The 55,558-nt window shown below is 72.6% G+C and carries 53 protein-coding genes and 2 pseudogenes (1 of these 55 cut by a window edge); 37 read left to right on the top strand and 18 right to left on the bottom strand.

The window, feature by feature from the left end:
- Nucleotides 1-380 carry the 5' end (the start) of a tetratricopeptide repeat protein gene (locus tag ACZ6I1_RS13450; protein WP_469286577.1) on the bottom strand. It extends 2,080 nt beyond the left edge of the window, so the window shows 380 of its 2,460 coding nt (coding positions 1-380); it begins with the start codon at nt 378-380; its stop codon lies off the left edge, out of view.
- Between the two features lie 181 nt (nt 381-561).
- Between ACZ6I1_RS13450 and ACZ6I1_RS13445 the strand changes: the two genes are divergently transcribed.
- Together ACZ6I1_RS13445 and ACZ6I1_RS13440 are read left to right on the top strand one after the other, a co-directional pair.
- On the top strand, nt 562-1,017 hold the full coding sequence (locus ACZ6I1_RS13445; RefSeq protein ID WP_469286575.1) for a carboxymuconolactone decarboxylase family protein: 456 nt from the start codon (nt 562-564) through the stop codon (nt 1,015-1,017).
- Nucleotides 1,018-1,076: 59 nt separating this feature from the next.
- Complete coding sequence (locus ACZ6I1_RS13440; RefSeq protein ID WP_469286573.1) at nt 1,077-1,541, top strand: iron chaperone; 465 nt, start codon at nt 1,077-1,079, stop codon at nt 1,539-1,541.
- A gap of 191 nt (nt 1,542-1,732) precedes the next feature.
- Here the strand turns inward: ACZ6I1_RS13440 and ACZ6I1_RS13435 are convergent, their stop codons facing one another.
- Nucleotides 1,733-4,153: a phospholipase D-like domain-containing protein gene (locus ACZ6I1_RS13435; protein ID WP_469286571.1), complete on the bottom strand. Its 2,421-nt coding sequence runs from the start codon at nt 4,151-4,153 to the stop codon at nt 1,733-1,735.
- 819 nt (nt 4,154-4,972) lie between these two features.
- Between ACZ6I1_RS13435 and ACZ6I1_RS13430 the strand changes: the two genes are divergently transcribed.
- The 5 genes from ACZ6I1_RS13430 (at nt 4,973) to ACZ6I1_RS13410 (ending at nt 9,819) form a co-directional block, all read left to right on the top strand.
- Nucleotides 4,973-5,266: an isoamylase early set domain-containing protein gene (locus tag ACZ6I1_RS13430; RefSeq protein ID WP_469286569.1), complete on the top strand. Its 294-nt coding sequence runs from the start codon at nt 4,973-4,975 to the stop codon at nt 5,264-5,266.
- Between the two features lie 151 nt (nt 5,267-5,417).
- Nucleotides 5,418-6,203 (top strand): VOC family protein, encoded by a 786-nt coding sequence (locus ACZ6I1_RS13425; protein WP_469286732.1) that lies wholly within the window; start codon nt 5,418-5,420, stop codon nt 6,201-6,203.
- A gap of 48 nt (nt 6,204-6,251) precedes the next feature.
- A complete protein-coding gene (locus ACZ6I1_RS13420) occupies nt 6,252-6,593 on the top strand; it encodes a DUF3040 domain-containing protein (protein ID WP_469286567.1) in 342 nt (113 codons plus the stop codon).
- A gap of 179 nt (nt 6,594-6,772) precedes the next feature.
- Nucleotides 6,773-7,126 (top strand): PRC-barrel domain-containing protein, encoded by a 354-nt coding sequence (locus ACZ6I1_RS13415; protein WP_469286565.1) that lies wholly within the window; start codon nt 6,773-6,775, stop codon nt 7,124-7,126.
- A 140-nt stretch (nt 7,127-7,266) separates the two neighbouring features.
- On the top strand, nt 7,267-9,819 hold the full coding sequence (locus ACZ6I1_RS13410) for an ATP-binding SpoIIE family protein phosphatase (protein ID WP_469286563.1): 2,553 nt from the start codon (nt 7,267-7,269) through the stop codon (nt 9,817-9,819).
- Between the two features lie 67 nt (nt 9,820-9,886).
- Here ACZ6I1_RS13410 and ACZ6I1_RS13405 read toward each other — a convergent pair whose 3' ends face one another.
- Nucleotides 9,887-10,291: an ATP-binding protein gene (locus ACZ6I1_RS13405; RefSeq protein WP_469286561.1), complete on the bottom strand. Its 405-nt coding sequence runs from the start codon at nt 10,289-10,291 to the stop codon at nt 9,887-9,889.
- A 215-nt stretch (nt 10,292-10,506) separates the two neighbouring features.
- On the opposite strand from ACZ6I1_RS13405, the gene ACZ6I1_RS13400 reads away from it, so the two are divergent.
- The 5 genes from ACZ6I1_RS13400 to ACZ6I1_RS13380 all read left to right on the top strand — a co-directional run bounded on the left by ACZ6I1_RS13400 (nt 10,507) and on the right by ACZ6I1_RS13380 (nt 15,603).
- Nucleotides 10,507-10,776: a hypothetical protein gene (locus ACZ6I1_RS13400; RefSeq protein ID WP_469286559.1), complete on the top strand. Its 270-nt coding sequence runs from the start codon at nt 10,507-10,509 to the stop codon at nt 10,774-10,776.
- On the top strand, nt 10,773-11,990 hold the full coding sequence (locus tag ACZ6I1_RS13395; RefSeq protein WP_469286557.1) for a PP2C family protein-serine/threonine phosphatase: 1,218 nt from the start codon (nt 10,773-10,775) through the stop codon (nt 11,988-11,990). The genes ACZ6I1_RS13400 and ACZ6I1_RS13395 overlap by 4 nt, the downstream gene beginning before the upstream one ends.
- A gap of 158 nt (nt 11,991-12,148) precedes the next feature.
- On the top strand, nt 12,149-13,939 hold the full coding sequence (locus tag ACZ6I1_RS13390) for a thiamine pyrophosphate-requiring protein (protein ID WP_469286555.1): 1,791 nt from the start codon (nt 12,149-12,151) through the stop codon (nt 13,937-13,939).
- A 101-nt stretch (nt 13,940-14,040) separates the two neighbouring features.
- Nucleotides 14,041-14,541, top strand: a complete 501-nt coding sequence (locus tag ACZ6I1_RS13385; RefSeq protein WP_469286553.1) for a DUF5133 domain-containing protein — start codon at nt 14,041-14,043, stop codon at nt 14,539-14,541.
- A 105-nt stretch (nt 14,542-14,646) separates the two neighbouring features.
- Nucleotides 14,647-15,603, top strand: coding sequence for a TIGR03557 family F420-dependent LLM class oxidoreductase (locus ACZ6I1_RS13380; RefSeq protein ID WP_469286551.1), 957 nt, complete (start codon nt 14,647-14,649; stop codon nt 15,601-15,603).
- Here the strand turns inward: ACZ6I1_RS13380 and ACZ6I1_RS13375 are convergent.
- The 6 genes from ACZ6I1_RS13375 to ACZ6I1_RS13350 all read right to left on the bottom strand — a co-directional run bounded on the left by ACZ6I1_RS13375 (nt 15,567) and on the right by ACZ6I1_RS13350 (nt 20,129).
- Nucleotides 15,567-16,070 carry an STAS domain-containing protein gene (locus ACZ6I1_RS13375; RefSeq protein WP_469286549.1) on the bottom strand — a complete coding sequence of 168 codons (504 nt, stop codon included), beginning with the start codon at nt 16,068-16,070 and terminating at the stop codon, nt 15,567-15,569. The two genes, ACZ6I1_RS13380 and ACZ6I1_RS13375, sit on opposite strands and share 37 nt — an antisense overlap.
- 163 nt (nt 16,071-16,233) lie before the next feature.
- Nucleotides 16,234-17,256 carry a DNA topoisomerase IB gene (locus ACZ6I1_RS13370; RefSeq protein ID WP_469286547.1) on the bottom strand — a complete coding sequence of 341 codons (1,023 nt, stop codon included), beginning with the start codon at nt 17,254-17,256 and terminating at the stop codon, nt 16,234-16,236.
- 8 nt (nt 17,257-17,264) lie between these two features.
- Nucleotides 17,265-17,456: a hypothetical protein gene (locus ACZ6I1_RS13365; RefSeq protein ID WP_469286544.1), complete on the bottom strand. Its 192-nt coding sequence runs from the start codon at nt 17,454-17,456 to the stop codon at nt 17,265-17,267.
- A gap of 48 nt (nt 17,457-17,504) precedes the next feature.
- Nucleotides 17,505-18,524, bottom strand: a complete 1,020-nt coding sequence (locus tag ACZ6I1_RS13360; protein WP_469286542.1) for an ATP-dependent DNA ligase — start codon at nt 18,522-18,524, stop codon at nt 17,505-17,507.
- Nucleotides 18,525-18,594: 70 nt separating this feature from the next.
- Entirely contained in the window at nt 18,595-18,795 is a 201-nt protein-coding gene (locus tag ACZ6I1_RS13355) for a hypothetical protein (RefSeq protein ID WP_469286540.1), read from the bottom strand.
- Between the two features lie 80 nt (nt 18,796-18,875).
- A complete protein-coding gene (locus ACZ6I1_RS13350; protein WP_469286730.1) occupies nt 18,876-20,129 on the bottom strand; it encodes an MFS transporter in 1,254 nt (417 codons plus the stop codon).
- A gap of 812 nt (nt 20,130-20,941) precedes the next feature.
- Between ACZ6I1_RS13350 and ACZ6I1_RS13345 the strand changes: the two genes are divergently transcribed.
- The 15 genes from ACZ6I1_RS13345 (at nt 20,942) to ACZ6I1_RS13275 (ending at nt 36,741) form a co-directional block, all read left to right on the top strand.
- Nucleotides 20,942-21,685, top strand: a complete 744-nt coding sequence (locus tag ACZ6I1_RS13345) for an SDR family oxidoreductase (protein WP_469286538.1) — start codon at nt 20,942-20,944, stop codon at nt 21,683-21,685.
- A 178-nt stretch (nt 21,686-21,863) separates the two neighbouring features.
- Entirely contained in the window at nt 21,864-22,826 is a 963-nt protein-coding gene (locus ACZ6I1_RS13340; RefSeq protein WP_469286536.1) for an NAD-dependent epimerase/dehydratase family protein, read from the top strand.
- A 99-nt stretch (nt 22,827-22,925) separates the two neighbouring features.
- On the top strand, nt 22,926-24,581 hold the full coding sequence (locus tag ACZ6I1_RS13335; RefSeq protein WP_469286534.1) for a carbamoyltransferase family protein: 1,656 nt from the start codon (nt 22,926-22,928) through the stop codon (nt 24,579-24,581).
- Nucleotides 24,578-25,678: a glycosyltransferase family 2 protein gene (locus ACZ6I1_RS13330; protein WP_469286532.1), complete on the top strand. Its 1,101-nt coding sequence runs from the start codon at nt 24,578-24,580 to the stop codon at nt 25,676-25,678. Before ACZ6I1_RS13335 ends, ACZ6I1_RS13330 begins: the two co-directional genes overlap by 4 nt.
- Complete coding sequence (locus ACZ6I1_RS13325; RefSeq protein WP_469286530.1) at nt 25,675-26,424, top strand: D-glycero-alpha-D-manno-heptose-1,7-bisphosphate 7-phosphatase; 750 nt, start codon at nt 25,675-25,677, stop codon at nt 26,422-26,424. Before ACZ6I1_RS13330 ends, ACZ6I1_RS13325 begins: the two co-directional genes overlap by 4 nt.
- On the top strand, nt 26,421-27,512 hold the full coding sequence (locus ACZ6I1_RS13320) for a glycosyltransferase family 9 protein (RefSeq protein ID WP_469286528.1): 1,092 nt from the start codon (nt 26,421-26,423) through the stop codon (nt 27,510-27,512). The genes ACZ6I1_RS13325 and ACZ6I1_RS13320 overlap by 4 nt, the downstream gene beginning before the upstream one ends.
- Nucleotides 27,509-28,471 carry a glycosyltransferase gene (locus tag ACZ6I1_RS13315; RefSeq protein ID WP_469286526.1) on the top strand — a complete coding sequence of 321 codons (963 nt, stop codon included), beginning with the start codon at nt 27,509-27,511 and terminating at the stop codon, nt 28,469-28,471. The genes ACZ6I1_RS13320 and ACZ6I1_RS13315 overlap by 4 nt, the downstream gene beginning before the upstream one ends.
- Nucleotides 28,468-29,718, top strand: coding sequence for a glycosyltransferase (locus tag ACZ6I1_RS13310; RefSeq protein ID WP_469286524.1), 1,251 nt, complete (start codon nt 28,468-28,470; stop codon nt 29,716-29,718). The genes ACZ6I1_RS13315 and ACZ6I1_RS13310 overlap by 4 nt, the downstream gene beginning before the upstream one ends.
- Before the next feature lie 95 nt (nt 29,719-29,813).
- Nucleotides 29,814-30,467, top strand: coding sequence for a D-sedoheptulose-7-phosphate isomerase (locus ACZ6I1_RS13305; RefSeq protein WP_469286522.1), 654 nt, complete (start codon nt 29,814-29,816; stop codon nt 30,465-30,467).
- Nucleotides 30,464-31,876 (top strand): PfkB family carbohydrate kinase, encoded by a 1,413-nt coding sequence (locus ACZ6I1_RS13300; protein WP_469286520.1) that lies wholly within the window; start codon nt 30,464-30,466, stop codon nt 31,874-31,876. The genes ACZ6I1_RS13305 and ACZ6I1_RS13300 overlap by 4 nt, the downstream gene beginning before the upstream one ends.
- Nucleotides 31,876-32,880 (top strand): glycosyltransferase family 9 protein, encoded by a 1,005-nt coding sequence (locus ACZ6I1_RS13295; protein WP_469286518.1) that lies wholly within the window; start codon nt 31,876-31,878, stop codon nt 32,878-32,880. Before ACZ6I1_RS13300 ends, ACZ6I1_RS13295 begins: the two co-directional genes overlap by 1 nt.
- 591 nt (nt 32,881-33,471) lie before the next feature.
- Entirely contained in the window at nt 33,472-33,801 is a 330-nt protein-coding gene (locus ACZ6I1_RS13290; protein ID WP_469286516.1) for a plasmid stabilization protein, read from the top strand.
- Between the two features lie 72 nt (nt 33,802-33,873).
- Nucleotides 33,874-34,224 (top strand): hypothetical protein, encoded by a 351-nt coding sequence (locus ACZ6I1_RS13285; protein WP_469286514.1) that lies wholly within the window; start codon nt 33,874-33,876, stop codon nt 34,222-34,224.
- Nucleotides 34,217-35,806, top strand: coding sequence for a phytoene desaturase family protein (locus ACZ6I1_RS13280; RefSeq protein WP_469286512.1), 1,590 nt, complete (start codon nt 34,217-34,219; stop codon nt 35,804-35,806). Before ACZ6I1_RS13285 ends, ACZ6I1_RS13280 begins: the two co-directional genes overlap by 8 nt.
- A gap of 44 nt (nt 35,807-35,850) precedes the next feature.
- Complete coding sequence (locus tag ACZ6I1_RS13275; protein WP_469286510.1) at nt 35,851-36,741, top strand: SDR family oxidoreductase; 891 nt, start codon at nt 35,851-35,853, stop codon at nt 36,739-36,741.
- A gap of 17 nt (nt 36,742-36,758) precedes the next feature.
- On the opposite strand, the gene ACZ6I1_RS13270 is transcribed toward ACZ6I1_RS13275, so the two are convergent.
- Nucleotides 36,759-37,139 (bottom strand): hypothetical protein, encoded by a 381-nt coding sequence (locus tag ACZ6I1_RS13270; RefSeq protein ID WP_469286508.1) that lies wholly within the window; start codon nt 37,137-37,139, stop codon nt 36,759-36,761.
- 350 nt (nt 37,140-37,489) lie between these two features.
- On the opposite strand from ACZ6I1_RS13270, the gene ACZ6I1_RS13265 reads away from it, so the two are divergent.
- From ACZ6I1_RS13265 to ACZ6I1_RS13250, 4 genes are all read left to right on the top strand, one after another.
- On the top strand, nt 37,490-37,891 hold the full coding sequence (locus ACZ6I1_RS13265) for a cofilin family protein (RefSeq protein WP_469286506.1): 402 nt from the start codon (nt 37,490-37,492) through the stop codon (nt 37,889-37,891).
- A gap of 143 nt (nt 37,892-38,034) precedes the next feature.
- A complete protein-coding gene (locus ACZ6I1_RS13260) occupies nt 38,035-38,511 on the top strand; it encodes a hemerythrin domain-containing protein (protein WP_469286504.1) in 477 nt (158 codons plus the stop codon).
- 74 nt (nt 38,512-38,585) lie between these two features.
- A complete protein-coding gene (locus ACZ6I1_RS13255; protein WP_469286502.1) occupies nt 38,586-38,960 on the top strand; it encodes a hypothetical protein in 375 nt (124 codons plus the stop codon).
- 81 nt (nt 38,961-39,041) lie between these two features.
- Entirely contained in the window at nt 39,042-39,746 is a 705-nt protein-coding gene (locus tag ACZ6I1_RS13250) for a DUF6766 family protein (protein ID WP_469286500.1), read from the top strand.
- On the opposite strand, the gene ACZ6I1_RS13245 is transcribed toward ACZ6I1_RS13250, so the two are convergent.
- Nucleotides 39,658-40,344, bottom strand: a complete 687-nt coding sequence (locus ACZ6I1_RS13245; protein WP_469286498.1) for a phosphatase PAP2 family protein — start codon at nt 40,342-40,344, stop codon at nt 39,658-39,660. The genes ACZ6I1_RS13250 and ACZ6I1_RS13245 overlap by 89 nt on opposite strands.
- Before the next feature lie 237 nt (nt 40,345-40,581).
- Here ACZ6I1_RS13245 and ACZ6I1_RS13240 point away from each other — a divergent pair, with 237 nt between their 5' ends.
- Together ACZ6I1_RS13240 and ACZ6I1_RS13235 are read left to right on the top strand one after the other, a co-directional pair.
- Complete coding sequence (locus ACZ6I1_RS13240) at nt 40,582-42,090, top strand: FAD-dependent oxidoreductase (RefSeq protein WP_469286496.1); 1,509 nt, start codon at nt 40,582-40,584, stop codon at nt 42,088-42,090.
- 239 nt (nt 42,091-42,329) lie between these two features.
- A complete protein-coding gene (locus tag ACZ6I1_RS13235) occupies nt 42,330-43,352 on the top strand; it encodes a LacI family DNA-binding transcriptional regulator (protein ID WP_469286728.1) in 1,023 nt (340 codons plus the stop codon).
- Between the two features lie 147 nt (nt 43,353-43,499).
- Here ACZ6I1_RS13235 and yjfF read toward each other — a convergent pair whose 3' ends face one another.
- From yjfF to ACZ6I1_RS13205, 6 genes and pseudogenes are all read right to left on the bottom strand, one after another.
- Nucleotides 43,500-44,522 carry a galactofuranose ABC transporter, permease protein YjfF gene (gene yjfF / locus ACZ6I1_RS13230; RefSeq protein ID WP_469286494.1) on the bottom strand — a complete coding sequence of 341 codons (1,023 nt, stop codon included), beginning with the start codon at nt 44,520-44,522 and terminating at the stop codon, nt 43,500-43,502.
- The gene (locus ACZ6I1_RS13225) at nt 44,519-45,619 is read right to left on the bottom strand and encodes an ABC transporter permease (RefSeq protein ID WP_469286491.1); all 1,101 of its coding nucleotides are present in this window, start codon (nt 45,617-45,619) and stop codon (nt 44,519-44,521) included. Before ACZ6I1_RS13225 ends, yjfF begins: the two co-directional genes overlap by 4 nt.
- Entirely contained in the window at nt 45,616-47,175 is a 1,560-nt protein-coding gene (locus tag ACZ6I1_RS13220; RefSeq protein WP_469286489.1) for a sugar ABC transporter ATP-binding protein, read from the bottom strand. The genes ACZ6I1_RS13225 and ACZ6I1_RS13220 overlap by 4 nt, the downstream gene beginning before the upstream one ends.
- A 178-nt stretch (nt 47,176-47,353) precedes the next feature.
- Nucleotides 47,354-48,364: an ABC transporter substrate-binding protein gene (locus ACZ6I1_RS13215; RefSeq protein WP_469286487.1), complete on the bottom strand. Its 1,011-nt coding sequence runs from the start codon at nt 48,362-48,364 to the stop codon at nt 47,354-47,356.
- Between the two features lie 309 nt (nt 48,365-48,673).
- Nucleotides 48,674-49,858, bottom strand: a pseudogene (locus ACZ6I1_RS13210) (RICIN domain-containing protein); the annotation flags it as partial.
- A gap of 280 nt (nt 49,859-50,138) precedes the next feature.
- Nucleotides 50,139-51,296 carry an FAD-dependent monooxygenase gene (locus tag ACZ6I1_RS13205; protein WP_469286485.1) on the bottom strand — a complete coding sequence of 386 codons (1,158 nt, stop codon included), beginning with the start codon at nt 51,294-51,296 and terminating at the stop codon, nt 50,139-50,141.
- A gap of 73 nt (nt 51,297-51,369) precedes the next feature.
- Here ACZ6I1_RS13205 and ACZ6I1_RS13200 point away from each other — a divergent pair, with 73 nt between their 5' ends.
- The 4 genes from ACZ6I1_RS13200 (at nt 51,370) to ACZ6I1_RS13185 (ending at nt 54,903) form a co-directional block, all read left to right on the top strand.
- Nucleotides 51,370-51,963: a TetR/AcrR family transcriptional regulator gene (locus ACZ6I1_RS13200; protein WP_469286483.1), complete on the top strand. Its 594-nt coding sequence runs from the start codon at nt 51,370-51,372 to the stop codon at nt 51,961-51,963.
- 39 nt (nt 51,964-52,002) lie between these two features.
- Nucleotides 52,003-52,128 (top strand): hypothetical protein, encoded by a 126-nt coding sequence (locus ACZ6I1_RS13195; RefSeq protein ID WP_469286481.1) that lies wholly within the window; start codon nt 52,003-52,005, stop codon nt 52,126-52,128.
- Between the two features lie 469 nt (nt 52,129-52,597).
- The gene (locus tag ACZ6I1_RS13190) at nt 52,598-53,704 is read left to right on the top strand and encodes a ricin-type beta-trefoil lectin domain protein (protein WP_469286479.1); all 1,107 of its coding nucleotides are present in this window, start codon (nt 52,598-52,600) and stop codon (nt 53,702-53,704) included.
- A gap of 182 nt (nt 53,705-53,886) precedes the next feature.
- Nucleotides 53,887-54,903 carry a LacI family DNA-binding transcriptional regulator gene (locus tag ACZ6I1_RS13185; RefSeq protein WP_469286477.1) on the top strand — a complete coding sequence of 339 codons (1,017 nt, stop codon included), beginning with the start codon at nt 53,887-53,889 and terminating at the stop codon, nt 54,901-54,903.
- A gap of 66 nt (nt 54,904-54,969) precedes the next feature.
- Here ACZ6I1_RS13185 and ACZ6I1_RS13180 read toward each other — a convergent pair.
- Nucleotides 54,970-55,260 (bottom strand): annotated as a pseudogene (locus tag ACZ6I1_RS13180) (GH12 family glycosyl hydrolase domain-containing protein); the annotation flags it as partial.
- Nucleotides 55,261-55,558 lie beyond the last annotated feature (298 nt).

Below are 55,558 nucleotides of genomic sequence, written 5' to 3'. Positions count from 1 at the left end.
CTTTCCACCGCGGCGAGCACGGCGGCGAGCCCGGCCTCGCGTCCGGTGAAGTCGGGTACGTCGCGCGGCAGATCGTTGCGGGGCCTCGGCTGGACCTGGCGGCTGGCCTTCGGCGGCGCCGGCAGCGGGTTCGAGGACCGTTCCCACAAGGGGCGCAGGGGGCGGGGGTCTCGTTTGACCAGGCGGCACAGGGCGATCACCGCGGGCCAGGGCGGCACGGTCTGGCCGCTGAGGTAGCGCGACAGCGAGGAGGAGCTCAGGCCGGTGTCCCTCGCGAGGGCCCGTACGCCGAGCCCGGACAGCTCCTGGATCAGGCGCAGCCTGGCCGAAAGCTCCTCCTGCGGGTCGCCGCCCTTGGCGGTCTGCTGTTCCGCGCCCACTGTTCCCCCGTCCGCCTGTCCCGCCCCGGCAGGAGTATTCCGGGCCGTGTCACCGCTGGTCAAGGCCGGTTTTGCTGTCCCAGGGCGTCCCATCGGCGTCGTCACGGCACGCCGGAACGGCTGTCATGGAGCCACGCCCCGGGAGAACGGGGCACCGACCGGAAAGAAGGAGCGGATTCCCGTGCAGTCTCGTATGCGGAACCCTGCCGTCGTCCTGTCCGACGCGATGGGGCCCATCCAGGAGCTCTTCAAGGCCGTGCACTCCGGAGGGGTGGACGGGCAGACCCTGGAGCTGGTGCACCTGCGGGTCAGCCAGATCAACGGATGCAGCGCCTGCGTCGACGGCGGCGCCAAGTCGGCCCGGAGGGCCGGGGTGAGCGACGAGCGGCTGGCGGCGGTGGCCGCCTGGCGCGAGGCCCCGTACTTCACCGACGAGGAGCGGGCGGCGCTCGCGCTGGCCGAGGCCGCGACGCGGCTGGCCGACCGCCCCGACGCGGTGGGCGACGAGGTGTGGGACACGGCCGCCACCTACTTCGACGAGAAGCAGCTGGCCGCGATCGTGCTGATGATCGGCGTGACCAACCTGTTCAACCGGCTCAACGCCACGACCCGCCAGATCGCCGGTGCCTGGGGCTGACCGCCCTCCGGCATGACACTACTGATACCGCGATGGACCGCAGCGTAAGGACACCGATCATGAAGAACACCCAGAAGCCCGCCGACGCCGGGACGTCCGAGGGGTTCACCGACGAGGAACGCGGGGCGATGAAGGAGCGCGCCCAGGAGCTGAGGGCGTCGGCGCGCCGGGCCTCGCGCGCCGAGAAGGCGGCCGAGGAAGAAGCCGCCGTGCTCGCGAAGATCGCCGAAATGCAGGACTCGGACCGGGTCATGGCCGAACGGCTCCACGCGATCGTGAAGGCCGGCGCACCGGACCTCGCGCCGAAGCTCTGGTACGGGATGCCCTCGTACGCCAAGGACGGCAAGGTCGTCTGCTTCTTCCAGAGCGCACAGAAGTTCAACACCCGGTACGCCACGCTCGGCTTCAGCGACAAGGCGAACCTCGACGAGGGCACCATGTGGGCGACCTCCTACGCCCTGACGGAGCTCACCGCGGCCGCCGAGGCGAGGATCGGCGCGCTCGTGCGGCAGGCGGCGAGCTGAACCCCGGCCGACCGCCCATGACCACGAGGTCGGCGTGGTGTGATGCCTCGACCGGGGATCCCGCCCGCTCACCGGGGATCGCGTCGACGTCGTCGGGCATGCTCACGGTGTGCCCTGCCGGTACGGCAAGGGCGGCACGCGCACACGCGCATGCCGCCCTGGTGCGCCCGGAGGGGGCGGTTCGGCGTCGGCTACTTGTTGAGGAAGCCGTCGCGCAGGCGCATCTCGTTGAAGCCGTTCTGGTCGTAGTCGTCCGAGTACGTCAGGGACAGGCGTCCGGTCGGCGCCAGCGCCACCGCGACGCCGGACTGGTGCCCGCCGGTCACGACGTTCATCCGGGTGACGGGCAGCCGCCCGGTGGTGGTGCCGTCGGCGTTGAAACCGGTGGCCCACACGTCGTGGAACCCGTCGACGAACGACTCCTTCCACGCCACGACGAAGGTGCCGTCGCCGGACACCGCCACGTCCGGCTCGGACTGCGCACCGACCGGACGCTTCGGGTCGATCGGTTCGGCTTCGGTCCCGGTCTCGGAGATGGTCCGCGTCTCGGCGCCCGCCGGCTCACCGGCGGCCGAGAAGATGCGGTGGTAGATCCGCTCGGGACGGGGCGTCCCGCTCCCGGTGGTGTACTCGTCGCTCCAGGCCACGACGATCCGGCCGTCGGGGGCCTGTGCCACCGCGGGCTTGGACTGCTGGCCGTCGGTGAGGAAGTTGGCGACCTTGCGGACGACCGCGGACCCGCCCGTCGTGTTCAGCTTGGCCAGGCCGATGTTGATGCCGCCGTTGCCGTCGGCGTCCTCTTCCCAGACGATCGCCGTGTTGCCGGAGGAGTCCATCGCGGCGTCGGGGCGGCGGTTCGAGCCGGCCGCACCGGCGGTGATGGTGCTGACCTTGACGTCCTGGTAGCGCACGGCGCCCGCCGCGTCCCATCCGCTCGCGAAGATCTGGTTGAGGGTGGATCCGTCGGCGGTGTCCTCCCAGGCAACGGTGTAGGCACCGCTGCCGTTGACCGCGACGGTCGGGCGGAGCTGGTCACCGTCGCCGGAGGCGTGCGGGCGCGGCAGGGTGGTGACCGTACCGCTCGGGCTCACCTTCCGTACGGCGATGTCCGCGTACTTGTTCCCGTCGGGGTCCGAAGCCCACACCACGATCGCGTTCCCGTTGTCGTCGATGCCGACGTCGGGCTTCTGGTGGGACCAGGTGGCATTCGTACCGCTGGTGCTCAGCTTCTTCTCGTCCCACAGGGGGACGCCGTCCTTGTACATGCGGAGGTAGACGTCGGTGCCGAGTTCGGTGTCCGACGGATCGTGCCGGTCGCCGCTCTCGTACACGACGGCCGTGTACGCGGTCGTGCCCGAACCGCCTGACGCCATCGCGCTGTAGTGCTGGTCGCCCGCCGCGACCACGTTCACCCGCGAGTAGTGCTGGGGAGAACTGCCGTACTTGGCGGCGTCGATGTCGACGGCGGCCGTGCGCACCTTGTCGAAGTTGTCGACGAAGGACTGGTAGACGCCGGGATCGTCGATGCGCAGGAGGGTCTCGTCGTTGGTCTTGAGGGCGCCCGCGGTCCAGTTGTGCGAACCGGTGTAGACGTGGCGGACCTGCTGTCCGGCCGCGTCCTTCCATTCGGTCAGCAGGTACTTGGAGTGCACGGTGGCGCGGTTGCAGGAGTACCCGCGGATCTTGTAGCGGCAGCCGCCGGGGCGGAGCCCGTAGGCGTTGATGTCCAGCGCGGTGAGCTCGTTGATGCCCTTGTTGCCGCCACCGCTGCTGTAGTCGCGCGCGATGGCGTCCACGGCGCAGCCGGCCTTCCGCTTGCGCTCCAGCGCCTCGTACACGGCCGGGCGGGTCGCCCTCTGGTCGAGCTCGGCCGCCGCGATGCGGATGCGGCCACCGCTGTCCGGCGTACAGACGACCTTGTCGATGAAGGAGGCGAGGATGTCGGCGTTGCCGTAATGGGCCGCGTCCGAGGCGGTGTCGCGCGGGAAGAAGATCGCCTCGACCGGGGCCGCGGGGTCGTCGTGGGTGTGGTTGTACGTGGTGTGCAGCGAGTCCCCGGCGTGCTGGACCTGCCGGTTGAAGGCGGAGCGGAAGCGCGAGGCCAGCGTCGAGTTCCCCACGACGGTCACGGCGTTGTTGATCTCGCCGTCCTGGCCGCCCGCCATGTTCTGAGAGGACTGCCAGACGACGTTCTTGCGTCCGTCGCCCAGCGAGTCGAACACGGCGAACTTGTTGTGGGAGATGGCCGCTTCGTCACCGGCGCCGTTGCCGAGGCAGCTGTTCTGGCACAGGGTGAGGGAGCTGCTGCCCGTGAGCTTCGACGCGAAAGTGTCGAGGGAGCCGCTGACGGACTTCTCGACGGAGATCTTCAAGGTCACGCCGCGCGCCTGGGCCGCGAGCAACTTGTCCTGGATCCCCGTGCTGTTGTTGAGCAGGAACATGCTCATGTAGAGCGTGCCGGAGTCGGCGAGGTCGATCAGGCCGTTCAGGTGGCTGGAGATCGAGTAGTCGTAGGTGCCGTTGACGGTCGGGTAGTTGAAGACTGCCGTGTACGGCCCGGACGGTACGGTCTCGGCCTGCGCGGCTGAGGGCGCCAGCAGTGAGAGAGCCACTGCGGCAGGGGCAACAACCGCCAGTGCGCGGCGTATTGCTAGGTGCATGGTGTTCCTCAGACGGTCCTGGAAAACGGAATGGCGCACTCTAACCCACGCGCAGGACCTGGAGGAGGGTGGGGCCCGGCGCCCCGGGGGCACTGCCCCGGGGCCGGCGGCGGCCCGGAAGGAACCGGAGCCGTGGATCACGTGAAAGGCCCCCCGCACCCGCACTCAGGTGACGGGCTCCGGTGCCGGGACGGGTCCGGGCAGCGGGCCCGGCTGGGGGCGGGGATCCGGCGGCGGGGTGGGGGCCGGCTGGGGATCGGGTTCGGGCTGGGGCGGGGCCGGCGGCACGGGGTCGGGCCCGCCCGGGGCCGGGACCGGGCCCGGCACCGGCCCGGGCTGCGGACCGGGGCCGGGACCCGGCGCGGGGGTGGGGCTGGGAGGAACGGGATCGTTCGGAGGGGTACCCATGGGCTGCTCCCTGGCATCCGGAAGGTGGGCGGCGCCGCTACCGGGGCGGAGGTGTCGGCGGGGGTTCGGGCACGGGCTCCGGTCCGGGGACGGGCCTCGGCACCGGCCTCGGTGTGTGGGGATCGCCGGGCACGGGGTGTGTCGGCGTGTGTGCGCTCGTCATGGTGCGTCCGTTCGTCGCGGCCGGCTCTTCTCACCTGCGCGCCTGCCCGGTCTCATCCGGCCGAACCTCGCCGCCGTCCGTCCACTCGGGTCCCTTCGCGCTGCGCCGCCCGGGGGCCCTCCGCCGTGTCGTCGCGGGCGCCCGCCCGGTCAAGGTACGAGGATGTGGCCACGATTCCCCGACTCGGCAGGAGCCTTCCCATGCTCGAACGCAAGCGCCGCAAAAGCAGCGACAACGGCAGCGGCCACACGGAGATCACCTTCGTCCTGCCGGCGGACGCGCCGCCCGGGCCGGTCAGCGTCGTGGGTGACTTCAACGACTGGCAGCCGGGCACGCACGAGCTGCGGCCGCGCAAGGACGGCACGCGCGCGGTCACCGTCGCCCTGCCCGGAAAGACCACCCACGCCTTCCGCTACCTGGCGGCGGACGGCCACTGGTTCAACGACGAGGGCGCCGACGCGCTCGACGGCTCCAACAGCCTCCTGCGCACCTGACGGACCGTACCCGTACCCGTACGCACCGTCTCCGGGGGCGGACACGAGTACCGTGGGAGGGGCTCCCGGGGGGCGCACCAGCGGATAGGGGTTGACCGTCGTGTCGACATCGAGTCACGAAACCTTCGGCGCGCCCTGCTGGGTCAGCCTCATGGCCCGCGACCTCCGCGCGGCGCAGGAGTTCTACGGCGCGGTCCTCGGCTGGGAATTCGGGCCCGCCCGCCTCGGAGAGGGGTTCACGGTCGGCTTCTGCGACGGCGTTCCGGTGGCCGGCCTGGGCACCCTGCCTGCCACGCTCACGGTGCCCGTCGCCTGGACCCCGTACTTCGCCGTGGACGACGCCGACGTCACGGCGGCACGCATCCTCGAGCGGAGCGGAACGGTCGCCGTCGGCCCCCTGGCGTTCGGGACGGGCCGGGCGGCCGTCGCCGCCGACCGCGACGGGGCGGTGTTCGGGATCTGGCAGGGGGACGCCATCCCCGACTGGGGTATGGGCGGCGAAGCCGCTCCGGCCTGGCTCGAACTGCGCACCAGGAACGCGTTCGACGCCGCCATCTTCTACGGCGAGGTCCTGGAGTGGGCCTGCAACCACGCCGGCTGCTGCGAGGTCGCCTATAGGGAGGAGGACAACCGCATCCTGCTCCGCCACACGGGCCGGACGGTGGCCCGCCTGCACGGCGGCACCCTCGCGGAGGACCCCGACCCGCGCCTGCGGCCACGCTGGCACGTCCACTTCCGGGTGCCCGATCTCGACACCGCGCTCAAGGCGGCCGTCACCCTGGGCGCCGACACCGGCACCGTGACGGCCGTCGGCCCCTTCCTCGACGAGGTCACCCTCCGGGACCCCGACGGCGCCGAGTTCACCATCGCCGGCCCGGCCGGGTCCGGCCGCTCCCGCCCCCCTGCCGCAGTGCGTGCGCGGCCCCAGCGCGGGTAGGCGCCCTGCGGAAAGCGAAGGCACCTCAGCAGGAGAGGGGGCCTTGCGATGGACGGGCCTGAACTCTCGCAGCATGAACAGCGCATCCTCAAGGACATCGAGCAGGAGCTGCGCGCCGACCAGCTCCTGGACCGCAGACTGCGCACCCTGCACCGCGGTTTCCGCCCCTGGGCGGTGAGGGACTGGCGCCGTCCCCGGGGGCTCGGGCTGTGGACCGCGTTCCTGGGCCTGGTCTGCGCGGCGCTCTTCGTACGGGCGGTATCCACCTCGTCCGCGGCCCTGATCTGGGCGTTCGCCGCGGTGTGGGTCCTCACGCTGGTCTGCCTCCTCGTGCTGGTGATCCGCTGGTGCCGCAGGGCCTCCGCCTCGGCCGGCCCCAGAACGGGCTGACACACCACGCGCGGGCCCGCGCCCCTCATGGCCGGCCCCTGTGGCACCGCTGCGCCTTACAGGGGAGCCGTCGGAGCGGCACCCGCCCAGCTCCCCGGGTACGGGCCATCGTGAACAGCCAGACGGCCAGGTCAGCCAAGACAGCCAGGACAGCGTTGACACGAACGAGGAGAACGGCCATGGCGAACGAAGACATCTGGGGTTACCCCACCGATTCCGGCTACGAGACGGGAACCGACCTGATCGGCTTCAAGGTCGAGGCGACCGACGGGAGCATCGGCAAGGTCGATGAGCACACGGACGAGGCCGGAGCCGGCTATCTCGTCGTCGACACCGGAGTATGGATCTTCGGCAAGCACGTCCTGCTCCCCGCCAGCACCATCCAGCGCATCGACCGCATCAATGAAACGGTCTACGTCAACCGCACCAAGGACCAGATCAAGGACGCACCCGAGTTCCAGCGGGAGAAGCAGCCCCGCGACACCACCTACCTCGATCAGTTCGCCAGGTACTACGGCATGCCCCACATGTGACGTCGCCGCTCCGAAGCACGGGCGGCGGATGAGGCCCGGCAGTGGCCGGAGCCTCCAGCGGATGGCGCAACGCCCCTGGCTCTCGTTCCGGACATCGACCAGCATGAGGACAGCGGGACCGGAAGACGAGATGGGCACGCATGCGCGCCACTGAGAGCAACCAGGACTATCCCTTCGCCGTCACGAACACGGCCGCGGCACTGCTGGACGATGCCGGGACGATCGTCGCCTGGACACCGGCGGCCGAAGCCCTCCTGGAGCGCCCGTCCGCGGACGTGTGCGGCCGGCCGGCGCGCGACCTCCTGGCGGACGCGGCCGGCTGGGAGGCGGTCCTGGCTCAGGGCAGGCAGGGGGCGCCGGACGGTCGGGAGAGGCCCGAGGGGCGGGAAGGACGGGAAGGGTGGGAGGGCCGGGCCACACTGCGGCACGGCTCGGGGCGGGAACTGGAGATCGGCTTCCGCGTCATCCCGCTGAACGCCGGCCCGCCCGGGGACGCGGCCGCGGCCCGCTGCCTCGTACTCGGCGCCCCCCTGGAGCTGGTGGCCCGATGGCGGCAGGACCACGCCTTCACCCACGAACTGTTCCTGCAGGGCCGAGTGGGCCTGGCGGTCTTCGACGCGGAGCTGCGCCTGCTGCGGACGAACACGCACCTGTTGCCGTACACGGGGGTGCCCGTCGAACTGAGCGGCCGGCGCCTGGCCGACTTCCTGTGGGCGGAGGACGCGCGGATCATCGACGACCGGCTGCGGGAGGTCCTGCGCAGCGGGAACCCGCTGATCGGTTTCCACGCGACCGCGCGCACCTTGGACGACCCGAGAGGCGGCCGGGTCATGACCATCCAGGCGTTCCGGCTGCAGGAACCCGACGGGCACCCGATGGGTGTGGCGGCGGTGTTCACGGACGTCACCGACCACGAACGGTCGCGTGGGCGCCTGGACCTGCTGTACCGCGCGACGGGAGCGCTGGGCGGTTCGCTGTCCGTGCTGCGCACCGTCGAGGACCTGGTCGGGGTGCTGGCGCCCGCGTTCTGCGATTGCGCCGCGGTGGATCTCGCGGAGACCGTTCTGACGGGCGGTGAACCGCCCGCTGACGGTCACCCCACGCCCCTGATCCGGATGGCCGCCGCCGGAGCGGACGCAGACGCGCTGCGCACGGGTACGGCCCGGTTCACGGCTCCGCTCGCCGCGGCCGTCCCCCCTGCGCCGGCGGCCGGGGAGGGCGTAGCGGGCGCGGCGGGCGCGGCGGGCACGACCGAACCGGCCGCGCCCGGGGACCGGGAGTGCCGGGGAGAGCTGATCACCGGTCTGGGAACCCGGCCCGCGGGACCGGGCGGCGACGCGGCCCCGGAGTGGGCCACCACCGTCCCGGGTGCGCATTCGGCGATGACGGCGCCGCTGTGCGCACAAGGCATCGCGTTCGGCAGGCTCACGCTCTGGCGCACGGGGGACACGCGCCCGCTGGACGAGGACGACCTGGCACTTCTGGAGGAGATCGCGGCCCGTGCGGCGGTCGCCGTGGACAACGCGCGGCGGTACACCAAGGAGCGCCGGACCGCTGTGGGCCTCCAGCGCAGCCTTCTGCCTCCGGCCACCTCGGAAACGCCCGCACTGGAAGCCGCCGGCCTCTACCTGCCCGCCGACGCCGAGAGCGGAGTGGGCGGGGACTGGTTCGACGTGATCCCCCTGTCATCGGCCCGTGTCGCCCTGGTGGTCGGGGACGTCGCCGGTCACGGGCTGCACGCCACGGCCATGATGGGACGCCTGCGCAGCGCCGTGCGTGCGATGGCGGACTTGGAACTCGAACCCGAGGAACTGCTGGCGCACGTGGACGACATGGTCCTGCAGGTCGTGGCCGAGGCGGAGAGCGACGACGCGGAGGACGGCGGGGCGGGCACGCCGGTGCCCGGCGGACCGGCCGGGGCCACCTGCCTGTACGCCGTCTACGACCCGGTCGCCCGAACGTGCGTCATGGCAAGCGCCGGACACCCGCCTCCGGCCGTGGTCAACCCGGACGGAACCGTGGAGTACGTCGAGCTGAGCCCCGGCCCGCCCCTGGGTGTGGGTGGCTGGCCGTTCGAGCCGGTCGAACGCGAGCTGCCGGCGGGAAGCGTCCTCGCGCTGTACACCGACGGGCTGATCGAACGCGGCGAGGGGGACATCGACGAGGGCATGCGCGACCTGACGGACCGGCTGCTGCGCGCGGACGTCCTCGGCCGGCCGCTGCGCCAGGCCCGGCACGACATCGTGGAAGGCTTGCCGCCGGGGAGGCTGCGGGACGACGTCACCCTTCTGCTGGCCCGTACCCGGGTGGTGGATGCCGGCTCCCTCGCGACATGGGTGCTGGACGCCGACCCGGCGGTCGTCGGTGACGCGCGGCATCTCGTGCTGGATCAGCTGACCGCCTGGAGCCTGGACGAGCTCGCCTTCAGCACCGAGCTGATCGTCAGCGAGCTGGTCACCAACGCCATTCGGCACGCCGGGGGCCCGGTCCGGCTCCGGCTGATCCGGGCGGACACCCTGACCTGCGAAGTCTCCGACTCCAGCAATACACAACCGAGGATGCGGCGTGCGAGGAGCTCCGAGGAAGGCGGTCGCGGCCTGTACATCGTCGCCCAGCTGTCGCACCGCTGGGGCAGCCGCTACACCGGGGAAGGCAAGACCGTCTGGTCCGAGCAGAACCTGCCGCCCGCTTGAAGGGGGCTCCGGCCTGCCCGGCGCTCCCGGGCCGATCTGCGACGCCGCGGACCTCCGTCAGACACCTCTAGGCGCGGTTCAGGTGGACGTGGATGGTCTTGCCGCCGCCCAGGGCGCCGGGGTGGCGGACGTCGACCTGGGTGCCGAGCTGGTTGACGAGGTGCCATCCCCACCCGCCCTCACCGCGCTGGCCCGGCTGTCGGGGCTGCGGGTCCGCGCTGCTCGTGTCGCTGACGTCGACGTCCACGCCGTCGGGTGTCCGGCGGAGGTCCAGGACGCAGCCCCCGGACGTGTGGCGGACGGCGTTGGTGACCAGCTCGCTGATCACCAGGAGGGCGATGTCGAGAGCGACGGGCGTGAACGTGGAGGCGCCCTGATCGGGCGGTCCCAGGAAGTCGCGCGCGGCACGTCTGGCGTCGGCCGGGGCGCCCGGACCGTTCAGCTCCAGGTGCAGGATCGGCAGGAGAGGCATGGAACGACTCCGGAGGCCTCGAGTCCAGGGGCGTACCGGTGTGACGCCCTCCATGCTGCGCCTGCCCTCTCCGGCCCGGTCCACTCGTGCACGCCGGCGGATGCGGGGACCCGGCGGCCGCACGGGGGTTGCCCGGAGGCCCGCAGCGGAGCCGCTATCGAAGCGTCCGCCACCGTGCACCTGCTCCTCGGGGGACACGATCAGCCGGGTGTGCCGTGAACCACCTCGGCGACCGCTACGACGACGACCTGGGGCCCCTGCGCGAGATCCTGCGCCGGCACACCGAGGCCCGGCTCGCCCTCGGCATCATCGCCGCCCAGGACGCGTGCGGACCCGCCGGCGCACCGGGCCCCCGCCGTCGTCAGGCTGACGCCGCCGTATCGGTCGCTTCCGCGGCCGCGGAGGACGAGGATGGGACATGGGGCCGAGCGGTGAGGACAGGGCGCGCGATGGCTCGTGACGTTGCGGAAGAAGAGCGGCAGTGACCGCCGACGAGCCCGCCCCGGCGACACCGGAGGGTTTGGGAGCCGTTCTGGCGTGGGTGCTCGAGTGCTCCCACGGTGCGTCCGCACTGCAGCTGGCCGGTGTGATCGAGGAGGCCGCCCGCCGGCTCGGGATCCTGCGGACCCGCCTCTACCTGGCCGACCTGCAACAGCAGCGGCTGCTCCCGCTGCCCCAGCCCGACCTCACGGCCGAGGAACTCGACGGTCTCGATGTCGACGGATCACTCGCCGGTCTGGCCTACCGCACCCAGGAAGTCCAGTCGATGCGCGGCGGGGACACGACCTGGTTCCCCATGGTCGACGGCATCGAGCGGATCGGCGTCATGCAGGCGCTCGCCCCCGGCCACGGCTCCGGCCTGGTGGCGGCCGGCCGGGCGCTGGCGAGCCTGGCCACCCTTCTGGTGGTGTCGAAGTCCACCCACCACGACCCGCTGGTCCAGGGGCAGCGGGTACGGCCGATGAGCCTGCAGGCCGAGCTGCTGTGGGCGTTCCTGCCGCCGCGGACGATCGGCACCGACCGGGCCACCTCGTCCGCGGTGCTGGAGCCGGCGTACGACATCGGGGGCGACGCCTTCGACCACAGCTTCATCGACGGGGTCCTACACCTGACACTGGTCGACGCGATGGGTCACGACCTCGCCTCCGGGGGCGCCAGCGGCGCCGCTCTGGCCGCGTGCCGCTCCACCCGCCGCTCGGGCGGCAACCTCCCCGACATCGTCTCCGCCATCGACCGTACGCTGGCCCAGTGGATCCCGGACCGGCTCATGACGGCCGTCATCGCGGAACTCGACATGTGTCAGGGGGACTTCACCTGGATCAACTGCGGCCATCCGCCACCGCTCCTCATCCGCGACGGCCACGTGCTGCAGAACGCCCTCGAACGCCCGGCCCATCTCCCGCTCGGCTTCGGCTTCCACTCCCGCGTTCCCCCCGCGCAGGAACACGTCCGGCTCCAGCCCGGTGACCGCGTCCTGATGTACAGCGACGGCATCACCGAAGCCCGCTCGCCCGAGGGCGAGCTCTTCGGCGAGCAACGCCTCGCCGACACGGTCATCCGCTCCACCGCCTCGGGCGAGAACGCCCCCGAAGCACTGCGGCGCCTCGTTCAGAACCACCTCTTGCGCCATCAGCACCGCCTGCGCGACGACGCGACGATCCTGCTCGTCGAATGGCACCCCGCCCCCCGGGCGCACTGACCACCACACCCCGGCGTCCGGCCGCGGACCGGTGCGGCGGACCCGCGCCGGGGGTGCCGAGTTCCCCCGCCACGAGGTACCGGATCGGGCGCGCATGGGTGCTGCCCGCTACGGGCAGGCGCGGCGAAAGGGCCGGCCGAGCTGGAGGGAGCAACACGATGAAGGTCGCCGACTACCTGTTGCAGCGCCTGCGGGAATGGGGTGTCGAGCACGTCTTCGCCTATCCGGGGGACGGAATCAACGGACTCCTGTCTGCGTGGGGGCGAGCGGAGGACCGGCCCCGGTTCATCCAGGCGCGCCACGAGGAGATGGCCGCCTTGCAGGCGGTCGGGTACGCGAAGTTCTCGGGCCGCACCGGGGTCTGCGCGGCCACCTCCGGGCCCGGTGCGATCCACCTGCTCAACGGCCTGTACGACGCGAAGCTCGACCACGTCCCCGTGGTGGCGGTCGTCGGGCAGACCGACCGCACCGCGATGGGCGGGGCGTACCAGCAGGAGGTCGACCTGTTGTCCCTGTTCAAGGACGTGGCCTCCGATTTCTGCGAGATGGTGACCGTTCCCGAACAGTTGCCGGGCGTCCTGGACCGGGCGATGCGCATCGCCGGCGCCCGCCGGGCGCCCACCGCGCTGATCATCCCGGGCGATGTGCAGGAGCTCGACTACCGGGCGCCCGAGCACGCCTTCAAGCACGTGCCCTCCAGCCTGGGCATCAGCAGTTATGCCCCGGTGCCGTCGGATGAGGACCTTGCGCGTGCCGCGGAGATCCTGAACGCCGGCGAGAAGCCGGCGATCCTCATCGGCCAGGGCGCCCGCCGCGCCCGCGCCGAGGTCGAGGAGGTCGCCGAACGCCTCGGCGCGGGAGTCGCGAAGGCCCTGCTCGGCAAGGACGCCCTGCCCGACACCCTCCCGTACGTCACCGGGGCGATCGGACTGCTGGGCACCCGGCCGTCCTACGAGATGATGCGGGACTGCGACACCCTGCTCGTGGTCGGCTCCAGCTTCCCCTACAGCCAGTTCCTGCCGGAGTTCGGCCAGGCCCGGGCGGTCCAGATCGACATCGAGCCCGCGCTGGTGGGCCTGCGCTACCCGTTCGAACTGAACCTCGTCGGTGACGCCGCCGAAACGCTGCGGCGTCTCGTGCCGCTGCTGAAGACCCGCACGGACGGGGCCTGGCGCGACACCATCCAGCAGGGGAAGGAACGCTGGTGGGAGGTGATGCAGCGGCGGGCCGAGGTACCGGCCGACCCGGTCAATCCCGAGTACGTGGTGCACGCGCTGGACGAACTGCTGCCGGCCGACGCCCTCGTCACGGCGGACTCCGGCTCGGCGGCCAACTGGTACGCACGCCACCTGCGGATGCGCGAGGGCATGCGGGGCTCCCTGTCGGGCACCCTCGCGACCATGGGCTCCGCCGTGCCGTACGCGATCGGTGCCAAGTTCGCCCACCCCGGCCGCCCGGCCGTCGCGCTCGTCGGCGACGGCGCGATGCAGATGAACGGCCTGGCGGAACTCCTGACGGCGGCGAAGTACTACGGCGAGTGGTCCGACCCCCGCCTGGTCGTCGCGGTGCTGAACAACCAGGACCTCAACCAGGTCACGTGGGAGATGCGCGCCCTGCAGGGCGCCCCGCAGTTCGAACCCTCGCAGGCCCTCCCGGACGTGCTCTACGCCGATGTGGCCGAGTTGTTCGGCCTGCGCGGCGAGCGCGTGGAGAAGCCGGCGGACGTGCCGGCGGCCTGGCGGCGGGCGCTCGCCGCGGACCGGCCGTACGTCATCGACTTCCGGACGGACCCCGCGGTCCCGCCGATCCCGCCGCATGCGACGTGGGACCAGGTCAAGGCCGCTGCCGGGGCGATGCTGCGCGGGGACAGCGACCGCGGGGCCGTCGTACGCCAAGGCGTGAAGGCGAAGCTTCAGGAGTTCCTGCCGGGCGGTGGCGCGCAGGCCTGAGCCGGGGCCGCAGGTCGACCGGCCGCTCGGGCATCGTCCCCGCACCCGTGGGAAGGTACGGAGAAGAACACCGGCCGGCGCGTCGTGCGAAGGGGTGTGCCATGGAAACCAGAGCTTCGGCGTCACCTGTCCCGAGCAGCGGCGCCCCCACGCCCGACGGAGCCGCCGTCCCGCAGGCAGTCGGCATGATCATGGCGACGACACCCTGTACCGCCCGCGAGGCCGAGCGCGTCCTGGCCACGGCGGCGGAGCGGGCCGGGACCACCGTCGCGACGCTGGCCGCGGCGGTGGTCGCCGAGAGGCGGGGACGTCCCCTGCCCGCCCCCGTGGATCGGGCCCTGGCCCAGGCCACGCGGGCGGCACGCCGCAGTGCGAGGACGCCGTCCGGCCGGGAGGGCCCGCGGCTCATGCCGACCGCCTCGGAAGCGGAGAAGGTCCTCGGGGAGTTCTTCGACGCCCGTGTGCGCCTGCTCGCCGCCCCCGCCGACGACGCGGCGCGACGCGCCCTGGAGGACACCGTGTACACCCTGTGCGTGCTCATGGCGGAGCCCACCGCCTACGGCGCGGTCGTCGCGGCCGTCCAGTACACGGACGGCGGCTGAGGCAGGCATCAGGGGCCGGACCGACCGCCGAGATGTTTGTCCCGCCACGACAGGGGCACGCGCCGACCGGGGCTCCCGTCCCGCCCCCAGGGAGGCACGAGATCCATGACGTCATTCGGCTACTTCCTGGCCTGCGAGGAATTCACCCCCGGCCAGCTGTTGGACCAGGCCCGCCGGGCATCGGACGCCGGCTTCACCCGGCTGGCCATCTCCGACCACTTCCATCCCTGGAACGACGCGCAGGGCAACAGTCCGCTGGTCTGGTCGATGATCGGAGCCCTGTCCCAGACCACGGACCTGCCGGTGACCACCTTCGTCACCTGCCCCACGATGCGCCTGCACCCGGCCATCACGGCCCAGGCCGCCGCCACGTCGAGCCGGCTGCTGGAGGGACGTTTCGCCCTGGGCGTGGGTACCGGCGAGGCGCTCAACGAGCACGTACTCGGCGACCGCTGGCCCTCCTTCGACGAGCGCGCCGACATGCTGGAGGAAGCGGTCGAGGTGATGCGCAAGCTCTTCACGGGCCGCCAGATCAGCCACCGCGGCGCGCACTACACGGTCGACAACGCCCGCCTCTACACGGCGCCGCACGGCCGGCTGCCCGTGTACGTCTCCGGCTTCGGCCCGAAGGCCGCGGAGCTCGCCGGCCGCATCGGCGACGGGTTCGTCACCATGGGCCCCGACCAGGAGGCCATCGGCCGCTTCCGGGAGGCCGGCGGCGGTGGGAAACCGGTGATCGGCGGCCTGAAGGTGTGCTGGGACACCGACCGGGAGAGGGCCGTGGACACCGCGCACCGGCTGTGGCCGACGGAGCACCTCCCCGGTGAGCTGGCCCAGATCCTCCCGACCCCGGCCCACTTCGAACAGGCGAGCCGACTCGTCAGGCGCGAGCAGGTGTCGGAGAACGTCCCCTGCGGCGACGACGTCGAGGAGCACGTGGCCGCCGTGCGGGCCTACGTGGACGCGGGCTTCGAGGAGCTGTACGTGGGGCAGATGGGACCCGGTCAGGAGGCCTTCTTCGCCGCCTACCGCGAGAAGGTGCTGCCCGCCCTCGGCGGCTGACCGGCCACGCCCGGTGCCGTGCCGCTCGGGGTCACGGCGGTGACGACGCCCGCGCCGGCCCGGGTCCGGGCCGCCCGGGCGCCGGCTGCGCGACCGGATGCGGCGGCGTCCCCGAGGGTACGGCGGAGGGGCCGTGTCGGATCGGTGCCCCCGCCGGGCACGCCGAACGAGGGGCCGAGGGTGTCGACGAGGTCGAGGAGGCGGCGGGGCTGCCGTTGCCAGTTGTACGCGAAGAACGCGATTCCGCGGCCTTGGAGCCGCCGGGCGAGGTCCAGGAGGGCGTGCAGGCCGGTGACGTCGCAGAAGGTGAGGCGGGCCATGTCGCAGACCAGGACAGCCACCGACTCGTCCGGGGCCGCCTTGACGTCGTCCAGAGCGCGCCGGGTGTCGAAATCGAGTTCGCCTCCCAGGGCCACGTGAACAGTCGGCCCGTAGCGCTGCACCGTGACCTGGAAGTCCTCGTCCATGGTGGCGTATCACCTCGCCCCCAGCGGGCGCCCGTTCCACGACCCCCACCCCGGGCGACGGGTGGCTTGAACAGATAATCCACACCATTGTAAGCCCGTGGTTACCGGCCCCTCCGGTGCGTCGTACGAACTGCTCGGCGACATCGGCAGGGCGCAGTGCTCCTCACGCGCGGCCCGTGCGCAAGAGGTCCAGGACCGCCCGCTCCACGACGCCGTGGGTGGCCGGCCGGCCGAAGAGGCCGTCCTCGCCCAGCTCGCCCAGGGAGGCGGCGATGGTCTCTCCGTCCTCGTAGAGCTCGATGACCCGGGGATCGATGTAGGACGCCCGGCAGACGGCGGGCGTGTTGCCCAGGTACTCGCTCACCTCGCGCACGGCGCGCGCCACGACCTGGCCGCGCCGGGCGCGGGAGGCGTCGGAGGTGGTCTCGGAGACCGCCAGGGCGACCGCGGCCAGGACGGTGGCGTACCAGGTCCTGAAGTCCTTCGCCGTGAGGTCCTGCCCCGCACGTTCCCGCAGGTAGGCGTTCAGGTCCTCGGCGTGGACCTCGTGCCAGGCCCCCCGTTCCCAGTACGCGAACAGGCGCGGGCCGGGCTCCTTGCGCCGGAGCAGCGCCCGGACGACGGCGTGGGCCTGGTCGTCCACGAGTGCGCGGGTGACCGTCCGGCCCGATTTGGCCGGGAAGTGCAGGCGGATCTCGCCGCCGCGGCAGGCGGCGTGGTCCCGCAGGAGCGTGGTGAGTCCGAAGCTCCCGTTCTCCCGGGCGTAGCGCTCCCCGCCGATCCGCAGGAACCCGAGGTCGAGCAGCCGGGTCATGCAGGCGAGGACCCGGACCTGGGACAGTCCGCGCCCGGTGAGGTCGTTCGTGACGTGCTTGCGCAGCCGGGGCAGTGCGCGGGCCGCGCGCTGGACGTGCTCGTGCTTGGCGGCGTCCTGCTGCTCGCGGAAGCGGGGGTGGTAGAGGTACTGGCGCCGGCCCGCCGCATCCGTGCCGATGGCCTGGATGTGTCCGTTGGGCCGCGGGCAGATCCAGACGTCCTGCCAGGCGGGCGGGATCACGAGCGCGCGGACCCGTTCCCGGTCCGCCTCCGGCAGGGGCCGACCGTGGGTGTCCAGGTAGCGGAAGCCCCGGCCGTGGCGTACCCGGCGCCATCCGGCCGCGTGGGGATCACTCGTCCGCAGCCGCACGGCAGCCGTCAGTCCGTGTCGGGGTGGGCCTGGGTGCGCAGGGTCCACGCCTGTCCCGAGCAGTCATAGGGAAGGGGCGGGAACCGGTGGCCGCGGACATCGGTGCTCTTGCTCCACAGGTGTTCCTGGCCGCAGTCACAGGCGTAGATGCCGCTCTGCGGCACGATCTCGCCGGGTTTCCACTGATCTGTGCCGTTCATGCCCGGCACCTACCCGCGGGGCGCGGCGACACGCAGGGCGGGCCTGGCTCAGCTCGCGGCGGCCGGGCCGCCCGAGTACAGGGGCACTTCCTCGGCCGCCACGTCCAGGCGCAGCCGCTTGAACCGGACCGGATGCCGGTGGACGCCGCCCCGGTCCACTGCGGTGTCGGCGCTGATCTCCGCGACCAGCTCGGGATGGACCAGGGTGACGTGCAGGGCCTCCCGGCTGCCCCAGGCCGAGGTGAACCGCATGCCCGTCCACGGGTGCGCCGGGTCGGCCGGTCTGAGGTTTCCTGCGACCAGCCGGGCGGCTTCGGGGCGCAGGGGGGCGGTCCGGCCGATGGGGCGGAGTTCTCCCCGGGGGTCGCGGCGGCCCAGGAGGAGGAGCTGCGGCCGCACCGTGGTGCCGGTGATCGCGCCGATGATCGCCTCGGTGGTGTCCCGGCGCCTGAGTTTGTACCAGCCCCTGTGCCCGGGGCGGTAGGGCTGGTTCATGGCTTTGACCACGATGCCTTCGATCCCGGGGATCTCGGTCCGGGACTCCAGCCATCGCTCCGCCTTGACCAGGTCCGTCGTCATCGGGCACAGGGTCCAGGGGGCGGAGAGCCTGCGCTCGGTGAACAGGGCTTCCAGCCGCAGGCGGCGCCGCCGGTAGGGGTGGTGCAGCAGCTCGATCCCGTCCTGCTGGAGGATGTCGAAAGCGATGAAGTAGGCGGGCAGCGCTGCGGCCAGCTTGCTCGCCGCGCGGCCGCGGTCGGCGGTGCGGCGCTGGAGTCCCTCGAAGGTCAGCCGGCCCTCCTTGGCGTCCCAGACGACGAGCTCCCCGTCGAGGACCAGGCCGTCCGGCAGGTGCCCGGCGGCGGCGACGAGGTCGGGGAACCGGTCCTGGATGTGCTGCCCGCGTCTGGTCTGCACCAGCAGCCGGCCCCCCTCACCGGTGGGGGTGAACAGCAGCGCACGGTAGCCGTCGAACTTTTGCTCGAAGGCGAGCTCGCCGAGCACACCGGGGCCGGGAACCGCCTCCACGGCCTGCGCGAGCATCGGCTCGACCGGCGGTTTCAAGGTCACCGCGGCCCTCCCTTCGCGCTGTCAGGCGGGGCGCGGGCGTGCTCACCGGCGACGCGCGGGCGCTGCGCCGTCAGGTCGCGGCCTCGCCGCGCGGGCTCTGCTCCTCAGGGGCCGGGGCGTCCGGCCCGCGGCGCTCCCGCTGCTCGCTGCTGCGCGGGCGGGGCGACCGGTCGCCTTCCGTGCGCACCGGGTTGAGGCCGGCGCGGCGCGTCTGTTCCTTCTCCTGGCGGTTCTGTTCCGGTTCCGAGCGCTTGCTCTGCTCGCGGCCCATGACAGTGCCTCCTGAATGAGGTTTCTGTGCCTATTCTCCCCAGCGGCGGAGAGCCGCATTCGCGGCGGGGCGGGTAGCCGTCAGGCCGCGACGCCCACCGCCACCGGGGCGGCCGGGCGCGGCACGGCGGATTCCGTCGTCACGACGGGCGGCGTCGCGCGTCGGGGCCCGCGGCCCTTGAGCAGGTAGCCGGAGGCGACGGCGGCCGCCACGATCAGGCCGCCGGCCACCAGGGTGGCCCGCACGCCCGCCAGCTCCATCAGCAGGCCGAGCGTGGGCGGGGCCGCGAGGCTCCAGACCGTGCGGATGCTGGACCACGCTCCCAGGACACGGCCGCGCATCCGGGCCGGGGGGTCGGTCTGCAGGACGGTGGACTGCGCCGTGTCCGCCACCGACTCGGCAACGGCCATGGGCAGGACGAGCACCATCAGCATGGCGAGGGACGGGGACAGGCCCGCCATGGCCTGGAGCAGCCCGCCCGCAGCCGTCAGCACACCCACCAGCCGGACGCCGGGGTTGCGCAGCCTGGCTCCGAGGACGGCGCCGAGCAGTCCGCCCACGGCCAGGACGGTGGACACCTTGCTGAAGGACCCGGCGTCGCCCGCGAGGGGGCCGACGACGAGCACGACCAGGGTCAGGGAGTAGTTCCGGCCGAAGAGCGCGCTCACCGCGTTCATGACGGCGAGCGCCACCAGGCGGGGGCGGCTCATGAAGTAGGCCAGCCCCTGGCGGGCACTGAACGTCTCGGTGGCCGCCGGCGCCGGAGCCGCCGTGGGCACCGCCGCCGGTCGGACCGGCCGGAGGAAGGGGATGACGCTGGCCACGAACAGGAACGACAGGCCGTTCGCCACGTAGGCCGACGCCGTGCCCATGAGCCCGACGGCCAGGCCGGCGAGCGCGGCGCCCATGAGCCTGCCGGCGCTGTGGACGAGCGAGCCCACGCCGATGGACGAGGGCACGTCCTCCACCCGTACGAGGTCGTTGCCCAAGAGCGCGCACGCCGGCCCGTCGATGGTGGCGATGAGACCGGTGACGGCCGCGAGGCCCATCAGGACCGGCAGGTTCAGCATGTCCAGACCGACCAGGACGGCGGTCACCAGGGCCACGGCTCCCAGCACGGCCTGGCTCACGGCCGCGGTCAGCTTGCGGGGCCAGCGGTCGACCGCCGCGCCTCCGAGCAGGCCGAACAGCAGACCTGGAGCGGCCTGCACCGAGACGGACAGTCCCGTGGCGGCGGCGGATCCGGTGATCTGGAGGACCAGCAGGTTCTGGACGGTCAACTGCATCCACGTGCCGGCGTTGGACACCAAGCTGGCGGCCGCCCACCACCGCATGCTGCGGTAGCGCAGGCAGCGCCACGGCGAGCGGTCGGCGGGGACGCGGGGCGGGGCGGACGGCGAAGCCGTGGCGCAGGACGCGGCGGAAGACGTGGAGGAGGACATGGAGGAAGGCGTGGAGGACATGGAGGAAGACCTGGCAGACACAGGAGCGGCACTCTGGAACGGCCGCTGGTGCGGCTGGCGGCAGGGATCGGCGGGCAGCGTCGCGCCCCGGCGGCGCAGGGCCCGGAGGTGCTGTGCGGCGGACGGCGGAAAGCTCGCCGGAACCATGGTGGCAGACCCTTCCGGCCCCTCCCGGCCGTAGGCGGGCCGCCGGGCCGGCGGCGGGGCCAGCTGCCGGGTATCCAGGGCCAGTTGGGTGCGGGCGTGTGGTTGCTCACACGGCGCAGGAACGGCCGCTCGGCGCCATGTGATCACCGGCCGTCCCGGCCGGTGCGTGCGGGGCGCGGTGGCGGAGGGCACGCGCAGCTGCTCGCGGCACAGGTGCACCTCGTCCGGCGCGGGCGGCCGCCACGACGCGGGCGTCCCACCGGCCGGCGCCCGGCCGTGGACGATCACTCGGCGGAGGGTTGCCCCGGGCACCGGAAGGCTCGGCGGAGCGGAAGCCGCAGGGCGTGCCCGGCACACGCGCCCTCACCCGTCCGGACGCACACGACCGGCCGGGGCTGTCCGCCGTCTCCGCGACACTCGGCGCGGTCCGGCCCGTCGGCCCCGAAGGCCGCTGCCACAGTGTGACCGTGCCGTCTCCAGCGGGCCGTCCGGCCTGTTCCTCCCCCCATGGGGCGGCGCGGAAGGAGAGTGGGGAAGTGACCGGAGCACAGGTCGAACTGAACGGCAAGCAAGCGCTGGTGACGGGCGGCGCACGCGGACTGGGTGCGGCCATCTCACGACGGCTGGCCGCGGCGGGCGCCACCGTCCTGGTGGCGGACGTACGCAAGGACCTGGCGCAGGAGTTGTGCGCGGACCTGCTGGTGGCCGGCGGCCAGGCGCGTTTCGTGGAGCTGGACGTGTGTGACGCCCAAGCGGTCGCGGCCGTTTTCCGGGACGTGGAGGAGGACGGCCAGGCGGTCGACATCCTGGTCAACAACGCCGCGGTGGACGTGTCCAAGGCCGTCGAACAGCTGTCGGCGGAGGAGGTCACGCGGGTGGTCACGACCAACCTGCTGGGGCCGATGTACCTCTGCCTGGAGTCCTACCGGCGCATGGTCGCCCGGGGCGGGGGCCACATCGTCAACATCCTGTCCACCGCCGCCAACCGCACGTGGACCGAGGCCGGCCCTTACGCCGCCAGCAAGACGGGCCTGCGCGCCTTCACCCACACCCTGTTCAAGGAGGCGCAGCGGGACTGCTCCGGCATCGGGATCACCGGCATCATCGCGGGCGGCATGGAGACCGGCTTCATCCTGGAGCGCTTCCCCGATGCCGACGTGTCGATGCTGCAGAGCCCGGACATCGTGGCCGACACCGTCATGTACGCGCTTTCGGTGCCCGTCGGGAGCGTGGTGCCCGAGCTCGTCGTCGTGCCGCGGTGCGAGCCCTCCTGGCCCTGACGCCGGGCGGGGGTTACGGAGCGCGACCACTCCAATGCGCGGTCGGCGTGCCGGACGCATCGGCCCCGTGCAGGCTGGGAACCTCTGGCGGCCCCAAACGCCGGCCGACGCGAACGGGCCGCTCAGCGCTCCACCGGAGTTCCGCGTCGCGCACTCCCCGTTCCCCCAGGAGATGACCATGGGTAGTTCCCCGGACCGACGCTGGGCGCATGCCGTCGTCACGGGCGGCGCCGGATTCGTCGGATCGCACCTCTGTTCCGCGCTCGTGGACCGCGGAACCGCCGTGACCTGCGTCGACGACTTCAGCACCGGCCGCCGTGCGAACGTGGAGCACCTCATGGGGCGCGCGGACTTCGCCCTGGTCGAGGCGAACGTGTCCGAAGGGTTCACGGTGGACCGTGAACCCGACCTCGTCCTGCACCTGGCCTCCCCCGCGTCCCCCGCCGACTACCTGCGGCTGCCGCTGCACACCCTGGACGCCGGCAGCCTCGGCGTCCGCAACGCCCTGCAACTGGCGCACCGCAGCGGTGCCCGCTTCGTCCTCGCCTCGACGTCCGAGGTGTACGGCGACCCCCGGGAACACCCCCAGAACGAGCGGTACTGGGGGCATGTGAACCCGGTCGGCCCGCGCAGCGTCTACGACGAGGCGAAGCGTTTCGGTGAGGCCCTGGCCACGGCGCACGCGTCGGTCCTGGGCACGGACGTCGCCATCGTCCGGCTGTTCAACACCTACGGCCCCCGCATGCGGGGTTACGACGGGCGCGCCGTCCCGACGTTCATCCGGCAGGCGCTCAGCGGCGCGCCCCTCACCGTCACCGGTGACGGCCTGCAGACGCGCTCGCTGTGCTACGTCGACGACACCGTCTCCGGGATCCTCGCGACGGCGGCCCACGGCATGAGCGGTCCGGTGAACATCGGCAACCCGGTCGAGATCACCATGCTCGAACTCGCCCGTTACATCCGCCACCTGACCGGCTCCCCCTCGGAGATCGCGTTCATCGAGCGGCCCACCGACGATCCCGCCGTGCGCTGCCCGGACATCACGCTGGCGCGCGACAAACTCCAATGGGAGCCGGCGGTGACGGCCGAGGAAGGGCTGCGCCGCACGATCGAATGGTTCCGCGCCCATATCGACGACTGACCGGCAGGCGCTCCCGGAGGCCGCACGCCCTGTCGGGGCGGGCGGCGTCCGGTGCCCGACCGGGTGCCCGATCCCGTCCGCCGAAAGGCTCGTACCGACATGCGTGTTCTCGGCATCAATGCGCTCTTCCACGACCCCTCCGCCGCCCTCGTCATCGATGGCAGGACCGTGGCCGCTACGGAGGAGGAACGTTTCTCCCGCCGCAAGCACGGCAAACGGCCCGTCCCGTTCTCCGCCTGGGAACTGCCTGAACAGGCAGCGGCCTGGTGTCTGCGGTACGCCGGGCTGCGCCCCGGCGACCTCGACGCGGTCGCGTACGCGTACGATCCCGCGCTCGCCCTGCCCGCGTCGGACATGGGGCTGGACGATCCCTGGGACCACCTGCGGCAGACCTATGCGCGCGAGGCGCCCGGATTCCTGGCGACGGCCCTTCCCGGCCTCGATCCGGCGCTGGTGCGCTTCGTACCCCACCACATGTCCCACGCCGCCTCCGGCGCCTTCGCCGCCGACCGGGCCGAGCGCAGTTCCGTCCTGGTCCTGGACGGACGCGGGGAACGGGGCTCCCACCTGGCGGCGACCCGCAGGGGCAACCGGCTGGAACCGCTGCACGCGCAGGAGCTGCCGCACTCCCTGGGTCTGGTGTACGAGGAACTGACCGACCACCTCGGCTTCCTCCGGTCCAGCGACGAGTTCAAGGTGATGGCCCTGGCCTCGCACGGCCGGCCCCGGATGCTCGCCGCGCTGCGCCGCCACGTCTTCCCCACCGGCGACGGCGGATTCCACGCCTCGGGCGTCCCCTGGCACGAGCTGTGCCCACGGCGCCGCCCGGACGAGCCGTGGACGCAGGAGCACGCCGACACGGCGGCCAGCGCACAGGCGGTCCTGGAGGAGACCCTCCTCGACCTGGCGCGGTGGCTGCACGGGCACACGCACGACGACGTGCTCACCCTGGCCGGCGGGGTCGCGCTGAACTGCGTCGCCAACGCGCGGATCGCGCGGGAAGGCCCCTTCTCCCGGGTCTGGGTCCAGCCGGCCGCCGGCGACGCCGGTACGGCTCTGGGGGCGGCGCTGCTGGTGGCCGCCACGGAGGGCGACGCCGTGGAGCCCATGGCGGGCGCCGACCTCGGCCGGGACTGGTCCGACGCGGAGCTCGCCGGATGGCTGAAAACGGCGGGCGTGCCCTTCGAACGGCCCGCGGACATCGCGGCGACGGTGGCCGAGGCGCTGGCGGACAACGCCATCGTGGCCTGGTTCCAGGGCCGTTCGGAGTTCGGCCCGCGGGCTCTGGGGCACCGCTCCCTGCTGGCGCACCCCGGCCACGCCGGGAACCTGGAGCGGCTCAACGACGTCAAGGGCCGCGAGCAGTTCCGCCCGGTGGCGCCCATGGTCCTGGAGGACCGCGCCGCCGAGATCTTCGACGGGCCGCTGCCCAGCCCGTACATGCTGTTCGTCCACGAGGTCGCCGCGCCGTGGCGTGAGCGCATCCCGGCGGTCGTCCACGTGGACGGTACGGCACGCATCCAGACGGTCAGCTCCGCGCGCGAGCCGCTGGTGGCCCGGATGCTGACCGAGTTCGAGCGGCGCACCGGACTGCCCGTGGTCGTCAACACCAGCCTCAACACGGCCGGCCGGCCGATGGTGGACGATCCCCGGGACGCCCTGGAGTGCTTCGGTTCCTCGCCGGTCGACCTGCTCGCCATCGGGCCGTACGCGGTCCGGCGCGGAGGCTTCTTCGGCGCGGGAGAAGGCGCATGAACACGATGACGCGGTTCTCGTCGGCCCCGCCCTACGCGGTGGTCGTGCCCACGGTGGGGCGGCCGAGCCTCGGCGTCTGTCTGGAGGCCCTGGCCGCCGCGACGGCCGCCGGTCCCCGCCCCGACCGGGTGGTGATCGTGCACGACCGGCCGGCCCCCGACGGAACCGTGCCGGCCGTGGAGGTGCCCGAACAGCTGCGTGCGGTCACGGTCGTCGTGCCGGGGGCGGGGCGCGGGCCGGCCGCGGCCCGCAACGCCGGGATCCGTGAGGCCGGCCAGGCACCGTGGATCGTCTTCCTCGACGACGACGTGGTGCCCGGGCCGGAGTGGGGCCGGGAGCTGGCCCGGGACCTGGCGTCGGCCTCCCGTGACACCGCCGCGGTCACCGCCCGCATCGACGTGCCGCTGCCCGTCCGCCGGCGCCCCACGGACTGGGAGCGCAATACGGCGGGCCTGGCGACAGCACGGTGGATCACCGCCGACATGGCCTTCCGGCGTACGGCCCTCGAGGCGTCCGGCGGCTTCGACGAACGCTTCCGGCGCGCCTTCCGGGAGGACGCCGACCTGGCCCTGCGCCTGCTGGACGGCGGCTGGACGCTGGCCTCCGGAACCCGGCGGACCACCCACCCCGTACGGCCCGCCGACCGGTGGATCTCCGTACGCCTTCAGCAGGGCAACGCCGACGACGTCCTGATGACCAGGCTGCACGGGCGCGACTGGTGGCACCGGGCCGGCGCCCCCCGGGGCCGGCTGCCGCGCCACCTGGCGGTGAGCGCGGCGGCGGGCATGGCGGTGGGCTGCGCCCTGTCCCGCAAGGGGCGCGCCGCCGCGGTGTGCGGGGCCGCCTGGCTGGCCGGGACCGCGGAATTCGCGGCCGCGCGGATCGCCCCCGGTCCCCGCACCCGCTCCGAGGTCCTCACGATGGCGGTGACGAGCCTCCTCATCCCGCCGGCCGCAGTCTGGCACTGGCTGCGCGGGCACGTCGTGCACCGGGCCGTCCCGCCCCGAGCGGCGGCGCGCGGACCGGCGGCGGACGCGGCGGCGCTCAGGGTCGGACCCGGGTACGGAGAGGCCCCGCGCGCACAGGTGGGGTCGTGACGGGCAGCGGCACGCGGGGCGCCGCCGGCGGGCCCTGGCTGTGGGACGGTCCCGCGCCGGCCGGCGGCGGCCGCCGGAGTGCGGCTCCCGGCCTGCGGGACGGAGGTCCGGAGCGGCCGCTCCCGGACGCGGTCCTGTTCGACCGCGACGGGACGCTCGTCGTCGACGTGCCGTACAACGGGGACCCCGCCCGGGTGACGCCCATGCCGTCGGCCCGTGCCGCCGTGTCGGCCCTGCGGCGGCTGGGCGTCCCGCTGGGCGTGGTCAGCAACCAGTCGGGCGTGGCCCGCGGGCTGCTGACCCGGCACCAGGTGCAGGCGGTCCGGCGCCGCGTCGACGCGCTGTTCGGCCCGTTCGCGCTGTGGGCGGTGTGCCCGCACGGACCCGAGAGCGGCTGTGGCTGCCGCAAGCCCGCTCCGGGCCTGGTCACGGCGGCCTGCGAGCGGCTGGGCGCCTCGCCCGGGCGCACCGTGGTGATCGGCGACATCGGGTCGGACCTGGAAGCGGCCCGTTCGGCCGGCGCGCGCGGCGTGCTCGTCCCCACCCCTGCCACGCTTCCCGAGGAGGTCGCGGGCGCCGACGCGTGCGCGGCGGATCTGCTGGGCGCGGTCCGCATGGCCCTCGGCTCGGGGCCCGGCGTCTCCGGGGCCGTCGGCTCCGGGGCCGTCGGCTCCGGGCCCCCCGTCTCCGGGCCCGCCACCTGCGGGACCGTCGGCCACGGCCGGTCCGCGGGGCGGACCCGGTGAGCGCCCCGCGCACCCTGGTGGTGCGACTGGACAGCGCCGGCGACGTCCTGCTCAGCGGGCCGGCCGTACGAGCCGTGGCCGCCGGTTCCTCGTACACCACGCTGCTGTGCAGCTCGTCCGGGATCGCGGCCGCCCGGCTGCTGCCGGGCGTGGACCGGATCCTGGTGCACGATGCCGCCTGGGTCGGGCTGCGGCCCGCCCGGACCTCCCGCGAAGAATGCGACATGCTGGTGGACGCGCTGGCGGCGGAGCACTTCGACCGCGCCGTCATCCTGGTCTCCTACCACCAGAGCCCCCTGCCCGCCGCTCTGCTGCTCGCCATGGCGGGCGTGCCGTCCGTCGCGGCGGACTGCGAGGACTACCCGGGCTCCCTGCTGACGCTGCGCCACCACAGGCTGCCCGCACGCCACGAGACCGAGGCCGCCCTCGACCTGGTGCGGGACTTCGGCTTCGACCTGCCGGCCGGCGACGACGGCTCCCTGCGGGTCGACGCGCCGCCCGACACCACCCGGCTGACCGGTCCGGAGCCGTACGTGGTGCTGCATCCGGGAGCTGCCGTCGCGGCCCGCTCGTGGAGCCCGGACCGTGCGGCGCGCGCCTGTTCCGCCCTGCACGGTGCCGGGCACCGGGTCGTGGTCACGGGCAGCGACGCCGAGAAGGACCTGACCTCCCTGGTGGCCGGCCGCCACGCACTGGACCTGGGCGGGGTCACGAGGGACCTGCACGAACTGGCCGGCGTCCTCGCCGGCGCCCGCGCCGTGGTCACCGGCAACACCGGCCCGGCCCACCTCGCAGCCGCCGTCGGCACGCCGGTGGCCTGCCTCTTCGCTCCGGTGGTACCCGCCGAACGGTGGCGTCCGTACCGCGTGCCGCACGTCCTGCTCGGAGACCAGCACGCCCCCTGCGCCGGAACCAGGGCCCGTGACTGCCCGGTCGCGGGCCACCCCTGCCTCGACTCGGTGGCCGATGCCGACGTGCTCGCGGCCCTGGAGTCCCTGATCACGCAGGGCCGGCCGGCCGGTCGGCCCGGAAGCGAACGGCCACGGCCCGCGGAACCCCACGAGACCGAGCGAGGAGCAAGGGTATGAACATCCTGCTGTGGCACGTGCACGGTTCCTGGACCACGGCGTTCGTCCAGGGCCCCCACACCTACCTGGTCCCCGTTACGGCGGACCGGGGCCCGGACGGCCTCGGCCGGGCCCGGACCTTCGACTGGCCGGACTCGGTGCGCGAGGTCCCGGTGGACGAACTGCCGCACACCCCGGTGGACCTCGTCGTACTGCAGCGGCCGCACGAGTGGGAGCTCGCCGAGCGCTGGCTGGGCCGGCGGCCCGGCCGCGACGTGCCGGCGGTGTACCTGGAGCACAACGCGCCGGCGGGGGCGGTGCCGGACACCCGCCACCCGTTCGCCGACCGCCACGACATGACGCTCGTCCACGTGACGCACTTCAACCGCCTGTTCTGGGACAACGGCGGTACGCGCACCGTCGTGATCGAGCACGGCATCGTCGACCCCGGCCACCTGTACACCGGACGGCTCCCGCGGGCGGCGGTGGTCGTCAACGACCCGGTCCGGCGGGGCCGCTTCACCGGCACCGATCTGCTTCCGCAGCTGGCCGGAGCGACCCCGCTGGACGTGTTCGGCATGCGCACGGAGGGCCTGGCCGCGCACCTGGGCCTGCCTGCCGACCGCTGCCGCACCCAGGACCTCCCCCAGCGCGACCTGCACGCCGCGATGGCGGAACGCCGCCTCTACCTGCACCCGGTGCGCTGGACCTCGCTCGGCCTGTCGCTCCTGGAGGCCATGCACCTGGGCATGCCCGTCGTGACCCTCGCCACCACGGAGTCGGTGGAAGCCGTCCCCGCCGGGGCGGGCGTCCTCTCCACCCGGCCCGAGGAATTGGCGAGGGCGGCCCGCCACTACGTCAACGAGCCCGGGGCGGCCGCCGAGGACGGCGCCCGGGCCCGCCAGGCGGCCCTCGAACGGTACGGACTCAAACGCTTCCTGGACGACTGGGAACGCCTGTTCACGGAGGTGCGGTCATGACGGTTTCCAGCCGCTCGCGCGGATCCCGCCCGCTCTCGATCGCCCTGGTCTCCGAGCACGCCAGCCCCTTGGCGGCTCTCGGAGGGGTGGACGCGGGCGGCCAGAACGTGCACGTGGCCGCCCTCGCCGGCGCACTGGCGGACCGCGGACACCGCGTCACCGTGTACACCCGGCGGGACGGGCGGGAGCTGCCGGAGCGGATCCGCATGCGCCCGCGCGTGGAGGTCCACCACGTACCGGCCGGCCCTCCGGAGCCGATACCGAAGGACGAACTCCTCCCGCACATGCGGGACTTCGCCTACCACCTCGTCAACGAGTGGCAGACGGGGCCGCCGGACGTCGTGCACTCCCACTTCTGGATGTCGGGCGTGGCCTCGTTGCTCGCGGCACGGGAACACCGCCTGCCGCTCCTGCACACCTACCACGCCCTGGGCAGCGTCAAGAAGCGCCATCAGGGAAGCTCCGACACCAGTCCGGCCGCCCGGATCGCCCTGGAGCGGGAAGTCGGCCTCCGGTGCGACCGGGTCATCGCCACCTGCCGGGACGAAGTCTCCGAGCTCGACCTGATGGGCGTCTGCCCGGACAAGGCCGACGTCGTGCCGTGCGGGGTCGACCCGAAGCGCTTCCGGCCGCCGGACCCCGCCGCGGAGCACCGCCCCGGGCACCGTTACCGGCTGCTCCAACTGGGCCGGCTGGTCCCCCGCAAGGGCGCGGCCCTTTCCATCGCCGCGCTCGCGCACCTGCCGCAGGCCGAGCTGCTCGTCGCCGGCGGGCCGCCCGCGGACGGGATCGACCACGACCCGGAGGTCCGCCGCCTGCGCGGCATCGCCCGGGACGCCGGCGTGGACGACCGGGTGCGCTTCCTTGGCGCCGTCTCCGGCGAGCGGGTCCCCGGCCTGCTGGGCGGCTGCGACGTGGTGCTGTGCCCGGCCGACTACGAGCCGTTCGGGATCGTGCCGCTCGAAGCGATGGCCTGCGGCCGCCCCGTGGTCGCCAGCGCGGTCGGCGGTCAACTGGACACCGTGGCCGACGGCGAGACGGGTTTGCTGGTCCCGCCCGGTGACGTCGCCGCACTGGCCTCGGCCGTGGCCCTGCTGCTGGAGGACCCGGCGCGACGTCTCGCGTACGGGGAGGCCGGCCGCAGGAGGGTGCTGGACCGGTACGGCTGGGACCGTGTGGCCGCCGCCACCGAAGCCGTCTACCGGTCCGTGCTCACGGCCCGGTTCAGCGTCGCGGAGCCGGTGTGAACACCCCACCGCCGCCCCTGCCGTATGACTCCCCCGTCGCGAAGCCCGAAGGAGGTGCGGCCCGGCCGGCTCACCGCAGCGGCCGGGTCAACGCCATGAATCCGAACCTTTCCCACGGAACCGCGGAAGCGCACCGGCACTGCCAGTCACTCCAGGAGGCGCTCGACGCCCTGCGCCGCGACGGCCTGGACCGGATCACGCACTGGGGCACCCAGCTGGCGGCCGTCCTGGGCGACGGAGGGAGGCTCCTCGCCGCGGGCAACGGTGGCAGCGCGGCGCAGGCCCAGCACCTCACGGCGGAGCTCGTCGGCCGCTACCGGCAGGAACGCGCCGCGTACTCCGCGATCGCCCTCCACGCCGAGACGTCGAGCGTCACCGCGATCGGGAACGACTACGGCTTCGAGCACGTCTTCGCCCGCCAGGTCGCGGCACACGGGCGTGACGGCGACGTCCTGGTCCTGCTGTCCACCTCGGGGCGCAGTACGAACCTGCTGTCCGCCGCGATGACGGCACGCGCGAGCGGCGTACGGGTGTGGGCGCTGACCGGGGCCGCTCCGAACCCGCTCGCCGAGGCCGCCGACGATGCCCTGTGCATCGCGGCGGATTCGACGGCCACGGTGCAGGAGGCCCACCTCGTGGCCGTCCACCTGCTCTGTGAGTCCTTCGACGCGGCTCTCGTCCCGACACCGCCCCGCGGACGGAAGACCGCAGCGAAACCCGCCGTCGCCGTCGCCGAGGGGGGAGCATGAGCGAGCGCCTCCAGCCGTTGGTCGTCGTCGGCGACGTCCTCCTCGACCGGGACATCGACGGGGTCGCCGGCCGTCTCGCCCCCGACGCCCCCGCACCCGTCGTCGACGTCACCTCCGACCGCTCGCGTCCGGGCGGGGCCGGGCTCGCGGCGCTGCTCGCGGCCCGCACGGGCCGGGAGGTCACTCTGATCACCGCCCTCGGCGACGACGAAGCCAGCCGGCAGGTCCGGGACGCCCTGAGCGGCCGGCTGCGGCTGGTGGAGCTGCCCCTGCACGGGACGCTGCCGGTGAAGGCGCGGGTCATGGCCGACGGCAGGCCCCTCGTGCGCGTCGACCGGGGAGGCGGGACGGTGGGCCCGCCCCCCGGGGCGGCCCGGGAAGCGCTGGCGGCGGCGCGCGCCGTGCTGGTCGCGGACTACGGGCGCGGCACCGTGGAGGCGGTACGACCGCTCCTGGCCGGCATCGTGCGCCACGTACCGGTGGTGTGGGATCCGCACCCGCGCGGGGGCCCGCCCGTGCCGGGCAGCCGTCTCGTCACCCCGAACGCCGCGGAAGCGGCAGCCCTGGTTCCGGACGAGGGCGACTCGTGGGGTGCTCATGCGCGGCGCGGTTCCGCGCTGGCGCAGCGCTGGGAGGCGGCCGCGGTCGCCGTCACCCTCGGCGACCGCGGTGCTCTGCTCGTCCGTGCCCATGCGACGGCCCCCCTGCTGGTTCCGTCCCCGTACAGGGCGAAGGGCGACCCGTGCGGCGCCGGGGACTGCTTCGCCGCGCTGGCCGCCTGCGCGTTCGCGGACGGAGCGCTGCCGGAGGAGGCGGTGACGCGCGGCACGGCCGGGGCCGCCGCCTTCATCACGGCGGGCGGGGTCCGGGCGCACGCTCTGTGGAGGGATCCGCGTCCCGGTCCGGCCGCCGACACCGACACCGACACCGACACCGATGCCTTCGCCCTCGCCGACGCCGTACGGGCGCGGGGAGGAACCGTGGTGGCGACCGGCGGATGCTTCGACCTGCTGCACGCCGGCCACGTGGGTCTGCTGGACAGCGCGCGCAGCATCGGCGACTGCCTCATCGTGTGCGTGAACTCGGACGCGTCCCTGGCGCGGCTGAAGGGCCCGGGGCGTCCGCTCACCCCCTTGGAGGACCGCCTGCGGGTCCTGCTCGCCCTGGGCAGCGTCGACGCGGTCCTCTCCTTCGACGAGGACACCCCCGAAGCCCTCCTGCGGTCGCTGCGTCCGGACGTCTGGGTGAAGGGGGGCGACTACTCCTGCGAAGACCTTCCGGAGGCGGGCGTACTCGCGGCCTGGGGAGGCCAGGCCGTCGTCCTGCCGTACCTCGACGGGCGTTCCACCACCAGCCTCGCCCGGCGCGCCGCCCTCGCGTCGGCGGCGGTCCGCCCGCCGGCCGGCTGATGGGCGGCCGGGCGTCCGGTTCCCGCCGGCCCGTCGTGCTGGCGCTGCGCGCGCTGGGTCTGGGCGACCTGCTCGCCGCCGTGCCGGCGCTCCGCGCCCTGCGGCGGGCCTGGCCCGCCCACGAACTGGTGCTGGCCGCTCCCGCACGCCTGCGCACCGCCGCGCTGTTCACGGGCGCGGTGGACCGCCTGCTGCCCACCAGCGCTCCCGGCCGTGAGGTCCCTGCGACGCTGCCGTGGCGGGAACCGCCGCCCGAGGTCGCGGTGGACCTGCACGGGAACGGCCCTCCGAGCCGCCTGCTGCTGCGGGCCCTGCGGCCCGGACGGCTGCTGGCCTACCGGCATCCCGGCTGTCCGGACCCGCCCGGACCGCACTGGGACGAACAGGAGCACGAGCGGTCCCGCTGGTGCCGCCTGCTGGCCTGGTACGGACTCGACGCCGATCCGGGCGACCTGCACATCGCGGCGCCCGCGCTGCCCTCCCCCGCGCCGGGCGCCGTGCTCCTGCACCCCGGCGCCGACGCGGGTGCCCGGCGCTGGCCGGCCCGGAGGTTCGCCGAGGTGGCCCGCCGACTCGCCCGGGACGGAGCCCGCGTCCTGGTGACGGCGGGCCGCGGCGAGGGACGGTTGGCGTACGAGGTGGCCGGGCAGGCCGGTCTGCCGCCGGATGCGGTGATCGGCGGCGACCAGGACGTGCCCTTCGCCGAACTCGCCGCGCTCGTCGCCCAGGCACGCTGCCTCGTGGCGGGGGACACGGGGCTCGCCCACCTCGCCTCCGCACTGGGCACGCCGTCCGTCGTGCTCTTCGGCCCGGTCTCCCCCGCCCTGTGGGGCCCACCGCCCCAGGGCCCGCACCGCGCCCTCTGGCGGCTCCGCCCGGGCGAGGACCCCTTCCGGCCGGGTGATCCGCACGGCTCGGAGCCGGACGTCCGGCTGATGCGCATCACCGTGGACGAGGTGCTGGCGGCCGTTGCGGCACTGCCGGAACGCCGGCACGGTCCATGACGGACGGTCGGCTCATGACGCACGGCCGGTTTGTCGGTGTCCGTCCGGTGGAAGTACGCCAGACCGACGGCCACGCCCGCAGGGGCGAGTTCGGCGCGCAGGGCGTGTGTGACGCGGCGCCAGACGCCCGGAACTCGCGGGCCATGGCCGCTCCCACCCCCCGCGCCGCAGCCGTTGCCGCGACGGTACGGCCGTCCGGGGGTGACCGCACCGGCCGCCGCTCCGCCCGTCCGCGGGCAGCCCGGGCGCCCCAGGTATGGGCCATACGGTCCATCGAGCCGTTCACGCCGCCAGCCGCCTCCGTCGTCGCCGGCATCCGGTGGAGCCGGACCGCATGGAGCCGGCGTCCGTACGGTGCCGCTGCCCGGGGATGCGCGTCGGACCCCTGCCGCCCGGGCCACCCGCCCGCACCCGAGGCTGCGCCGTGAAGTTCACCCGCCTGCGCCGGAACCCGTCCCTGCTGCCGGTCACCGGGAACTCTCGTCCGCCCGCTGTGAGATGCGCGCGGATGCGGGTACGCGCACCATGACCGTGACAGAACCGCACGGAACCACACGGAACCGTGCGGAACCACATGGAAAGGATGTCACCATGCCCCGAGGATCCAGCCCCAAGCGCGAGCGCCAGTACGAGCACATCAAGGAGTCGGGCGAGAAGCGCGGCATGTCCGAGGACCGCGCCAAGGAAATGGCGTCCCGCACGGTGAACAAGGAGCGTGCCCGGTCGGGCGAGAGCAAGACCGCCAGTCGCAGCTCCACCCAGGGAAAGTCGGCCTCGCAACGCGGCGGCGAGAAGTCCCGCGGTGGGGGCGGCTCATCCGAACGCACCAAGGACGAGCTCTACCAGGAGGCGAAGAAGCGCGGCATCGAGGGCCGGTCGACCATGAACAAGCAACAGCTCAAGAACGCCCTCGGCCACTGACCCCCGGCGCCTGACCGTCGAATGGGCGCGCGGTCGCGGCCGTTACGCGTCCGCCCGTCGGAAGGATGACGCATGGCCATACGCCACAAGCTGATCCGACGCCCCTCACCCGGGGTCTGGGCCGTGCTCGCCGACCCGACTCGCTACGGGGAATGGGTCATGGGCCCGTCCACGTCCTCCTCTGTCGACCTGGACCGGCCCGCCGTCGGCTCGCGGCTGCGCTACACCATCCGGCCGGGCCCCTGGGCGGTGGACGGAGTCACCACCGTCCGGCACAGCGAGCCCGGCCGCGAGCGGGAGCCGGAGGCCGGGTTCCAGGGGCTGGGTACCGCGAGGATCTTCCTCCCGCCGCGGCACCGCGGCATGCCGGCCCGCCCGGCCGAGGTCCTCGAACAGCAGCACCGCGGGATGGCGCATGCCTGACGCGGTGGTGATCGGTGCGGGCCCCAACGGTCTCGTCGCGGCGAACGTGCTGGCGGATGCCGGGTGGAGCGTGGAGGTTCTGGAGGCGCAGGAGGAACCCGGCGGGGCCGTGCGCAGCGACCACGGGGTGCACCCCGATTACGTATCGGACCTCTTCAGCGCCTTCTACCCGCTGGCCGCCGCCTCCCCGGTCCTCGCCCGCCTCGACCTCGGCGCGGAAGGGCTGCGCTGGAGCCATGCCCCGTCCGTGCTGGCGCACCCGTTGCCGGACGGGCGCTGCGCCGTGCTGGAGCGGAGCGCGGAGGCGACCGCGGCCGGTCTGGCGGAGTTCGCCGCTGCCGACGCGGATGCCTGGCTGGGCCTGTTCGACGTGTGGAGCCGGGTCGGGCCCGATCTGGTCCAGGCCCTGTTCACCCCGTTCCCCCCGGTCAGGTCCGGACTGCGCCTTCTGGCGAGGCTGCGGGCGGCCGGCGGGCTGCGGCTGGCCCGGAACCTGGCACTGCCGGTGCGTCGGCTGGGCGAGGAGGAGTTCGCCGGGGAGGGCGGCCGGCTCCTGCTGGCGGGCAACGCGCTCCACGCCGACCTGGCCCCCGAGGCGGCGGGCAGCGGCGGGTTCGGCTGGCTGATGTCGATGCTCGGACAGAGCCACGGCTTCCCGGTTCCCGTCGGCGGGGCCGGCGCCCTGACCGCGGCCCTGGTCAAACGCCTCGAGCGGCGGGGCGGCGTACTGCGCTGCGGGGAGCGGGTCACGTCCGTCGCCGTCCGGGCCGGCAGGGCCGTGGGGATCGGGACCGCGGGCGGGGAGTCCGTCAGCGCGCGGCGGGCCGTACTGGCCGCCACGTCGGCGCCGGCCCTGTACCGGGACCTCGTCGGCGAGGAACACCTGCCGTCCCGCCTCCTGCGGGACCTGGAGCGCTTCCAGTGGGATTTCGCGACCTTCAAGGTCGACTGGGCGCTGACGGGGCCGGTGCCGTGGACCGCGCCGCAGGCCGCCGGCGCCGGTACGGTCCACCTCGCGGACGGCGTGGACGGCCTGACCCGGTTCGCCGCGCAGATCGCCGCGGGGCAGGTCCCCGACGAGCCGTTCACCCTCTTCGGCCAGATGACCACCGCGGATCCCAGCCGCTCCCCCGCGGGCACCGAATCGGCCTGGGCCTACACGCACCTCCCGCAGCACATCACCTCCGACGCGGGCCCCGACCGCATCACCGGCGTCTGGGACGTCCGGGAGCAGGAGGCGATGGCCGACCGCGTCGAAGCGCAGGTGGAACGGTACGCGCCCGGCTTCCGCGCTCTCGTCCGCGCCCGCCGGATCCTCTCCCCCACCACCCTCCAGGCCATGGACGAGAACCTGCGGCGCGGCGCCATCAACAACGGCACCACCGCCCTCCACCAGCAGGGGATCTTCCGCCCCACCCCCGGCACCGGCCGGCCCGAGACCCCCGTCAAGGGCCTGTACCTCGCCTCGGCGGCCGCCCATCCCGGAGGGGGCGTCCACGGCGCCCCCGGCGCCAATGCCGCCCGCGCCGCCCTCCGCGCCCACGGACTGCACACCCTCCTCCACCGCGCCCAACGCGTCTGAACGTCCGCACGCCACCTCCGAACGGCCCGACACCGGAGATCCACATGTCCCAGGAGCAACCCCCCGTCCCCGACCCGCAGACCCGCCATCCCCGCCCGCCGTTCCCCGACCAGCACCAGGACCACCCCGGCTCCACGGAGCACATGGAACCGCGACCGGACCACGGCGAAGACTCCTACCGCGGGCACGGCCTGCTCCTCGACAGGGCCGCGGTGGTCACGGGCGGTGATTCCGGCATCGGCAGGGCGGTGTGTCTCGCGTACGCCCGCGAGGGAGCGGACATCGTCTTCACCCACCTGCCCGAGGAGGCGGACGAAGCGGCCGAGACCGCTCGTCTCGTCCGCGAGGCGGGCCGCACCGCCGTTCCCGTGGAGTGCGACATCCGCGACGAAGCCCAGTGCGGAGCCTTGATCGACCGGTCCGTGGACGCGCTGGGGCGTGTGGACATCCTGGTCAACAACGCCGCGTACCAGATGGCCCAGCCGGACGGCATCGAGGCGATCACCACGGAGCAGTTCGACCGGGTGATGAAAACCAATCTGTACGGGATGTTCTGGCTCTCCCGCCGGGCCCTGTCCCACATGCCGCGCGGCGGGTGCGTCATCAACACCACCTCGGTCCAGGGCTACAAGCCGAGCCCCCCTCTCCTCGACTACGCCATGACGAAGGCGGCGATCATCTCCTTCACGCACGGTCTGGCGCAGATGGTGGCCGAACGGGGCATCCGGGTGAACGCGGTCGCCCCGGGGCCCGTGTGGACCCCGCTGATTCCCGCGACGATGCCCGACACCACGGAGTTCGGCGGGAAGTCCCCTCTCGGGCGTCCCGCCCAACCCGCCGAAATGGCCGTGCCCTATGTCTTCCTGGCCTCTCCGCAGGCGAGTTACATCACCGGAGAGGTCGTCAATGCCACGGGCGGCACCCCGCTTCCGTGAGCGGCGCGCTGCGGGCGCTACCTTCCGGCCGGCCCGTCGGTTTCGTGGTCCTGGGGCCTGATTCCGGTGAAGGCGCCGGCGTCCTTGCCGCCGCTGGGGCGCTGTGACCTGCCCTTGGGGCCCTTGTCGTGCAGTCCGTCTTCACCCTTCGCGGCCACTTCCTCGCCCCTGCGGCCGCTGGTCTTCGCGGGCCGGCCGTGAGGGTTTCCGGATTCCTCCTTCGACACCGTCCTGCCTGTTCCCTTGTCCGGGGCGTACTGGTCGGGGTGGAAGGAGCGGTGGGCACTGGGGTTGTCCTGTTGACGTGTTTCGTCGACGTCCGGTGACCAGCCGTGCTCGGCTCCCTCGTGTCGGCTCGCCTTGTGCGGCGCTTTGTCCTTGTGCGGCTCGCGGGTCATGATCCTTCTCCCGTTCCTCACGTGAGAATGCGCCTGCCGCCGCTCGCGAGCGGGAAGGCGGCGGAGCCGGGACCACGGCCGACGGCCTCGCGCCGGGCTCACCCGAGCGGGCCGAGCGCCGGCCGAGCCGTGAGCCGACGGCCGTGCGGCTCCGCATGAGGGCGCCTACCCGGCGATCCGGGACGGCACTCTCGCGCTCCCCGCCCGAGGCGGGTCACAGCCACTCGGGTGACCTTCGCGCGGCCCACGGCACTTGCACACCGCACGGCGGGCACGTCGGCGTGAGGATGCACGGGTCGAGCAGGCACGTCCCGCTGGCGTCCGACCAACGGTTGAGGAGAGAGAGTCCTGTGAGCAGCCCGCCCCCTCTTTCGGAAGGCTCCCTCGATGCCCTGCACCACCTGAGGGAGAAGCGGGAGGTCAACACCGTCATCCTGCGCTACGCGGACCCCGCGGACGTCCTGGTGCCGGAGCTCGAGGGCAACCTGACCCACGACGAGCTGCTGCAGAGCCTCCCCTCGGACGAGCCGCGGCTGGTCCTTCACGAGTTGTTCTTCGCCAGCCCGGACGGCACGCGCAGGAACGCGCAGCTGCTGATCTTCTGGATGCCGCCGGAGGCGGGTGACCAGGAGGAGCGGTACGCGGACGCCTACACCGCCCTGAAGGAGTACCTCCCCGAAGCCCATGTCCACCTCACCGCCCGGCGCACTGACCAGCTCGCCTACCACCGGCTCGTCGCCCTGGCCGGCTGACGGCCCCGCGATGCCCGCACGCGGGGCCTGCACTGGTCCAGCCGGGCGGCATCGCCCGTCTGGGCGGGCCGGGAGCGTCCTCCCTGGGTATGAGAAGCACGTCATCGTTTCGTTCGAGAATCCGGCGAGTTCGGAGGACATACATGGACGCGATCGTGCTCCTGCGCGAGGACCACAAGACGGTCGAGAAGCTCTTCAAGCAGTTCGAGAAGACCGGGGACGAGGACACGGACGAGCGTCGCCGGATCGCTGACCAGGTGATCGAGGAGCTCACCGTTCACGCCTGGATCGAGGAGCAGATCTTCTACCCGGCCGCGCGCGAGGCCGCGCCGGACACCACCGACCACATCCTGGAGAGCATCGAGGAGCACCATGCGGTCGTGTGGATGCTGTCCGAGGTCAAGAACATGGACGCGTCCGACGAACGGTTCAAGGCGAAGATGAGCGTGCTGATGGAAAACGTCCGCCACCACGTGGAGGAAGAGGAGAAGGACTGGTTCCCCGACGTCCGCAAGGCCATGGGCCGCAACCGCCTGACCGAGCTCGGCGAGCAGCTGGAAGCGGAGAAGCCGAAGGCCCCGCGGGACCCGCTGACGGTGCCCAGCGCCTCCGGCCGATGACGCCGATCGGCAGCCGGCCCCGCTCCCGGCCTCGCCCGACGGCCCGGAGGGCTGCGGCTTCGGGGGTGCTGTCCGTGCTGGTCGCGTCGCTCCTGACGGGCTGCGGGGCGCCCGCCGTGCGGGTGGACGGCGCCCGGGACACCGTGCGTGTCTTCGAGGGGGCGCTGGCCGCCCGCGACTATGCCGCAGCGTGCGATGTGCTGGCCCCTGAGACCCGCGCGCAGCTGCAGCAGGACGAGGAGCAGGCCTGCGCGCAGGCGCTGGCGAGCCAGGAGCTGCCGGTGTCCGCGGCCGTGGGGACGCCGGAGGTCTACGGGCGGCAGGCCCTGGTCCGTACCGGCGGGGAGACGCTGTTCCTGTCGCAGTTCAGGAGCGGATGGCGGGTGGTGGCGGCGGGGTGCAGCCCGCAGGCGGGCAAGCCCTACGAGTGCCGGGTGAAGGGGAGCTGAGATGCGGGCTCTGTTCGTTGCCTGTCTGGTCGTGATCGTGGGCGGGCTGGGGTACTTCATCGCGATCGGGGCGATGCACCGGTGAACCGGCAGGGGCAGAACCAGCGGCAGCAGGGAAGTTTCTGGAGGGACAACAGCCTCACCCTGGCCTTCGGAACCGGTTTCCTCCTCGTCCTGCTGGGACAGGCGCTGGCCGGGCACGCCGAGTTCAACGAGCAGCTCGCCGTCGACGGTCTCGAGCGGATCAGCCTCGGTCAGTACATGGCCTCGTCGGACTTCGCCGTGGACGTCACCGAGAACTGGCAGTCGGAGTTCCTGCAGTTCTTCCTCTTCATCTTCGGGACCGTGTGGCTGGTCCAGCGCGGGTCACCGGAATCCAAGGAAATCCACAAGATCGGTACGGAGTCCGACCGCGATCAGCGCGTGGGTGATCACGCCACGGCCTCCTCGCCGCGCTGGGCCGGCACGAAGGACTGGCGCCAGAGCGTGTACTCACGCTCACTGGGCCTGGTGATGGGAGGGCTGTTCCTGCTGTCCTGGGCCGCCCAGTCGATCACGGGTACGGCCGCGTACAACGAGCAGCAGCTGCGGCAACTCCAGGAACCGGTCGGGTGGGGTGAGTATCTGGCCTCGCCGGACTTCTGGAACAGGACCTTGCAGAACTGGCAGTCGGAACTCCTGGCGGTGGCCGCCATGGTCATCCTTTCCGTGTACCTGCGCCAGCGCGGCTCACCGGAGTCCAAACCGGTCGGCTCGGCCCACGGCGCCACCGGGGTCGAAGGCTGAGCCGGTCGCTGCCGGGACGCCCGCGTCCGGCGAGCGCCTTGCGGACGAGGAAGGCGGCGAACAGGCCGCTCAGGGCTCCCGCGGCGACGTCGGAGGGATAGTGCGCTCCGCTGTGCACCCTTTCGACCGCCACCAGGCAGACGGGAACGGCGCAGGCGGCTCCGGCCGACGGCCAGTCGGGCGTGACGGCGGCGGCGAAGGCGACGGCAGCGGCCGTGTGCCCGGAGGGGAAGGAGGAGCTGTCGGGCCGCTCCCGGACGTCGGGGTGGGGGATCCACTCCCTGGGTGGGCGGCGCCGCTCGACGAGGTTCTTCGCGATCCCGTTCGACAGCAGTTCCGCCATCAGCATGCTGCCGATTCCGGCCGTCGCCGCCCGGCGGCCCCGCAGACCGCCGCCGGCCGCCATGGCAAGCGCGGCCGCCCACCACAGCTTGGTGTGTTCGGCGGCATCCTCCACCTTGGGCAGCAGCTGCCTGGCACACCCGGAGCGCCAGCCTGCGATCTGGCGGGTCAGCCGGCCGTCGTGGCGGCGCAACGCGGCCAGCGGACCAGTGCCGTGCCGTTTCGCCCGGCCCCGGCTATGGCGTTGCGTACGCATCGCTCACTCCCTCCGGAGCCGGGCCCGCCGCCGCGTGCTCCCTGCCTTGCGACTGTCCACCCCGGCGCGACTCATGTTCACGGCGCCCCGCGATCGTCGCCCTTCCCGCTTTCCGCGCCCGAACCGGCAGGCCGGGCGGTCCGTAGGCCGGGAGAAGCGACGAGAGGCATCAAGGCGGGTCCTGCGGGGCAGTCGCGGGATATGAACGGACTTCCGGCCCCTGGACCCTCCTATTGGATGCAGACGGCCGCCTTGCCGTCCTTCGCCCCGCTCCGGGGGACCGCGGAGGCCGATGCGGCTGTCATCGGCGGCGGGATCGCCGGTCTCACCACGGCGTGGGAGCTCGCCCGCAGGGGGCTCGCGGTCATCGTGCTGGAAGCGGACCGGCTGGCGGGCGGCGTCACGGGCCACACGACGGGCAAGCTCACCGCCCTGCACACCGCCGTGTACGACACACTCCGGCGGGAACACGGGGAAGACGCAGCCCTCCGGTACGCCACGTCCCAGAGCGCCGCTCTGCGGCACGTCCTCGAGGTGTCCGGGGAACTCGGCATCGGCTGCGAACTGGAGAAGCGCCCCGCCTTCACCTACTGCGAACGGCCCGAGGGGGTCGACGGCTTGCGCGCGGAAGCCGACGCGGCGCGGGCAGGGGGCCTGAACGCTTCGTTCGTCACCGGGACCGGCCTGCCCTTCCCCGTCGCCGGCGCGGTCAGGGTGGAGGACCAGGCGCAGTTCCACCCCCTGAAGTACCTGCGGGGGCTCGCCGCCGACATCGCCGCGCGCGGCGGCCGGATCCACGAGGGCACGCGTGTGACCCGGCTCGACGACGGGGATCCGTGCCGGCTCACCACGGACTCCGGGGCGACGGTCTCGGCCCGGCACGTCGTCGTCGCCACCCATCACCCCGTGTTCGACAACGCTCTGCTGGCCACACGGCTCACCCAGCACCGCGACCTGGTGATCGCGGGCCCCCTGGCCGCTCGACAGGACCCCGAGGGCATGTACATCTCCACGGAGGGCGGCAAGCGGTCGGTCCGCACGTCGCCCCTGGCGGACGGCGGGCGGCTTCTCATCGTCGCCGGGGAGGCGTTCGCCCCGGGCACCGGCGAGGACACCGAGGCCGGGTACGCCCGGCTGCAGGCCTGGGCCCGGCAGCACTTCCCCGGTGTCACGATCAGCCACCGGTGGGCCGCCCAGGACAACAGCTCCACGGACACGCTGCCGCTCATCGGCCGCCTGCCGACGAAGGGCGAGAACGTCTACGTCGCCACCGGCTTCGCCGGCTGGGGCATGACGGGCGGGGTCGTGGCCGCCATGACCATCGCCGCCCTCGTCCGAGGTGAAGAAGAGCCCTGGGGCGGTCTCTACGACCCCGGCCGCATCGCCTCCCCCCTCCGATCGGCGCCGACGTACCTCAAGGCGCAATGGGACACGGGAAAGCACTTCGTCAAGGACCGCCTGGACACGCTCGGCGGTGGCAGCAACGGCCCGGTCGAGAGCCTGCGGCCGGGCGAAGGGACCGTGGTCCGTGCCGGTGGCACACCCTGCGCCGTCCACCGCGACGATGAGGGCCGCCTGCACGCCGTGTCCGCCGTCTGCACCCACATGGGGTGCGTGGTCGCGTTCAACAACGCGGAACGGACCTGGGAGTGCCCCTGCCACGGCTCCCGGTTCGCCATCGACGGCGAGATCCTCCAGGGACCGGCCCTGAGCCCCCTGGAACGCCGCGATCCCGGAGAACTCTGACCGGCGCCGACTTGTGAGCGCTAACAAACAGATCTCTCGAGGACCGAGCCCCATTTTCCCACCATGACGTGTGTTCAGCGCTGCATAATGTGAGCGCCAACATCGATTCTCCGCCGACGATCTGCCGATCGGTCCGACCTGTGGGCGGGCCGGGGACGGTTCGGTACCTTGAGGCAGGCCGCTCGATGAGGAAAGGAAGAGGGTTGACCCAGCTCCCAGACGTCCCGCGAGCGCCCACGATGACGGACGTCGCGCGCGTCGCCGGCGTGTCCCACCAGACCGTTTCACGGGTGCTCAGCGACCACCCCAACGTCAGCGCCAAGACCCGGGCCGCCGTGACCCAGGTCATCGAGCAGCTGGGGTACCGCCGCAACTCGGCAGCCCGGGCCCTGGCCACTCGCCGTACCCACACGCTGGGCGTCATCGCGGTGAACACCACGCTGCACGGGCCCGCCAGCACCGTGGCGGGAGTGGAGGAGGCGGCGCGGGACCGCGGCTACCTGACGTCCGCCGTCACGCTGCGGACCGCCACGCGGACGGCCCTCGCCGAAGCCATGCAGCACCTCGCCGGGTGGGGCGTGGAGGGGATCGTCGCCGTCACTCCCCAACGCGACGCGGTGCGGGCCCTGGCGGCACTGGAGGCACCGTGCCCGGTGGTCACCGTGGAAGGCGGCCACACCCTGGACCTGCCGGGGGTCTCGCTGGACCAGGACCTCGGCGCCCGCATGATCACGGAACACCTCCTCGCGTCGGGCCACGCCACCGTGTGGCACGTCGCGGGCCCTGCCGACTGGCTCGAGAGCGAGGCCCGCACCCAAGGGTGGGAGAACGCCCTGCGCGAGGCCGGCGCCGAGGTGCCGCCCCTGCTGCGCGGCGACTGGAGTCCGCTGTCGGGATACCAGGCCGGCCAGCAGCTCGCCGGCCGGGTCCGGGCGTCACGAGGACGGGAAGCGGGCCTCACCGCCGTGTTCGTCGCCAACGACCAGATGGCCCTCGGTGTCCTGCGGGCCTTGCGGGAGGCGGGCCTGCGCACGCCGGAGGACGTGGCGGTCGCCGGCTTCGACGACATCCCCGAGGCGGAGTTCTTCCCTCCCCCGCTGACGACCATCCGGCAGGACTTCGCCTCGCTCGGTCGCGACAGCATCGGACTGCTCCTGGACCACATCGAAGGCCGGACCGCCGAGGCGACGCACCTGGTGGTGGCCCCCGAGCTCATCGTGCGCGCCAGTACGGCCCGCAGGATCTCCCCCGCCGGGGGCTGATTCCCCCACCGCCCGGGGATCGCCACTCTCCCCTACCGGCCGCGGATACGGCCGTGCCGCCGCCCTTCCGCCCCGGGCGGTGGCCGCTCGACCGGGCGCGAGGGCGACGGGCGTGAGGGACCGTCGGGCGGTTCCGGGAGCCGTGAGTCAGTCGGCGGCGGGGCGGCGCCCGCTCATCAGACGTTGCAGCACGATGAACACGAGCAGCAGGGCGCCGATGACGATCCGGGTCCACCAGGAGCTGAGGGTGCCCTGGAAGTTGACGACCGTCTGGATCATGCCGAGAACGAGCACGCCGAGGGCGGTGCCCAGGACGAACCCGGAGCCGCCGGTCAGCAGCGTGCCGCCGATCACGGTGGCGGCGATCGCGTCGAGTTCCATGCCCATGGCGTGGAGGGCGTACCCGGAGAGCATGTAGAAGGTCAGCAGCAGGCCGCCGAGGGCCGAGCACAGGCCGCTGACGGCATACACGGCGATCTTGGTGGAGCCCACCGGAAGGCCCATCAGGCGTGCGGAGGACTCATTGCCGCCCAGCGCGTACACGTTGCGGCCGAAGCGGGTGTGGTGCAGCACGACGAAGGCGATCACCAGCACGGCCAGGGCGATGACCACCGGGATGGAGACGAACAGACCCCCCGGGCCGTACAGCCGGGTCTGCGCGATGGCCGCCGTGGTGGGGTCGCTGATCGTGATGGATTCCGTGCTGATCGTGTAGCAGAGCCCGCGCGCGAGGAACATGCCGGCGAGGGTGACGATGAACGGCTGGATCTCGAAGGTGTGGATGATCCAGCCCATGAGCGCCCCGCTCGCGGCGCCGACCAGCAGGACCAGGGGCATGACGGTGGCCAGGGGCCAGCCGTGCGACTCGACCAGCCAGGCGGTGAGCATGGTCGACAGGGCCACCATGGAACCGACGGACAGATCGATGCCGCCGGTGAGGATGACGAAGGTCGCCCCGACCGCGACGACCAGCAGGAATCCGTTGTCGATCAGCAGGTTGAGCACGACTTGCGTGGACAGGAAGCCCTCGTAGCGCACCGATCCGACGCTGAACATGACGACCAGCAGGACGGCCGTGACGATCAGCGGGATACGGGTGCGGGTGCGCGGGGACACGGTCGCGAAGGGGCGGGTGAGGTGCGCGCCGAGGCTCGCGATGCCGGTACTCATACGCGTACCTCCTGCTGCTGCGGGGCGGCGCCCGACGTGGTGTGGGATCGGGGAGTGGTCGTCCCGCGGCGGCCGAGGACCTTGGCCCGGAAGACCGGGGACTGCACGAGGCAGACGACGATGACGACGAACGCCTTGAAGACGAGGGTGGTCTCGGGCGGGACGCCGAGCGTGTAGACGGTGGTGGACAGGGTCTGGATGGTCAGGGCGCCCAGGACGGTGCCGCCGAGGGAGAAGCGTCCTCCGGTCAGGGCGGTGCCGCCGACGACGACGGCGAGGATCGCGTCGAGTTCGATCCACAGGCCGGCGTTGTTTCCGTCGGCGCTGGAGACGTTGGAGCTGATCATCAGTCCGGCGATGGCGGCGCACAGCGCGCTGAAGACGTAGACGAGGACGAGCAGACCGCCGGCGCGGATGCCGACCAGGCGGCTCGCGGCGGGGTTGCCGCCCACGGACTCGATCAGCATGCCGAGTGCGCTGCGGCGGGTGATGAAGGCGGTGAGCGCGACGAGGGCGGCTGCCAGGAGGACGGCGAACGGGAAGGTCAGCCAGTACCCGCCGCCGATCATCTTGTAGGGGGCGCTGGTCACCGTGATGATCTGGCCGTCGGTGATCAGCTGGGCGACGCCGCGGCCCGCGACCATGAGGATCAAGGTGGCCACGATGGGCTGCACGCCCAGCCCGGACACCAGGAAGCCGTTGGCGAGGCCCAGTACGAGGGCGACGCCGAGGGCGAGGGCGACGGCGGTGAGCATGGTGGCGACGCTGCCGGGACGTGCGGCGGTGGCGATGTGCCCGCAGGCGACGGCCCCGGCGATGGCGACGGTGGAACCCACCGAGAGGTCGATGCCGCGGGTGGCGATGACGAGGGTCATGCCGAGGGCCACCAGGGTGAGGGGCGCGCCGAACTGGAGGATGTCGATGAGGCTGCCGTAGAGGTGGCCGTCGCGTACACGGACGGAGAAGAAGTCGTGGTGGAACGCGAGGTTGCCGAGGAGCAGGGCGAGGAGGATGAGCGTCGGCCACAGCAGGCGGTGGCCGGCCAGCCGTTTCCCGATTCCGCCGACCGCCGTGGTCTTGGCAGGCTGGGGGGTCATGAGTCCGCTCCGGTGGCGATGGTGGTGAGGATGCGTTCGGGCGTGACGCTGTCGTCGTTCGTGAGGGTGGCCACCATGCGGTGGTCGCGGAGCACGGCGATGTGGTGGCTCAGGCGCAGGACCTCTTCGAGTTCCGCCGAGATGAACAGCACGGCGGTGCCTTCGCCCGCCAGACGGGCCACGAGTTTCTGGATCTCCGCCTTGGCCCCGATGTCGATGCCCCGGGTCGGTTCGTCGAGGATCAGGAGCCGGGGGTCGGTCAGCAGCCACCGCGCGAGGAGCACTTTCTGCTGGTTGCCTCCGCTGAGGTGGCGTACCTGCGCTTCGGGGTCGGCGGGGCGGATGTCCAGGGCCGCGATCCAGTGCCGTGCCAGTTCGTCCTGTCTCGTACGGGCCAGGGGCCTGGTCCAGCCGCGGGCGGCCTGCAGCGCGAGGATGATGTTCTCGCGCACCGTCAGCTCGCCGACCAGTCCTTCGGACTTGCGGTTCTCGGAGCAGAACGCGATGCCTCGGGCGATGGCGTGGCGGGGGGTGCGCAGGAGCACCTTCTCGCCCTCGATGCTCACCTCTCCGCCGTCCGCGCTGTCCGCGCCGAACAGGAGGCGCGCCACCTCGGTGCGGCCCGAGCCCAGGAGGCCGGCCAGTCCGATGACCTCTCCCGCATGGATGTCGAGGTCGTACGGTTCGATCGAGCCCGTGCGGGTCAGCTGCCGCGCCTGGAGGAACGGCTCGCTGGTGGCCCGTTCGGCCGCCGCCTCGTGGGCGCGGTCGGACAGCTGGTCGAGGGTGGCCAGTTCGCCGCCGATCATGCGCTGCACCAGCGTCACCGGAGTGAGTTCGCCGATGGGGTACTCGCCTTCCAGGCGGCCGTTGCGCAGGACGGTGACCCGGTCGCACAGATCGAATACCTGGTCGAGGAAGTGCGTGACGAACAGGATGGCCACACCGCGGTCCCGCAGGCGCCGTACCAGGGTGAAGAGCTGGGCCACCTCCTCACGGTCCAGGCTGGAGGTGGGTTCGTCCAGGACGAGCACCTTCGCCGAGACGTCCACCGCCCGGACGATGGCGACCAGTTGCTGCACCGCCAGGGAGTGCGAGCCGAGCAGACCGGTGACGTCGAGGTCGAGGTCCAGTTCCGTCAGCAGTTCCGCCGCGCGCCGGCGCATCGCGGACCAGTGGACGAGACCGAACCGGCGGGGTTCGCGCCCGATGAGGATGTTCTCGGCGACCGAGATGTTCGGGCAGAGGTTGACCTCCTGGTAGACGGTGCTGATTCCGGCCTGCTGTGCCTGGAGGGGATCCGCGAACGCGTGGGGCCGGCCGTCGACGAGGATGCTGCCGCCATCGGCGGGGTGGACACCGGTGAGCACCTTGATCAAGGTGGACTTGCCGGCGCCGTTCTCGCCCATCAGGGCGTGCACCTCACCGGGGAAGAGCCGCAGGGCGACTCCGTCGAGGGCGAGCACGCCCGGGAACTGCTTGCGGATGTCCCGGGCTTCCAGGACGGGCCGCGGGCCGTCGGCGTCCGCGGGCCGCGGGGTGGGTGGGGATGCCATCCGCCCTCCTCTCATGGGTGGGGTGGTGGAGCGGGCGCTGGAGGGTGAAGGAGGCACCGGGGTGCGCTGGGGCGGGTCGGGCAGGGCCGGGCCGGGCTGGGCTGGGCCGGGCCGGGCTGGGCTGGGCCGGACTGGGCTGGGCTGGGGCGGGCCTCCTCCGGCACCGCGAGCTGCTGCGTCAGTAGTTCCGGGAGGGCAGCGCGGCCGCGGCCTTGTCCTGCGTGAAGACGCCCTCCACGGTTTCGACGCGAGCCGGCACGGTCTCCCCCGCCGCGACCTTCTTGGTCAGCTCCATCAGCTGGTCGCCGAGCAGCGGGTTGCACTCCACCACGACGTTGATCTTGCCCTCGGTCATCGCGACGAAGGCGTCCTTGATTCCGTCCACGGAGATCACCTTGATGTCCGTCCCGGGCTTCTTGCCGGACTCCTCGATGGCCTGGATGGCGCCCAGGGCCATGTCGTCGTTGTGGGCGTAGAGGACGTCGATGTCCTTCTGGGACTTCAGGAACGCCTGCATGACCTCCTTGCCCTTGGCGCGGGTGAAGTCGCCCGACTGCGAGGCCACGATCTTGAACTTGTCGTCGGCGCGGATGACGTCGGCGAAGCCGGCCTTGCGGTCGTTGGCGGGTGCGGAGCCCGTGGTGCCCTGGAGCTCGACGATGTTGACCGGGCCCTGCTCGTTCGCGTACGCGCCGGTCAGCCACTCGCCCGCGGACTTGCCCTCCTTGACGAAGTCCGAGCCCAGGAAGGTCTTGTAGAGCGAGGTGTCCTTGGTGTCCACGGCGCGGTCCGTGAGGATGACCGGGATGCCCGCGTCCTTGGCCTCCTTCAGCACCGTGTCCCAGCCGGACTCCACGACCGGCGAGAAGGCGATGACGTCGACCTTCTGCTGGATGAAGTTGCGGATCGCCTTGATCTGGTTCTCCTGCTTCTGCTGCGCGTCGGAGAACTTCAGGGTGATCCCGGCCTTCTTCGCCGCCTCCTGAACGGACTTGGTGTTGGCGGTGCGCCAACCGCTTTCGGCGCCGACCTGGGCGAAGCCGAGCGTGATCGTGCCGCCGGAGCCCTTCTTGGCTCCCGGGGAGGAGGCGGCGGAGGAGGAGGCCGCCGGGCCCTCGGTCGAGCAGGCGGTCAACGCCGAGGAGGCGAGAAGGGCGGCGGTGAGGACGAGGGCTGCTCTGCGAGCCATGTCGAGTGTCCTTTCAGGGCGCACGGGAAGGGGTGCTGTCGCATTGTGAGCGCTAACATGCCGGGTTCTCAACCCCCTTGCGTCCGCGTTACCTGCCCGTTACCGCGTCGCGTACGGCGCGCGCGGCCGGCTCGCCTTCTTCACGATGCCGTTGGCCCTGCCACCCGGATGACGCCGCAACCTGCGGCGCACTCAGGGCATGTCGACTCGGCGTCCGACGCGCACGGGGGCCGCTGCGCCATGGAACTCGCATACGGCCCCCGCGAGCGCGTGCACCTCTCGAGGTTGTTAGCGCTCACACTTTGCGGGCTACCAGACGGTCGGCAGCCCGGCGATGAACGAGGTGAGCCGGTCGGCGACGAGGCGGTCGTCACGGGCCGAGTAGTGCCAGTCGCAGCCGAGGAAGTCCAGGTCCGAGTCGTCGAGGACCAGTAGCGGAACCCTGCTGTCGCGGGCGTCGTTGCGCGCCGTGACCACCTGCTGGACGTGGCCGGCGTACTGGCCGGCGCCGACTGCCACGATGGTCGTCCCGGCCCCGTAGGGGGTGCGCAGTTTCTGGACGAAGTCGCCGTAGGCGCCGCGGTAGCCGGCCGCGAGGCTGTCGGGCGTCCACGGCTCTCCGGGGTTGACGGCGGTCGAGAAGTCGTTGGTGCCGAGGTTGACCACCACGAGGTGGGGGCGCCAGGTGCCCGGGTTCTGCCAGACGCCGCCGGGCACGTTCAGCAGGGCGCGGTCGTAGAAGGTCCGGTACGTGACGTCCGACCGGCCGCCGTTGTAGTGGCGCACGAGGCCGAGGCCGGAATAGCCGTTGATCTGGTAGTCCGCATGCAGTCGCCGGGCGGTGAGCGCGCCGTAGCTCACATCGGAGTTGGTGTTCCGCTTGATCTGGTCCGCGGTGCAGGTGCGGGAGGTCGAGAGGTTGCCGTAGCCCACGGTGAGCGAGTCGCCGATGAACTCGATCTGACGGCTGCGGGCCGTCGGCTTGCTCAGTACGGCGCCGCCGGGCGCGGCCAGGAAGCCCCCGAACGTGCTGGTGTGTCCTGGAGTGTCGTTGCGCTTGACGACCCGGACGGTGTGCTCACGGTCGGGCAGCCCGTTGATCCAGTGCGTGGTGTCCCCGGGCGTGAGGAGCGTGGCGACCGTGGCTCGGTCGACCTGGACGTCGTAATCGGCGGCCGAGTCGCCCCGTACGATGCCCACGCCGGTGCCCGTGACGCGGCCCTCGAAGTACAGGCCGGGCCAGCTGTACTGCACCGTGTTTCCGGCGTCCTTGACCCGTCCGGCGGTGTGCGCCTGCGCCGGCACGCCCGTCGTGCGGACCAGTTGCCATTGCTGGTTGGCCCCGCCCCAGTCGGTGAACTGCACGACCTCGGCACCGTCCGCGGTCGAGGCGTTCTGCACGTCGACGGCCTTGCCACTGTTGCGGTTGATCAACCGGACATGACCGTCAGGGGAATCGACCAGCCGCACCTGCTGGTTGGCGGTGCCCGCATCAGGAGGCGTGTGGGGGTGCTCGCCGCGGTGGCGGCCTTGATGGCGGCGCTGCTGAGTGGGTTCGGCGCCGTGGGGACGGCGCAGGCGGCCACGGTGGATACGGGTGCGTACAGCCCACCGTCTCCGTCGGGACGTCGCGCCATGCGACACCGGTCCGCAGCACGTACAAGACGCCGGTGAGGGCCATCCGGTCGGGACCCGCAGTCGCCCGGGATGGCGGTGGCAGCGCTCGGGAGTACGCGGCAACAGCCGAGCCACCCGCTCCCCCAGGCCGTCCGGCTCAGCTCAGTTGTGGTGCGGTCCAGGCGTGGTGCCGAAGGATCATGTGCGTTGCGGCGCGGGAGGGTGTCAGCCGCATCGCCGTGTTCCGCAGGGCGACGGCCAGTGGGTGGGAGAGCTGCTGGCCCATGCGCCCGGCCTGCCGCGCGGCCCGCGCGACGGCCTGGCTGCGCGGTCGGCGCTCGGCGTCGTAGCGAGCGAGCGCGGCCTTCACGGTGGCCTCGGTGGCCAGTGCGGCGGCCAGGGTGACTGCGTCCTCCAGCGCCTGGCAGGCACCCTGTCCGAGGTGGGGGGTCATCGCGTGTGCCGCGTCGCCGAGCAGCGCGGTCCGGCCGACCGTGTACGAGGGGAGCGGTGTGCGGAGTTCGTTGACGTCGTGGTGCAGCACGGCGGCGGGCCGGGTCGCGTCGAGCAGGGCGGGGATCGGATCGTGCCAGGTATGGAATCGTCTGCGGAGTTCGTCCAGTGGGTCGGCGAACCGCGTCCCGGCGGGGAGGTTGAGGACGGCGTGCCACTCGGCCCGTCCGTCGTGGAAGGCGATGTGCCCGAACTCGGCGCCGTGCCCCCAGGTCAGCTCGAAGTCGGTGCGCAGGTCGACCGCCTGCTCGGTGATGGCGCGCAACACCGTCGAGCCGCTGTAGACCGGACCGGGGTGGGCGGGGAAGAGATGGCTGCGCAGTGTGCTGCCGATGCCGTCGGCCGCCACCACCAGATCGGCGTCCAGGACGGTCTCGCCGCAGCGGACTCGAACCGTCCCAGGGCCGGGCTGCTCGACCGAGTGCGCCTCGGAGCCGATCAGCAGTGCCTCGGCGGGCAGGGAGTCGCGGAGCAGTCGGTGCAAGGTGGAGCGGGGGATGCCCATGATCGGTGTGCCCACCGCCTTCTCCAGCGCCGAGCCGTCCATCCGGGTCAGCCAACCGCCCTGTGGTGTGCGAGTGCCGCCGGTGTACTGGCCTCGCGAGGCATCCCGTACCGCGTCGCCGACGCCGAGTTCATCCAGTGCCCGCAGGCCGTTGGCGGCCAGTGAGATGCCCGCCCCCGCGTCCTCGGGCAGGGAGGCACGCTCGACGACCGTTACTTCCCATCCGATGCGGCGCAGTCCGATCGCGGCGGCCAGCCCGCCGATGCCCCCTCCGACCACCACTGCCGTGTTGCCCATGCCGAAGCCCTCACCCTTCTACATCTGTAGAAAGGTGACTCTATATGAGTCTCTACAGGTGTAGAAAGGAGTCATGGCTTTGGATCGGCGCACCCTCCTCGCGGACGCGGCTCTCGACGTACTTGCCGACGACGGGGTCCGCGGCCTGACCCACCGTGCAGTCGACCGCAAAGCGGCCGTGCCGCCCGGCACCACGTCGGCCTACTTCCGCACCCGGGCCGCGCTGCTCACCGGACTGGTCACACGCCTGGTCCAACTCGACCAGGCGGAACTGCACACGATGGCCGAAGAGCTCCCACCCCTTCGTACCGTCGAGGAACTGGTGGACGGCATGGAGCTGCTCACCCGACGGCGACTCACCGGCGAGGGCCGCCGCCGCTCGCTCGCTCGTTACGCCTGCGCCGTCGAGAGCGTGCGCGACCGTGAGCTGCGCGAAATCCTCGTACCCCGCGAGAACGCCGGCCGCGATGCCGTCCGGCTGTTCCTCGCCGAGCACGGGGTGACGGACGTCGAGAATCGCAGTCACATCCTGCTGACCTGCATCGACGGACTGGTCTTCGACCGGCTGGTGAGCGGCGGCGAAGTACCGCGCGACGCCCTCGAAGGCCTGGTCGCCGCCGCCATGCGTGAGGACCCGGGCTCGCGGCGGGGCACGGCACGTATGTGACCGGCCTCCAGCCGAGCCTGCTGCTGGAGCTTGGCTGCCATGCGCGCGGCCCGCGACGACATCGAAGAGCTCAACGCCCGCGACGCCGCCTTCCATCACGCCGTCGCCTTGGCCACGGCCAAGGCGACCCTCCTCACCCTCCTGGAGGGGCACTGTCCACCCTAATTTTTGGTTGAACTATTGACGAGATCATGTCGCATGCCTACTGTCCTGCGACGGAACGACAGAGCCCGACGGGCAGTCGCCAACGTCAACGTCGGTGCGCCCGAGGGCCGTTCATCACTGCTCGACCGCCGACACGTGGTGCGCCCCAGACCGGCCTGGCGAACTTCCCGAACGGTTCGGGAACTCGCAGATGGTGATGTCGGACACGAAGAACAACCTGCTCGACCAGCCTCACCGGCAGCTGGACCCCGCCGGCCGCCACCGGGAACGAACCGTTCGCCGGCCGTCACGACGTCCCCTTCCCCGGCGGCGACGACGACCAGACCCTGACCATCAAATCCGTGCCGACTGCAGTACGTCTACCAGGGCATCGACCCCAGCGCCAAGGACGAATACCTCCGCCTGCCCTGGCGCAGGGGCCTGCTCACCCAGACCAACTCCCGCTGCTGACCGCCGAAAGGACACCTGCATGAGGAAGTCTTGGCTTCTCACCCTGATCACGCTCGTCGCTGCCGCGCTCGGATTAATCGCGGCTGGTGCTCCTCCCGCCGTCGCCGCCCCGACCACGCCCCTGCGGGTCATGCCGCTGGGCGACTCCATCACCTGGGGCGTGGGAAGCAGCACGGGCCACGGCTACCGAGGTCCGCTGTGGGACAAGCTCGCGGCGGACGGCCATCCGCTGGACTTCGTCGGCACGCTGCGGGGCGGTGCGATGTCCGACCCCGACAACGAAGGCCACTCCGGATACCGCATCGACCAGATCGCCGCACTCGCCGACGCCCCGCTGACCCGCTACCGGCCCAATGTGGTGACGCTGGAGATCGGCACCAACGACCTCAACGGGAACTACCAGCCCTCGACCGCCGCCGCCCGGCTGAAGTCGCTGGTCCACCAGATCACCGCAGCCGCCCCCGACGCCACCGTCCTCGTGGCCTCCCTGGTCGTGTCCACCAGCGGCACGGTGGAGCAGCACCGAGCCGCGTACAACCAGGCCGTCCCCCGCATCGTGAGCGAGGCACAGGCCGCGGGCAAGCGCGTCGCGTACGTGGACATGAGCGGCCTGACCACCGCCGACCTGGCCGACGCCCTGCATCCCAATGACACGGGCTACCGGAAGATGGCGGACGCCTTCCACCGCGGCATCCGGGCCGCCGACAGCGCCGGGTGGCTGAGGAACCCGGCCCCCGCCGCCGCACGCGTGGAGTCCGGCATCGCCGGCAAATGCCTGGATGTCAGCGGTGCCAACACGGCCAACGGGACCGCCGTCCAGACCTGGGGCTGCGGCGGCAACGCCAACCAGCTCTGGTCCGCCTACACGGACGGCACCCTGCGCTCCCTGGGCAAGTGCCTCGACGCCGCCGGCGGGGGCACCGCCAACGGCACGAAGGTGCAGATCTGGGCCTGCCACGGCGGCGCCAACCAGGTCTGGCAGCCGTACAACGGCGGCTACCGCAACCCCGCCTCCGGCCGCTGCCTGGACGTTCCCGGCGCGTCCACGGCCGACGGCACCCGGCTCCAGCTGTGGGACTGCCACGGCGGCTCCCACCAGAAGTGGACGACGCTGACCGCCGGATGACCGAGCTCCCGGGACACGAGCCCTTCCGGGCTGGTGTCCCGGGACCTCGTCTGTGAAGCGCTTCGACGCATGGTGGACACGCGCCGGGGCTGACGCTAGGGTCGGCGTGCGTTCGTTTCACCTCGATGATGCGCCCACACTGTCGAAGCGCTTCATAAGGCCGGGAGAGCTGGGAGAGCTGGATGGTCACCCTCACCGAAGTCGCCCGGCACGCCGGAGTGTCGGCGAGCACGGTGAGCTATGCCCTCAGCGGCAAGCGGTCCATCTCCGCGAGCACCCGGCTGCGGGTCGAGCAGAGCATCCGCGAGCTGGGATACCACCCGAACGCGGGCGCGCGGGCCCTGGCCAGCAGCAGGTCGAACATCATCGCGCTCATGGTGCCGCTGCGCACCGACGTGTACGTGCCGGTGATGATGGAGATCGCCATCGCGGTCACCACGACGGCCCGGACGTACGGGTACGACGTGCTGCTCCTGACCGGCGAGGAGGGCCCCGACGCCGTCCGCCGCGTCACCGGCAGCGGGCTCGCCGACGCGATGATCCTGATGGACGTCGAACTCGAGGACGAGCGGCTGCCGTTGCTGCGCGGCACCGACCAGCCGTCCGTACTGATCGGACTGCCCGCCGACACCTCCGGACTGACCTGCGTCGACCTCGACTTCAAGGCGACCGGCGCCCTGTGCGTCGAGCACCTGGACATGCTCGGCCACCGCGACATCGCCGTCATCGGCGCGCCCCCCGCGGTCTACGAACGGCACACCGGCTTCGCCGAGCGCACCCTCGACGGACTCCGCTCCCGTGCGCGGGAGTCGGGCATCAGGGTGCTGCACCGGGCGTGCGGAGGCGGCTACGACGCGATGGCCGTCACGCTCGCCCGCATCCTCGACGAGCGCCCGGGCACCTCCGCGTTCGTCGTGCAGAACGAGCGGGCGGTCGAGCCGCTGCTCGCCCTGCTGCGCCGGCAGGGCCGCGCCGTGCCCGAGGACGTGTCCGTGGTCGCGATCTGCCCGGAGCAGGTGGCCGTCCAGGCCTCGGTGCGGCTGACATCGGTCTCCATCCCCGCGCAGGAGATGGGCCGGCAGGCCGTGGAGCGTCTGTTCGCCAAACTCGACGGGCGCGGCAGCGACGAACTCGCCCTCATCGCACCGGAGTTGACAGTGCGGGCGAGTACGGGGCCGGCACCCTCCGCCACCTTCTGACCGCTGCGCGCCGAGGTCGGCCCGCCCCCGACAGGACGCGGACCGACCTTGGACCCGGTGTCGGGGTCAGCCGCCGCTGATGGTCAGGTTGTTCGTGTGGAAGTCGAGTCCGCCGGACGACGAGGTGATTTCATAGCCGAACTGCACGTCGCCGATGACCTCGTTGCCGGGCATCCAGCCCTTGGTGTGGGCGATCCGGTTGAGGACGGGCTTGATGTCCACGGTGCCGGAGGTGGAGTCGGACGTCCGCAGGAACGAGAACACCTGGTTGGACCCGTTGGTGCCCTTGCATACGTTCCAGTTGTGGCCGCCGAGCGTGACGTTGGCCTGCCAGGTGCCGATCGGGCCGACGGCGCCGCCGCCCCCGCTCCGAGAGCCATCGCCGGCGCCAGCACCGCCATGCCGATCTTGCGAACCGCGCCTTTTGCCATGGTGGCCCTTCCACGGGTGGGGGATGCCAACTACGGGGATGAGGGGCTGAGCACACAAGGGGCGCTTCCGGGATTCCTCCGAGGTGCGGAAGCGAGGAAGGGGGGTGCAACGCGCTTCGAATCGCTTCGCATCCGGTCGCCGTGGCGGGGAGGCTTGAAACCGGGGTGGCCCGCCTCGGCAGGCCGCCCTGTTCCCGTTCTGCGCGACGACCCGCTGCGAGCGA

It is taken from the genome of Streptomyces sp. NPDC046303, from assembly GCF_055588085.1.
Note: the sequence above shows the minus strand (reverse complement) of the source record. Positions and strands in the feature narration are given on the sequence as shown.

Excerpts from the sequence above, each read along its gene's own strand:
- ACZ6I1_RS13425 (WP_469286732.1), top strand. The coding sequence starts at position 5,418 with ATGGCCCGCGACCTCCGCGCGGCGCAGGAGTTCTACGGCGCGGTCCTC.
- ACZ6I1_RS13405 (WP_469286561.1), bottom strand. The coding sequence starts at position 10,291 with ATGCCTCTCCTGCCGATCCTGCACCTGGAGCTGAACGGTCCGGGCGCC.
- ACZ6I1_RS13415 (WP_469286565.1), top strand. The coding sequence starts at position 6,773 with ATGGCGAACGAAGACATCTGGGGTTACCCCACCGATTCCGGCTACGAG.
- ACZ6I1_RS13225 (WP_469286491.1), bottom strand. The coding sequence starts at position 45,619 with ATGACCCCCCAGCCTGCCAAGACCACGGCGGTCGGCGGAATCGGGAAA.
- ACZ6I1_RS13190 (WP_469286479.1), top strand. The coding sequence starts at position 52,598 with ATGAGGAAGTCTTGGCTTCTCACCCTGATCACGCTCGTCGCTGCCGCG.
- ACZ6I1_RS13205 (WP_469286485.1), bottom strand. The coding sequence starts at position 51,296 with ATGGGCAACACGGCAGTGGTGGTCGGAGGGGGCATCGGCGGGCTGGCC.
- ACZ6I1_RS13195 (WP_469286481.1), top strand. The coding sequence starts at position 52,003 with ATGCGCGCGGCCCGCGACGACATCGAAGAGCTCAACGCCCGCGACGCC.
- ACZ6I1_RS13245 (WP_469286498.1), bottom strand. The coding sequence starts at position 40,344 with ATGCGTACGCAACGCCATAGCCGGGGCCGGGCGAAACGGCACGGCACT.
- ACZ6I1_RS13275 (WP_469286510.1), top strand. The coding sequence starts at position 35,851 with ATGTCCCAGGAGCAACCCCCCGTCCCCGACCCGCAGACCCGCCATCCC.
- ACZ6I1_RS13380 (WP_469286551.1), top strand. The coding sequence starts at position 14,647 with ATGACGTCATTCGGCTACTTCCTGGCCTGCGAGGAATTCACCCCCGGC.
- ACZ6I1_RS13355 (WP_469286540.1), bottom strand. The coding sequence starts at position 18,795 with ATGGGCCGCGAGCAGAGCAAGCGCTCGGAACCGGAACAGAACCGCCAG.
- ACZ6I1_RS13185 (WP_469286477.1), top strand. The coding sequence starts at position 53,887 with ATGGTCACCCTCACCGAAGTCGCCCGGCACGCCGGAGTGTCGGCGAGC.
- ACZ6I1_RS13350 (WP_469286730.1), bottom strand. The coding sequence starts at position 20,129 with ATGCGGTGGTGGGCGGCCGCCAGCTTGGTGTCCAACGCCGGCACGTGG.
- yjfF (WP_469286494.1), bottom strand. The coding sequence starts at position 44,522 with ATGAGTACCGGCATCGCGAGCCTCGGCGCGCACCTCACCCGCCCCTTC.
- ACZ6I1_RS13285 (WP_469286514.1), top strand. The coding sequence starts at position 33,874 with ATGGCCATACGCCACAAGCTGATCCGACGCCCCTCACCCGGGGTCTGG.
- ACZ6I1_RS13215 (WP_469286487.1), bottom strand. The coding sequence starts at position 48,364 with ATGGCTCGCAGAGCAGCCCTCGTCCTCACCGCCGCCCTTCTCGCCTCC.
- ACZ6I1_RS13300 (WP_469286520.1), top strand. The coding sequence starts at position 30,464 with ATGAGCGAGCGCCTCCAGCCGTTGGTCGTCGTCGGCGACGTCCTCCTC.
- ACZ6I1_RS13220 (WP_469286489.1), bottom strand. The coding sequence starts at position 47,175 with ATGGCATCCCCACCCACCCCGCGGCCCGCGGACGCCGACGGCCCGCGG.
- ACZ6I1_RS13410 (WP_469286563.1), top strand. The coding sequence starts at position 7,267 with ATGCGCGCCACTGAGAGCAACCAGGACTATCCCTTCGCCGTCACGAAC.
- ACZ6I1_RS13200 (WP_469286483.1), top strand. The coding sequence starts at position 51,370 with ATGGCTTTGGATCGGCGCACCCTCCTCGCGGACGCGGCTCTCGACGTA.
- ACZ6I1_RS13420 (WP_469286567.1), top strand. The coding sequence starts at position 6,252 with ATGGACGGGCCTGAACTCTCGCAGCATGAACAGCGCATCCTCAAGGAC.
- ACZ6I1_RS13295 (WP_469286518.1), top strand. The coding sequence starts at position 31,876 with ATGGGCGGCCGGGCGTCCGGTTCCCGCCGGCCCGTCGTGCTGGCGCTG.
- ACZ6I1_RS13290 (WP_469286516.1), top strand. The coding sequence starts at position 33,472 with ATGCCCCGAGGATCCAGCCCCAAGCGCGAGCGCCAGTACGAGCACATC.
- ACZ6I1_RS13330 (WP_469286532.1), top strand. The coding sequence starts at position 24,578 with ATGAACACGATGACGCGGTTCTCGTCGGCCCCGCCCTACGCGGTGGTC.
- ACZ6I1_RS13335 (WP_469286534.1), top strand. The coding sequence starts at position 22,926 with ATGCGTGTTCTCGGCATCAATGCGCTCTTCCACGACCCCTCCGCCGCC.
- ACZ6I1_RS13390 (WP_469286555.1), top strand. The coding sequence starts at position 12,149 with ATGAAGGTCGCCGACTACCTGTTGCAGCGCCTGCGGGAATGGGGTGTC.
- ACZ6I1_RS13270 (WP_469286508.1), bottom strand. The coding sequence starts at position 37,139 with ATGACCCGCGAGCCGCACAAGGACAAAGCGCCGCACAAGGCGAGCCGA.
- ACZ6I1_RS13260 (WP_469286504.1), top strand. The coding sequence starts at position 38,035 with ATGGACGCGATCGTGCTCCTGCGCGAGGACCACAAGACGGTCGAGAAG.
- ACZ6I1_RS13375 (WP_469286549.1), bottom strand. The coding sequence starts at position 16,070 with ATGGACGAGGACTTCCAGGTCACGGTGCAGCGCTACGGGCCGACTGTT.
- ACZ6I1_RS13240 (WP_469286496.1), top strand. The coding sequence starts at position 40,582 with ATGCAGACGGCCGCCTTGCCGTCCTTCGCCCCGCTCCGGGGGACCGCG.
- ACZ6I1_RS13235 (WP_469286728.1), top strand. The coding sequence starts at position 42,330 with ATGACGGACGTCGCGCGCGTCGCCGGCGTGTCCCACCAGACCGTTTCA.
- ACZ6I1_RS13365 (WP_469286544.1), bottom strand. The coding sequence starts at position 17,456 with ATGAACGGCACAGATCAGTGGAAACCCGGCGAGATCGTGCCGCAGAGC.
- ACZ6I1_RS13340 (WP_469286536.1), top strand. The coding sequence starts at position 21,864 with ATGGGTAGTTCCCCGGACCGACGCTGGGCGCATGCCGTCGTCACGGGC.
- ACZ6I1_RS13385 (WP_469286553.1), top strand. The coding sequence starts at position 14,041 with ATGGAAACCAGAGCTTCGGCGTCACCTGTCCCGAGCAGCGGCGCCCCC.
- ACZ6I1_RS13430 (WP_469286569.1), top strand. The coding sequence starts at position 4,973 with ATGCTCGAACGCAAGCGCCGCAAAAGCAGCGACAACGGCAGCGGCCAC.
- ACZ6I1_RS13315 (WP_469286526.1), top strand. The coding sequence starts at position 27,509 with ATGAACATCCTGCTGTGGCACGTGCACGGTTCCTGGACCACGGCGTTC.
- ACZ6I1_RS13280 (WP_469286512.1), top strand. The coding sequence starts at position 34,217 with ATGCCTGACGCGGTGGTGATCGGTGCGGGCCCCAACGGTCTCGTCGCG.
- ACZ6I1_RS13310 (WP_469286524.1), top strand. The coding sequence starts at position 28,468 with ATGACGGTTTCCAGCCGCTCGCGCGGATCCCGCCCGCTCTCGATCGCC.
- ACZ6I1_RS13305 (WP_469286522.1), top strand. The coding sequence starts at position 29,814 with ATGAATCCGAACCTTTCCCACGGAACCGCGGAAGCGCACCGGCACTGC.
- ACZ6I1_RS13440 (WP_469286573.1), top strand. The coding sequence starts at position 1,077 with ATGAAGAACACCCAGAAGCCCGCCGACGCCGGGACGTCCGAGGGGTTC.